Origin of the sequence: Mycolicibacterium aichiense, from assembly GCF_010726245.1 — a bacterium.
Lineage (GTDB): Bacteria > Actinomycetota > Actinomycetes > Mycobacteriales > Mycobacteriaceae > Mycobacterium > Mycobacterium aichiense.
Genome location: NZ_AP022561.1, coordinates 3244028 through 3301263, shown reverse-complemented (window position 1 = coordinate 3301263; position 57236 = coordinate 3244028). Strand labels below are relative to the sequence as shown.

The window sequence follows — 57236 nt, the reverse complement described above, 5'->3', positions numbered from 1 at the left end:
ACCGACGGCACACTTGTGGGAGCGGTCCTGGACCGCAACGGCTTACGGCCCGGCCGGTGGTGGCGCACCATCGACGACCGGGTGATCCTGGCCAGTGAAAGCGGCGTGCTGGACATCCCGCCGGGCGAAGTGGTGGCCAAAGGGCGGTTGGAGCCGGGCAAGATGTTCCTGATCGACACCGCCGCCGGGCGCATCGTGAGCGACGACGAGATCAAGGGTGAGCTCGCCGCCGAGGCGCCGTACGCCGAATGGCTGCACGCCGGTCTGCTGGACCTGGCGACCCTGCCGGCCCGGACCCGGGTCTCGCCGAACCACGAATCGGTGGTGCGGCGCCAGGTCGCCTTCGGCTACACCGAAGAAGACCTGCGGATCATGCTCACCCCGATGGCCGCCTCCGGCCAGGAACCGCTCGGATCGATGGGCACCGACACCCCGGTCGCCGTTCTGTCCCAGCGCCCCAAGCTGATCTACGACTACTTCGTCGAACTGTTCGCCCAGGTGACGAACCCGCCGCTGGACGCCATCCGCGAGGAGATCGTCACCTCGATGGCGCGTGTCATGGGCCCCGAACAGAACCTGCTCGAGCCGACGGCCGCCTCCTGCCGCCAGATCCTGCTGCACTGGCCGGTTCTGGACAACGACGAGCTGAACCGGATCGTCCACATCAACGACGACGGGGAGCAGCCCGGCCTCAAGTCCGCCGTGCTGCGGTCGCTCTACGACGTCGAGCGCGGCGGCGACGGCCTGGCCGAGGCCATCGAGGAGCTGCGTCACCGCGCATCCGACGCGATCGCCAAAGGCGCACGCACCCTGGTCATCTCCGACCGCGACTCCGACCACACCCGGGCACCGATCCCGTCACTGCTGGCGGTCGCCGCGGTGCACCACCACCTGGTCCGGACCAAGCAGCGCACCATGGTCGCGCTGGTGGTGGAAAGCGGTGACGCCCGCGAGGTCCACCACATCGCGCTGCTGATCGGGTACGGGGCCGCCGCGGTCAACCCGTATCTGGCGTTCGAGTCGATCGAGGACCTGATCCGCGAAGGCGAACTCACCGGCATCGACCCGGGCACCGCCGTGCGCAACTACCTCAAGGCGCTCGGTAAGGGCGTCATGAAGGTGATGAGCAAGATGGGCATCTCGACCGTCGGGTCCTACACGGGCGCACAGGCTTTCGAAGCCATCGGTCTGTCCAAGGATGTGGTCGACGAATACCTCACCGGCACAGTCAGCCAACTCGGCGGCGTCGGACTCGACGTGCTGGCCGACGAGGTCAAGTCGCGGCATCGTCGCGCCTACCCGGAGAATCCCACCGAGCGGGTGCATCGCCGCCTCGATATCGGCGGCGAATACCAGTTCCGTCGCGAGGGAGAACTGCACCTGTTCACCCCGGAAACGGTCTTCCTGCTTCAGCATTCGACCCGAACCGGACAGGGCGAGGTGTTCGCCAAGTACTCCGCGGAGGTCAACCGGCTGTCCCGCGAGGGCGGTACGCTGCGCGGCCTGTTCGGCTTCAAGAAGGGGCTGCGGCCGCCGGTTCCGCTGACCGAGGTGGAGTCCGTCGAGGCCATCTGCAGCCGCTTCAACACCGGCGCCATGAGCTACGGCTCGATCTCACAGGAAGCCCACGAGACCATGGCCATCGCCATGAACAACCTCGGCGGGCGTTCCAACAGCGGTGAAGGCGGCGAAGACGAAGACCGGCTCTACGACCCTCGCCGGCGCAGTGCGGTCAAACAGGTGGCGTCCGGCAGGTTCGGTGTCACCAGTGACTATTTGGTCAACGCGACCGACATTCAGATCAAGATGGCCCAGGGCGCCAAGCCCGGCGAGGGTGGGCAGCTGCCCGGCTTCAAGGTGTATCCGAACATCGCCAAGACCCGGCACTCCACTCCTGGCGTGGGTTTGATCTCGCCCCCACCGCACCACGACATCTACTCCATCGAGGATCTGGCGCAGCTGATCCACGACCTCAAAAACGCCAACTCCCAAGCCCGGATCCACGTGAAGCTGGTCAGTTCGGTCGGGGTCGGCACGGTGGCGGCCGGGGTGTCCAAGGCGCACGCCGACGTCGTGCTGATCTCCGGATACGATGGCGGCACCGGCGCGGCGCCGCTGACCAGCCTCAAGCATGCCGGGGCGCCGTGGGAGATCGGCCTGGCCGACACCCAGCAGACGTTGGTGCTCAACGGGCTTCGCGATCGCATCACCGTGCAGTGTGACGGCGGTCTGCGCACCGCCCGCGACGTCATGGTCGCCGCCCTGCTCGGCGCCGAGGAATTCGGCTTCTCCACCGCGCCCTTGGTGGTGGCCGGGTGCATCATGATGCGGGTCTGCCACCTCGACACCTGCCCGGTCGGGGTCGCCACCCAAAACCCGGAACTGCGAGCACGTTTCAACGGCAAGCCGGAGTTCGTCGAGAACTTCTTCCGGTTCATCGCCGAAGACGTCCGGGTGATGCTGGCCGAGTTGGGCTTCCGCAGTATCGACGAGGCCGTCGGCCACGCGGAGGTGCTCGACACCGATCACGGGGTGGCGCACTGGAAGACCAAGGGCCTTGACCTGAGCCCGATCTTCGCGGTGCCCACCGATGCGCACGGCGGTGCGTTGCCGCAGCGACGGCGGCTGCGGGATCAGGAACACGGCCTCGAGCATGCTCTGGACCAGACGCTGGTTGCGCTGGCCGAGGGCGCGCTGGAGGACGCCCACCCGGTGCGGCTGGAACTGCCGGTCCGCAACGTCAACCGCACGGTCGGCACCCTGCTGGGTTCGGAGGTCACCCGGCGCTACGGTGCCCAGGGCCTGCCGGATGACACCATCCACATCACGCTCACCGGCTCAGCCGGTCAGTCCATCGGCGCGTTCCTGCCGCCCGGTATCACCCTCGACCTGATCGGGGACGCCAACGACTATGTGGGCAAAGGCCTTTCCGGTGGCCGGGTGATCGTCCGGCCGCCCGACGATGTCCTGTTCCTGCCGGAGGACAACGTGATCGCAGGCAACACCCTGCTGTACGGGGCGACCTCGGGAGAGGTGTATCTGCGCGGCCGGGTCGGGGAGCGGTTCGCCGCCCGCAACTCCGGTGCGCTCGCGGTGACCGAAGGGGTCGGGGACCACGCCTGCGAGTACATGACCGGTGGCCGCGTCGTCGTGCTGGGCCGCACCGGGCGCAACATGGCGGCGGGAATGTCCGGCGGCATCGCCTATGTGCTGGGTCTTGACCCGGCCATGGTCAACACGGCGATGGTCGAGTTGCACGCCCCGGACCCCGACGACCTGGAATGGCTGCACGACGTCGTGGCTCGCCATGCCCGGTACACCGGCAGCACGCTGGCCCGCTCGGTGCTCTCGGACTGGCCCAGGCGCAGCGCACAATTCACCAAGATCATGCCCACCGACTACCGGAAGGTGCTCGAGGCCACCCGGATGGCCAAGGCGGAGGGGCGTGACGTGGACACCGCGATCATGGAGGCGACACGTGGCTGATCCCACCGGATTTCTGAAGGTTCCGAAGATCGAGGCCGCCAAGCGGACCGTCGACGAGCGGATCGGGGACTGGCGCGAGGTGTACGAGCGTCAGAATCCCCAGGAACGCGCCGCTGAGGTGGCGCAGCAGGCCCGCCGCTGCATGGACTGCGGAATCCCGTTCTGCCACTCCGGAACTGCGGGGTGTCCACTGGGCAACCTGATTCCGGAATGGAACGACCTGGTCCGCCGCGGCCGCTGGGATGCCGCAAGCGAACGTCTGCACGCCACCAACAATTTCCCGGAGTTCACCGGCCGCCTGTGCCCGGCGCCGTGTGAAGCGGCCTGTGTGCTGTCCATCGCCGAGGACCAGACCGGCGGCAGCGTGACGATCAAGCGGATCGAGAACACCATCGCCGACCAAGCCTGGCGGATGGGCATCGTCGAGGCGCAGCCCGCCGCGATCGGCACCGGCCGCAACGTCGCGATCGTCGGGTCCGGACCCGCGGGACTGGCCGCAGCCCAGCAGCTGACCCGCGCCGGTCACCACGTCACCGTCTACGAGCGCGACGACCGCCTTGGCGGTCTGCTGCGCTATGGAATCCCCGAGTACAAGCTGGAGAAGGCCACGCTGAACCAGCGGTTGGCCCAGATGCGCGCCGAGGGAACGCGTTTCGTCACCGAATGCGAAGTCGGCGTGGATGTCTCGGTCGAGGAGCTGCGCAACCGGTTTGACGCCGTCGTGCTGGCCGTCGGCGCGTTGCGCGGTCGCGACACCGACGTCGAGGGCCGTCATCTGGCGGGCGTTCACCTGGCGATGGAGCATCTGGTCCCGGCCAACCGGGAGTGCGAGGGAGATGGGCCGTCGCCGCTGTCCGCCAAGGACAAGCATGTGGTGATCATCGGCGGCGGTGACACCGGAGCCGACTGTCTGGGCACCGCACACCGCCAGGCCGCGGCATCGGTGACCCAGCTGGACTACAACCCGCAACCCCCGGATGTCCGCAACGACGAGCTGACCCCGTGGCCCACCTGGCCGCTGGTGCTGCGCACGTCGCCTGCGCATGCCGAGGGCGGCACCGTCCACTATCAGGTCGCGGTGCAGCGGTTCGTCGGTGACGCCGAGGGCAATCTGCGCGCACTGGAGATCGCCGAGGTGAAGGTCGAGCGGATCGACGGCCGGCGGGTCATCACACCGGTCGGGGAGGCCATGGAGATCCCGTGTGATCTGGCGCTGCTGGCGATCGGCTTCGAAGGCGTCGAACACATGACACTTCTCGACGACCTCGGCATCGCGCTCAGCCCGCGCGGGGTCATCAGCTGTGGATCGGACTGGCAGACCGACGCGCCCGGCGTGTTTGTTTGCGGCGACGCCCACCGCGGCGCCTCGCTGGTGGTGTGGGCGATCGCCGAGGGGCGCGCCGCCGCTCACGCGGTTGATGCGTATCTCATGGGTGAGTCGGATCTCCCGGAGCCGGTACGGCCGCACCAATTGCCATTGGCCGTCGGTTGAGTGAATAGCGTGCCGCCGCCATCTGTATCGGTCGAGATGCCCATGAACCGCGACTATGCTGAGTCGTCGTGAGTAGACGCGGGAAGATTGTCTGTACGCTCGGCCCAGCCACCAGCACCGATGAGTCGGTGAGAGCTTTGGTCGACGCCGGCATGGATGTGGCCCGCCTGAACTTCAGCCACGGTGACTATGTCGACCATGAGGCGGCCTACAAGCGGGTTCGCCAGGCCTCCGATGTGACCGGGCGTGCCGTCGGGATCCTCGCTGACCTGCAGGGGCCCAAGATCAGGCTGGGCCGGTTCGCCGACGGTCCGACGTATTGGGCCAACGGTGAGACGGTGCGGATCACCGTCGAGCACTTCGAGGGCAACCACGACCGGGTGTCGACCACCTACAAGAACCTCGCCAGGGATGCCCAGCCGGGTGACCGGCTGTTGGTGGACGACGGCAAAGTCGCCCTGGTCGTCGAACACATCGACGGCGACGACGTGGTCTGCATGGTCACCGAGGGCGGCCCGGTCAGCAACAACAAAGGCCTGTCACTGCCCGGCATGAACGTGTCGGTGCCTGCGCTGTCCGAGAAGGACATCGAGGATCTCGAGTTCGCACTGCGCCTGGGCGTGGATCTGGTGGCGCTGTCGTTCGTGCGGTCACCGGCCGATGTCGAGCTGGTGCACGAGGTGATGGACCGGGTCGGCCGTCGCGTCCCGGTGATCGCGAAGCTGGAAAAACCCGAAGCGATCGACAATCTCGAAGCGATCGTGCTGGCCTTCGACGCGGTCATGGTGGCCCGCGGTGACCTCGGCGTCGAGCTGCCGCTCGAAGAGGTCCCGCTGGTGCAGAAGCGGGCCATCCAGATGGCCCGCGAGAACGCCAAGCCGGTGATCGTGGCCACCCAGATGCTCGAGTCGATGATCGAGAACTCCCGGCCCACCCGGGCCGAGGCCTCCGACGTCGCCAACGCCGTGCTGGACGGCGCCGACGCGGTCATGCTGTCCGGGGAGACCTCGGTCGGCAAGTACCCGCTCGAGGCGGTGCGGACCATGGCTCGCATCATCGGTGCCGTCGAGGAGAACTCGACGGCGGCGCCGCCGCTGACCCACGTCCCGCGCACCAAGCGGGGCGTCATCTCCTATGCCGCTCGCGACATCGGTGAGCGCCTCGACGCCAAGGCTCTGGTCGCCTTCACCCAGTCCGGGGACACCGTGCGGCGGCTGGCCCGGCTGCACACCCCGCTGCCACTGCTGGCGTTCACCGCGCTGCCGGAGGTGCGCAGTCAGCTCGCCCTGACCTGGGGCACGGAGACGTTCATCGTCGGGCACATGGAAACCACCGACGACATGATCCGCGAGGTGGACCGCTCGATGCTGGAGCTGGGCCGGTACAAGCGCGGTGACCTCGTGATCATCGTCGCAGGTGCTCCGCCGGGCACAGTAGGCTCGACAAACCTGATCCATGTCCACCGGATCGGGGAGGACGACCACTAGGGAGAGAACTCTTGGCCAACGCGGACCTCGACGAGCTGCTGGCCATTCTCGATCTCTCCCCAGTCGGCGACGACGTGTTCCTCGGTGCACATCCGCACAAGAACCCGCCGCGCACCTTCGGCGGGCAGCTGATGGCCCAGGCTTTTGTGGCGGCCACCCGGACCCTTCGTCACCAGATCGCGCCGAGTGCGCTGTCGGTGCATTTCATCGCCGGCGGCGATCCGGAGTCCGACATCGAATTCCACGTCGTGCGGCTGCGCGACGAGCGGCGGTTCGCCAACCGGCGAGTCGACGCCGTGCAGAACGGCACGCTTCTGGCCACCGCGCTGGTGTCCTACCTGTCGGCGGGCAGCGGCCTGGAACACAACACCCCGATGCCCGACCTGCCCGCGCCGGAGACGCTGCCCACGATCGACGAGCTGCTTGTCGGGTACGAGAAGGTGGTGCCCGGATTCGTCGCGGCGCTGCGCCCGATCGAGTGGCGTTACACCAACGACCCGTCGTGGATCATGCGCGAGAAGAACGCCATGCTGACCGCAAATCAGGTGTGGCTGAAGGCTGATGGCGCGATGCCGGACGACCCGACTCTGCACACCGCCGCGATGATCTATTCGTCCGACACCACGATCCTGGACTCGATCATCACCACCCACGGTCTGTCCTGGGGCTGGGACCGCATCTTCGCGGTCACGGTCAACCATTCGCTGTGGTTCCACCGGCAGGTCGACTTCTCCGAGTGGGTGCTCTATTCGACGAACTCGCCGGTGGCCGCGGAGTCCCGCGGCCTGGGCACCGGCCACTTCTTCAACCCGACCGGAGAGGTGGTGGCCACCGTCACCCAGGAGGGCATCGTCAAGCACTTCCCCGGAAACGCCTGATAGACGGCGTATCGTCGATCACGTGACCGAGCCGCCGGTTCAGGTCGCGCAGCGTTTGCGCGCGAGGGAACGGGTTGTCGTGAATGTCGACACCCTGGCCGCGCGCTGGGTGGGCGCGTTGGCATTGCTGATCGCGAGCAGTTGGCTCACCGTCCTGATGGTCCGCGCGCACCGCGACCACACCGACTGGCACACCGACAGCCGGGTGGCGTGGTCGCTGACGATCCTGGCCGCCGTGGCCTTGATCGCGCGGGGCATCTTTCTCGGCCGGCCGGTGACCGCCGCGCACGCGATCGCCGCCGCGACGGCGGTGCTCGCCGGTTTCGCCGCCCACCTGCTGGCCTTCGACCTCACCGGCGACGTGTTGATCGCGTCCTCGGGGTTGCTGCTGATGTGGCCGACGACCGCGCGACCGGATCCGTCGCAGCTGGCCAGGGTGTGGGCCCTGGTCGATGCGACCAGTGGTGACCCGGTGGCACCGTTCGCGATGCAGAACCTCAAGAGTTACTTCTTCAGCGCCGATGGCACCGCCGCGGTCGCCTACCGCACCCGGCTGGGGTACGCCGTGGTCAGTGGTGACCCGATCGGTGACGAACGCCGTTACGAGGAACTCGTCGGCGACTTCACCGGCATGTGCCACACCCACGGCTGGCGGGTGGTCGTACTGGGCTGCAGCGAGCACAGGCTGGGGCTGTGGCGTGATCCCGCGGTGATCGGGCAGACCCTGCGACCGGTCCCGATCGGACGCGACGTGGTGATCGACGTGCCGTCCTTCGACTTGGTGGGCCGTAAGTTCCGCAACCTGCGTCAGGCGGTGCAGCGCACCCACAACTTCGGGATCAGCACCGAGATCGTCGCCGAATCCGAACTCGACGACCGCCGGCTGGCCGAACTCACCGACGTGCTGCTGTCGTCGGCCAAAGGGTCGCGCACCGAGCGTGGCTTCTCGATGATTCTCGATGCCACGCTCACCGGTCGCTATCCCGGCATCCTGCTGATCGTCGCGCGCGACCGGGCGGGCCGGGTGCAGGGATTTCATCGCTACGCGGTCGCCGGTGGCGGCACCGACATCACCCTCGACGTCCCGTGGCGGCGGCGCGGCGCCCCGAACGGCATCGACGAGCGGCTTTCCGTCGACATGGTCAACGCGATGAAAGCCCAAGGCGCGCAACGTCTTTCGCTGGCTTTCGCGGCGTTCCCGGAAATCTTCAATGAAAAGCAGCGGGGAGCGCTCAGCGCGTTCTTCTACACGGCGATCCATCTGGGCGACTCGCTGATCGCGTTGGAGTCGCTGTACCGCTACCTGCGCAAGTTCCACGCCCTCGGCGATCGCCGGTACGTGCTGCTGCCGCTGAGGCAGGTGCTGCCGCTTCTGGTGGTGTTGCTCTCGCTGGAGTTCTGCCCCCGGCGGCGGCAGCTGCCCACGGAGTCCGGGGAGGACGACCGATAGGTCCTACGGCGTCGGCGTCAAGGTGACGCTGAACTTGTTCTCCACTGACTGCTTGAACTCGTCGGCGCACTGCTGAACCTGCTGCTGGTCCTGGCCGGCCTTCTGCAGGCAGTCGATGTAGTCGGTGGCGCCGACCTCTTTGAACACCCCGACCCACACGGCGATGAATGCAAGGCCGACGATGATCGCCAGGAAACCGAGGATGACACCGGCGAGTGCGACGCCGCCGTTGTTGGCCTCTCCGCGCTTGACGCGGCTGCGACCGGCGAAGCCGATGATGACCGCCACGATGCCCAGGATGACGCCGCCGACCACGGAGAACGACGACAGCAGTGCGACGATCGCGATCACCAGGGCGGTGACGCCCAGGCCGTTGCGGGGGCCGGTGGGCGGTGGCGCGTAACCGGCATACGGCTGCGGCGGCGCGGGCGGGTAGCCGCCCGGATACTGACCGTATGAGGGAGCGGGATAGCCGGGGGGAGGAGGCGGCGGTGCCCCCTGCGGGGGCGGGGTGGGCTGCTGAGGTGCCTGCTCTGGGGGCTCAGTCATGGATTGCACGTTACCCGCCGTCGCCGATCGATAGTCGCGGACAGGTGATGTCGATACCAAGTTGATGACTGGCGACCACCACGGTGCGGTGCGCGCCGAGCAGGCTGCCGTCGAGCAAGGCGGTCAGGATGCGTTGACCGTCGGCGGCATCGAGGTGTTCGGTCGGTTCGTCGAGGAGCACGATCGGTGCCGGGCACAGCAATACCCGTGCCAGCAGCAGCCTGCGGCGTTGACCGGCCGACACCGCGGCCGCACCGCCGATCAGCACCGTGCCCAGCCCGTCGGGCAGTCCGGCCAGCCAATCGCCAAGGCCCACGGCGGTCAACGCGTCCGTGAGCTCGTCGTCGGTGCGGTCGCCCCGTGCCACCAACAGGTTGTCCCGGACAGTGGTGGTGAACAGGTGCGCGTCCTCGGCGAAATAGTTTATTGCGCTTCGTAATTGAGACTCGGTGAGCTCGGTCGCCGCGTTCCCGTCGATGGTCACCGCGCCGTCGACCGGTGGCAGCAGCCCGGCCAGCGTCATCAGCAGCGCGGTCTTACCTGCGCCGCTGCGCCCGGTGATCGCCAGCCGGGCACCGGGTTGCAGCCTCAGAGCGACATGTTCACCGACCGGGCCGCCGGGATAACCGGCACGCAGGTCAGCCGCCAGCGCCGGTGTCGCGGCGAGAGTGGTGACGACGACGTCAGATTCACTGGCTTCTACGGGCAGCAGTTCGCGCAGGCGCGCGCCGGCGATTCTGCCACGGGTCAGGGCGACTGCCGCGCCCGGCAGGGCGGCGGTGGCCTCGAATGCAGAGAGCGGCAACAACATCAGCACCGCCAGCGTGGTGGGGGCGGTGTGTGCGGCGATGCCGATTCCGGCGACGACGGCCCCGATCACGCTGGCTCCGATCGCCAGGGCCGGCACTGCGGTCGCCGCGGCGGCGGGTGCCGCCGCGCGGTCGATCGCCGAGCCCCAATCCCGCTGGCGCTGTTCGGCTTCGGCGATCAGTGTTGGTAGTCGGCCGGCGACCCGCAGCTCGGCGGCATGCTCGAGCGCGGTGACGGCGGCGATGTCGCGGTCCGATTGCTGCGTGCGGGCGACGACTTCCTGTGCCCGCGCGGCACGTGCCGCCAATACCGGTGCGAGCACACCCGCGACGAGCAGGCACACGGCGAGGACCGCGGCGGCGGCGGGGGAGATCATCGCGATGACCGCGGTGGCGGCGACGCCGAGGACCGCAGCGACACCGATCGGGACCGCCGCGCGAACGGCGACGTCGGCGAGCGTGTCGACGTCGGCGCCGACCCGGGTCAGCAGGTCACCGCTGTGCAGCCGTGCCGTGACGTCGGCCGGACCGTGGGCAAGGCGGCGGTAGATCTCGGCACGGGCACTGGCTGCCGCCCGCAGCGCGGTGTCGTGAGACGCCAACCGCTCGCAGTAACCGAACACCCCGCGTGAGATGCCCAGTGCGCGCACTGCCACCACGGCGATCGACAGGTCCAGCACCAGCGGCATCTGCCACGCGCGGGTGATCAGCCAGGCGGACACCCCGGCCAAGGCCAGGGCGCTGCCCAGCGCCAGCGCGCCGAGCGCGATGGCGAGCGCCAGCCGGAGCCGGTCAAACGTGGGCATGCTGCTCGGCTTCCACCGCGATGACGTGGTCGGCGATCTGGACCACACTGTCTCGATGCGCGACGACCACAACGGTGGATCCGGCGGCGGCCCGATCGCGGATCGCTTGCAGCACCGTTGCTTCGGTGGCCTCGTCCAGGTGCGAGGTCGGCTCGTCGAGCAGCAGCACGGGCGCGCGGGACCCGAGGACCCGGGCCAGGCCCAGCCGCTGTCGTTGGCCCAGGGACAATCCCACCCCGCCGCGGCCCAGCACGGTGTCCGCCCCTGCGGGCAGTCCGGTCAATACCTCAGTGAAACCGGCTGCGTCGCAGGCGGCTTGGGCATCGGTGAGGACACCGAACAACGCCAGGTTCTCTGCCACGGTTCCCGGAATGATCACCGGGCGTTGAGCCAGCCAGGCCAGCTGCCGCCACCAGGCCGGCCGATTCAGATCGTCGACGTCGACACCGTCGACGGTGATGCGGCCGTGGGTGGGGCTGACCAGTCCGGCTATCGAGAGCAGGGTGGTGGTCTTGCCTGCGCCGTTGGCACCGGTGAGCACGGTGACGCTACCGGGCAGGATGCGGCCGGACAGCCGGTGCGGGGACATCCCGTCGCGGCCTGCGATGCTCAGGGCGTCGAGGACGATCTCCGCGCCGGCCGCATCGACGGTGCCGATGCCGTCCAACGGCGCGGGATTCTGCTCGATTAAGGCGAAAGCTTTGTCCGACGCGGCCTTTCCGTTCTGTGCGGCATGAAATTCGACGCCGACTCGGCGCAGCGGCCAGAACACGTCGGGCGCCAGCAACAGCACGGTCAGCCCGGCGGCCAGGCTCATCTCGCCGTATACCAGTCGCAGACCGATGCTGACCGCGACCAGCGCGACACCCAGGGTGGCGATGAGTTCGAGCACCAGCGCCGACAGGAATGCGATGCGCAGGGTGGCCATGGCCGAACGACGATGGGCGGCACTGAGTGTGGCGATGCGCTGCGCCGGACCGTCAGCGCGGCCGAGAGCGCGCAGGGTGGGGATACCGGCGATGAGGTCCAGCAGTCGGCCCTGCAGTGTGGTCATCGCCGCCAGCGCCGCCGCTGATCGTTCGGCGGTGGCCAGCCCGATCAGCACCATGAAGACCGGGATCAGGGGCAGGGCGACGAGCACGATCAACGCGGACTGAAAGTCGTTGAACGCGATCACCACCACAGTGGCCGGAGTGAGGATCGCTGCCAAAAACAGCGCTGGCAGATATGCGGTGAAATAGGGTCGCAGACCGTCGAGTCCGCTGGTGATCACGGTCGCGGCGTCGTCGCGCTGGGCGTCGCGCACACCGGGGGGCAAGGCGGTCACGGTGCGCAGCACCTGGCCGCTGAGATCGGCGATCACGGCGCTGGCGCCCCGCTGGCCGAGCCGGCCCTGCAGGAAGAGGATCAGCGCCCGAAACAGCCAGAGCCCGGCCAGGATCGCCAGTTCGGCGCGCCAATGGTCGAGGCTGCGGGTGGCCGGGTCGGTGATGACACCGGCCACCAGACGGCCGAGGATCACCGCGCCGGCGATCGCGCAGCCCGCGATCAGCGTTCCGCAGCCGACGGTGGCGACCAGGTACCGGCGCACGGCCGAGGAGGCCCGCCACAGACGTGGGTCCAGCGGGCCCGACCGGCGCTGGGAGCTCAGGGCACGCGCCTCGGTGGCAGGCCGACAGACTTCGGAATCGACTCGGCGAAGACGCGTTTGCGGAACACCCAGTACGTCCAACCCTGGTAGATCAGCACGATCGGAGTGAATATCGCGGCCGCCCACGTCATCACCTTCAGGGTGTACGGACTGGACGAACCGTTGTAGATCGTCAGGTTGTAGGCCGGGTCGATGGTCGACGGCACCAGGTTGGGATACAGCGATCCGAACAGCAATGCCACCACCGCGGCGACGACGATCGTCGTCGCGAGGAACGCCCAGCCTTCCCGGGCACCCCACGCGGCCGCGACGGCGGCCAGCTGCGCGACCACCGCGATGGCCAACACCACCCACGTCCACGGCTTGCCGTGTGCCAGTTGCGTCCACAGGCCGAAGGCGGCGACCAACACGGTGGCGGGGAGAGCCAGTGTGCGGGCCACCCGGACGGCATCGCCACGCACGTCGCCGCCGGTCTTGAGCGCCAGGAACACCGCGCCGTGAAACAAGAACAGTGAGCAGGTGGCCAGCCCGCCGAGCAGGGTGTACGGGTTCAGTACGTCGGACACCGCGAGGTCGGCGACGTTCTTGTCGGGTCCCACCGGCAGTCCGTTGACCAGGATCGCGAACGCGACTCCCCACAGGATCGCCGGTAGCCAGGACCCGGTCGCAATGCCGATGTCGCACCAGCGGCGCCACTTCGGATCGTCGATCTTGCCGCGCCATTCGATGGCGACGATGCGCGCGATCATCGACAGCAGGATCACCAGCAGCGGCAGGTACAGCGTGGAGAACACGGTGGCATACCAGTGCGGGAAGGCCGCGAACATGGCTCCGCCGGCGGTGATCAACCACACCTCGTTGCCGTCCCAGACCGGGCCGATGGTGTTCAGTACGGCCCGGCGATGAGTCTCTGAATCTCCTTGGGCGGACCCCTTGCCCGGCCCCCCCAGCCACGCCATCACCATGCCGACGCCGAAGTCGAAGCCCTCCAGGACCAGGAAGCCCAGGAACAGCACGGCGACGATGACGAACCAAATCTGTTGCAGCCCCATGATTGTCTCCTCGGTAGGCGACGGACTAGTAGGCGAATGACAGGGGCGCGACTTCGTCGTCGCCGGGTGGGGTGGGTGGCGCCGGTTCGGCGTCATGCTCGAGCGGGCCTGCGGTGACATAGCGGCGGATCAGGTAGAACCACACCACGGCCAGCACCGCGTAGATCAACGTGAACGAGATCAGCGAGACCCACACCAAGCCCGGCCCGTGCAGGGACACGCCTTGGCGCACGGTCAGCCGAACCAGTTGGTCGCCGTCGGGGTTGGGTGCGACCACCCACGGCTGGCGGCCCATTTCGGTGAACACCCAGCCTGCGATCGATGCCAGGAACGGGGTCGGAAGAGTCCACACCGCGAAGCGCGAATACCACCTCGCGCCGGGCACCCGGCCGCGGCGGGTCAGCCACAGCGTGGTCAGCGCGAACAGCAGCGGCACCGCCATGAGGCCGATCATCGCGCGGAAGGCCCAGTAGGTGACGAACAGATTCGGCACATACCATCCGGGGCCGAACTTCTGTTCATATTGCTGCTGAAGGTCTTTGGTGCCCTGCAAGGTCACGCCGCTGAGCTTTCCCTCGGCCAGGAACGGCAGCGCGAACGGCACTTCGATGACGCGGGTGATGCTATCGCAGTTGTTATGCGTGCCGACGGTCAGAAGCGACAAGTCCGGATCGGTTTCGGTGTGACACAACGATTCCGCCGCTGCCATCTTCATCGGCTGCTGATGGAACATCAGCTTGCCTTGCACGTCGCCGGTGAAGAACAAGCCGACACAGGCGACCAGGGCCACCAGCGAACCGAGGATCGCCCCCGGTCGGTACAGGGCAGTGGCGTCGGGCGCTCCCTTGGCGCGCACCATCCACCACGCACACACTGTCGCCACGAACGTCGCCGCGGTGAGGAACGATGCCGCCACCGCATGCCAGAAGGCCGCGATTCCCGTGTTGTTGGTGAACAACTCGACGATGCTCTGCAGTTCGGCGCGACCCGTCGCCGGGTTGAACCTGGTGCCCACCGGGTGCTGCATCCACGAGTTCGCGGTGATGATGAAGAACGCCGACAGGTTGACCGCGATGGCCACCAGCCAGATCGACGTCAGGTGCAGCCAGCGGGGGAGTCGGGTCCAGCCGAATATCCACAGCCCGATGAAGGTGGACTCCAGGAAGAACGCGACCAGGCCCTCCAGCGCCAGCGGTGCGCCGAACACGTCGCCGACGAAGCGGGAGTATTCGCTCCAGTTCATCCCGAACTGGAACTCCTGAACGATGCCGGTCGCGACACCGATGGCGAAGTTGATCAGGAAGATCTTGCCGAAGAACTTGGTCAGCCGGTACCAGGCCGGGTTGTCGGTGAGCACCCAGATCGTCTGCATGACAGCAATCAGCGGGGCCAGCCCGATCGTCAGCGGTACGAAGATGAAGTGATAGACCGTCGTGATTCCGAATTGCCAACGGGACACGTCAAGAGCACTCATCGCGGAACTCTCCAACCAACGCGAAAGGCGCGGATCGCCTATCTACGACAGAGTGTAGTAGCGGTCCACGCCGTTCGCGCTAGAGCCTTTTGGCCTTTTGTGACGAGAATCCTAGGTCTGAGCGGCCGTGATCCGCGCTCCGATGTCTTTCGAGGCCTTACGGATTCCGAAGGAGGCCACGATCTCGAAAACGCCGATCACGACCAGCCAGATGCCCACGACGAGGGTCAGTGTGGCCAGCGACGGGAACGGGGACGCCAGCACGACGATGCCGGCGATGAGGCTGATCACGCCGACGAAGATCTCCCAGCCGCGGCCGGGCGTATCCGGATCGCTGATCGCGGACACGGCGGTGGCGACGCCGCGGAAGATGAATCCCACGCCGATCCAGATCGCCAGCAGCAGAATGGAGTTCTGGATGCTGCGGAAGCAGAGCACCGCCAGGATCAGGGCCGCGGCACCGCTGATGAACAGCATGACCCGGCCGCCGGCCGACACGTGCAGGGTGAAGGCGTGGAACACCTGCGAGATGCCCGTCACCAGAAGGTAGGCGCCGAAGAAGATCGCGGCCACGAGGATGGAGATTCCCGGCCAGACGAGTACCAGGATGCCAAGGACGAGCGATAAAACGCCCGACAGCAGGACCGACTTCCACAGATGCGGCAGAAGCGGCGGGGCAGAGGTGGTTGTCATGGCCGGAAGTGTTGCACAGCGGATTGACAATCGACGCCATTTAAGCACTTCAACGGGTGAATTGACGTCAAAGAGTGTCCTGGTCGTCATCGCGTTCGCGCAGCGACAGCCAGTACAGCATGGTGATCAACCCGAAAATCAGGAGCGCGGCGATCAGATCGGACCACTGGAACGGGTAGACGGTCCCGTCGATGGACAGCACCATCACGGTCTCGGCGACGGCGAAGAACAAAAAGAAGACGCCCAGGAACCGTCGGGCCGCCGAACGATGCAACCGGGTCCGGCGGACCTCCACCATCAGGCTCAGCAGCAGCACCGGCAGGACTTGCGCGAGGGTGGCGGCCGTGGCGCCGTCCATGATGGCGAAGTGGAGTCGATTCAGGTCAGGCACGCTGGGCCACGCTAGCTGCGCGTACCTGTGGATCCGCTGCCAGATGGTTACGGTGCTACTACTGTTCCGTTACCGGGAGTACAAAACCCGGATCAGGCCATTACTTTCGGGCAGGACAGCCCGGATGCAGTCGAGAGAAAGAGGCAACCGTGCAGAAATGGTGTCGCATTGCCGGAGTGGTGGCCGTAGCGGGTGCCATGGCCCTGTCGGGCTGCAGTAGCAAGAGTGACTCTGGCGCAGGCCCGTCGACCGCAACCACGGCGGCCAAGGCGCAGAAAGTCGACGAGATCGCCGCGACCGTCCCAGAAGACATCAAGAAGTCGGGCAAGCTGGTCGTCGGGGTCAACATCCCCTACGCGCCCAACGAATTCAAGGATTCCAGCGGCAAGATCGTCGGCTTCGATGTCGACCTGATGAACGCCATCGCCTCCACGATGGGCTTGACCGCCGACTTCCGCGAAGCGGACTTCGCCAAGATCATCCCCTCGATCCAGCAGGGCACCTTCAACGTCGGTATGTCGTCGTTCACCGACACCAAGGATCGCCAGCAGTCGGTGGACTTCGTCGATTACTTCAACGCGGGCATCATGTGGGCGCAGCGGCCCGGCTCGCCGATTGACCCGAACAACGCGTGCGGCAAGAAGGTCGCCGTGCAGGCGACCACCACCGAGGAAACCGACGAGCTCCCCAAGAAGAGCAAGGCGTGCACCGACGCCGGCAAGCCGGCCATCGACATCCTGAAGTTCGACGGGCAGGACGCCGCCACCAACGCGGTGGTTCTCGGCCAGGCCGACGCGATGTCGGCGGACTCCCCGGTGACCGCGTATGCCATCAAGCAGAGCAACGGCAAGCTCGAGGCGGCAGGCGAGATCTTCGACTCGGCGCCGTACGGCTGGCCGGTCGCCAAGGGTTCGCCGCTGGCTGCTTCTCTGCAGAAGGCCCTCGAACACCTCATCGAGACCGGTGATTACAAGACGATCGCCAGCAACTGGGGTGTCGAAGCCGGGATGATCACCAAGCCGGTCATCAACGGGGGGACCAGCTAACCGATATGGCTGTCGACGAGTCGGCTCCACCTGCCATCAACGCGGTACCGCTTCGTCATCCCTGGCGGTGGGTGGGGGCGGCCGTCATCATCGTCCTGGTTGCCCTGTTCATCTATGGCGCGGCCACCAACCCGGCCTACGGCTGGTCGACGTACGGCGAGTATCTGTTCAACGACCGGATCATGCTCGGTGTCTTCAACACACTGCAGCTGACCGTGTACGCGATGGTGCTCGGCATCGTGCTCGGTGTGATCCTGTCGGTCATGCGACTGTCGCCGAACCCCGTATTCGGTTCGGTGGCATGGGTTTTCCTGTGGATCTTCCGCGGCACACCGGTGTACGTGCAGCTGGTGTTCTGGGGTCTGATCCCGACGATCTATCAGCACATCCAATTAGGGGTGCCGTTCGGGCCGTCGTTCTTCCATCTCGACCTGCAGAACCTGTCGATCCCGTTCTTACTCGCGGTCGTCGGTCTCGGACTCAACGAGGCCGCCTACATGGCCGAGATCATCCGAGCCGGCATCACGTCGGTGCCCGAAGGGCAGTCGGAGGCATCGACCGCCCTGGGCATGTCGTGGGGAATGACGATGCGCCGCACCGTGCTTCCGCAGGCGATGCGGGTGATCATCCCGCCGACCGGCAACGAGGTCATCAGCATGCTGAAGACCACATCGCTGGTGACGGCTGTGCCGTACTCCTATGACCTGTACAGCATTGCCTCCCGGGAGATCGCGGCTCGAACATTCGAGCCGGTGCCGATGCTCCTGGTGGCCGCGACGTGGTACCTGGTGATCACCAGCGTGCTGATGGTGGGGCAGTACTACCTCGAGAAGTACTTCTCCCGCGGCATCTCCCGGCAGTTGACCACCAAGCAACTCGAGGCTTTGGCCAAGGCGCAGACCGGTACGGAGGCGGGACACGTATGACCGGCGAACCCATGGTGCGCGCCGAGCGGGTGTGCAAGGACTTCGGGGCACTGTCGGTGCTCAAAGGTGTGACGCTGTCGGTGGACCCCGGCAAGGTGCTCGTGCTTGTCGGGCCGTCGGGCTCCGGCAAGTCCACCTTCCTGCGCTGCATCAATCACCTTGAAAACGTCAGTGCCGGAAGGCTTTACGTCGACGGTGAATTGATCGGCTATCGCGAGCGTGGCGACAAGCTCTATGAGATGCCCCCGCGCGAGGCCGCCAAACAACGTCGCGACATCGGTATGGTGTTCCAGCACTTCAATCTTTTCCCGCACCGCACGGCGCTGGCCAACATCATCGAATCGCCGGTGCACGTCAAGCGGATCAAGAAGGCGGCCGCCCTCGATCGGGCACGGGATCTGCTCAATCAGGTGGGCCTGTCGGACAAGGCCGACGCCTACCCGGCGCAGCTCTCCGGCGGACAGCAACAGCGAGTGGCGATCGCCCGCGCATTGGCGATGGACCCCAAGCTGATGCTGTTCGACGAGCCCACCTCGGCGTTGGACCCCGAACTCGTCGGCGAAGTGCTGGGCGTGATGAAAAAGCTTGCCAGCGAGGGCATGACGATGATCGTGGTGACCCACGAGATGGGCTTCGCCCGTGAGGTCGCCGACGAACTGGTGTTCATGGACGGTGGGGTGATCGTCGAAAGCGGGCCGCCGCGGGACGTTCTGAGCAATCCGCAGCACGACCGGACGAAGGCCTTCCTGTCCAAAGTCATGTAGTCCGTGGCTCAGGTCGCAGACCGCACGGTCTAACCGGCTGGGCTTTCGACCCGTCCAGTCTCTTCCCGGGCGGGTCGATCGCTGTCCGGACCCGCCGTGACGCGCCGTTCGACCAGATACCAGGTGTGCATCAGGCCCTTGCCCTTCACGTCGACGTCGCCGCGCTCCTCGAGGACGAACCGGTCCCGCAGCCGGTCGTAGACATCCTGGGGGACCTGGATGCGGCCCTCGGGGTCGGTGGTCTCCATGCGGGAGGCGACGTTGACCGCGTCGCCCCACACGTCGTAGAAGAACCGGCGGGCGCCGACCACGCCGGCGACCACCGGGCCGGCGGCCATCCCCATCCGCAGTGGCACGTGCTGACCGTTCGGGTCGCGCAGATCGCGGACCGCCTTGGCCATGTCGAGTGCGAGGTTCGCCAGGGCCTCGACGTGATCGTCGCGGGGCTCGGGCACGCCGCTGACGACCATGTAGGAGTCGCCGGTGGTCTTGATCTTCTCCAGGCCGTGCTTGTCGACCAGGCGATCGAACGTGGTGTACAGCCGGTCGAGGAAGCGCACCAGCTCGGCGGGTGCGATCTGGCTGGCTCGCTCGGTGAAGCCGGCGATGTCGGCGAACAGGATCGAGGCGTCGTCGTACCGATCGGCGATCGTGCCGCGGGCCGGGTCTTTGAGCCGCGCCGCGATGGTGGCCGGGAGGATGTTGGCCAACAGCGCCTCGGAGCGCAGGTACTCGAATTCCATTGCGGCTTCGGCGCGCGAGACTTCCCGCATCGCGTACCAGACCGTCGCGAAGATCATCACGCAGGCGGACACCGTGGTGATCACGAAGCCGGCGTTGACCAGCCACCGCGGCTGGATTCCGGTGTCGCCGGGAACCAGGAATTGCGATGCGATGGTCAGCCCGGCGCCGATCGCCACCACCGTCGAAGCCAGCACGACGTGCTCGACGCCGAGCACGAGGACGGCCAAGGACGCCGAGACCAGGTAATAGAACTGGATGCCGGAGTCGGTCCCAACCTGCCAGCCGACGATCGTCAGGGACAAGAAGGCGAAGAAGATGAAGGCCAGCGCGGCGATGCTCTCGCCAAAGCGGTGCAGCAGCGGGATGACCCCGAAGATGGCCGCGGTGCCGAGATTGACCAGCCCGATGGCCACCAAGTGATCGGCGGTGATGAATTGCAGGATCCCGATGACGGCGGTGACGACGGCGGCCATCGTCGCCGCGATGTTGAGCACACGCTGACGGCGCGTGATCGACTCAGCCCAATGCAGGTTGCGAGCCGGCGCGCGGCGCTGCATCTTCTCGCAGTCCGCGCGCTGAGCCGGCCCGTCCGACGGCACCGAACCAGCGCATTTCCGCAGGGTGCCCACCAACGCAGCCTATCGGTTGGCGGCAAGCACCGAGAGGAGTTCGTAGCTGACGTGGGCGGCGGCGATCCCGGTCATCTCGGCGTGGTCGTAGGCCGGGGCTACTTCGACGATGTCGGCGCCGACCACATCGAGGCCCACCAGCCCGCGCAACGTGTTGAGCAGTTCGCGCGACGTCAACCCGCCGGCTTCCGGAGTTCCGGTGCCCGGCGCGTGTGCGGGATCGAGCACGTCGATGTCGACCGAGACGTACACCGGCCCGCCCTCGAGACGCTTGCGCATACGTTCGACAATGCTTGTCACACCGTCGAATTCGTAGTCATCGGAGCGGATGACCTGGAAGCCCAGAACAGCGTCGTCCTCCAGGTCGGTCTTGCTGTACAGCGGGCCGCGGATGCCCATGTGCAGCGACCTCTCCATGTCGATCAGCCCTTCCTCGCTGGCCCGCCGGAACGGTGTGCCATGGGTGTAGGGCGCGCCGAAATAGGTGTCCCAGGTGTCGAGGTGGGCGTCGAAATGCAGCACCGCCACCGGTCCGTGGTCGCGGGCCAGTGAGCGCAGGATCGGCAGGGCGATGGTGTGGTCGCCGCCGATGGTCAGAACGGTCGACCCGTCTTTGCGCAGGTCGGTCATCGCGGTGTCGATCGTGGTGATCGCCTCGTCGATGTCGAACGGGTTGACCGCGATATCGCCGCAGTCGGCCACCTGCTGGGCGTTGAACGGACTGACCCCCAACGCCGGGTTGAACGGCCGCAGCAGCTTGGAGGCCGCCCGGACATGCGAGGGCCCGAATCGCGCTCCGGGCCGATACGACACCCCGCTGTCGAAGGGCACCCCGACGATGCGCACGTCGGCACCGGGCACCTCGGAGATCCGCGGCAACCGTGCGAACGTCGACGGCTCGGTGTAGCGCGGGTACTTCGTGGCGTCGACCTGACCGACAACGCCGGGGCCCGGCACATCGTTGTCGTCGGTTGCCATGTTTCCTCCTCTGCCGGTTCCTTGCGGCGAGGTTAGCCTGCAAGGATGACCCGGATCGCGTGCGCTCAGATCGACCCCACCATCGGCGCGCTGGCCGACAACGTCGAATTGTCGACGGGTGCGGTTGCCGACGCCGTCGCGCAGGGCGCCGACGTCGTGGTGCTGCCGGAGCTGGCCACCTCCGGCTATATGTTCGCTGATGCCGACGAAGCCCGCTCGGTGGCGTTGCGCCCGACCGATCCGGCGTTCGACGCATGGCGCTCCGCCGCCGGGGATGCGGTCGTGATCGGCGGGTTCTGCGAGCTCGGTGACGACGGGTTGCTGTACAACAGCGCGGTCGCGCTGGACCGCGACGGCGTGATCGCCACCTACCGCAAGACACATCTGTGGGACCGGGAGAAGCTGATCTTCAGCCGTGGCGCCGAGCTGCCCGCGGTGTTGAAGACGCGGCACGGGGCGATCGCGGTGATGGTGTGCTACGACCTGGAGTTCGGCGAGGTGACCCGTCAGGTGGCCGTCGATGGCGCGGAATTGATTGCGGCGCCGGTGAATTGGCCGCTGTTCCCGCGTCCCGAGGGGGAGCGGCCCGGTGAGGTCATCACGGCGATGTCCACGGCTCGGCTCAATCGGGTGGTGGTCGCGGTGTGCGATCGCGCCGGAGTCGAACGTGGCCAGCCGTGGACACAGGGCAGCGTGATCGTCGACCCCGACGGCTGGGTGGTCGCCGAGGCGGGACCGGGACCGGGCCTGGCCATCGCTGACGTCGACCTGTCCGCCACGCACGACAAGACACTCACCGAGTACGTCGACCTGCTCTCCGATCGACGCCTGGACCTCTATTGAAAAGCCGCCCAAAAGTTTGCTTGAGGGGTATGCTCTCCCCATTGGACGCACAGCGCTTTTCCAGTAAAGTGGCCTTTCGCCACTTCGGCGTACACAGATAGGAAACATTATGAGCTCTGGTCGCCTGACTCGTCAGATTGCACTCTTTGCTGGCGGGGCCGCGATCGTCGGGATGGGTGCGCTGACCGCGTGCAGCTCGAACGCGAAGGACGCCCCCTCCTCGACGACAACCACTCCGTCGTCCACCGTGGCGCCCTCGCCGACCGAGAAGGCTGTGTCGCCCGGTGGCGGTAACTCGTTCTCTCCGACGATCAACCCGGCCCCCCCGGGCGCGGTCTGCAAGGAGATCGTCGGTAACAACTGCATTCGGTGATGGTGGACCGCCGTTGAGCGGCGGCCGGCTTTTCAGGCGGTACGGCTACGACTTCGCCGCATCTGGCGGTCGTAGGCCGTGCCGTCTGGCCTTCGGGTCGACGACACGATGGCGGCCGCACTGCACGCGACGAGCGCCCCGCCCAACACCATGCCGCCGATCACATCGGTGAAAATGTGAGCGCGCACGTAGAGTGCCAGCCACGCGACGACAATGACCCCGATCGCAGCAACGCTTGAAATCGCGGCCTTTGCAGGGCGATTGCGCCCGACGCCGAGGCACACCGCAATCGTTCCGAACAGCGTGGCGGCTCCGGTGACGTGACCGGAGGGAAACGAATGCATGTAGGAGTCGAGGATCGACCAGTCGGGCACTGACTCGTTGCGCAACTGGGCGAGGTTCCCGGGCGTCCGTCCAATGGTGTGCTTGAGCGTTTGTTCAATCACCGCACCCGCGCCGACCGCCCCGGTCACCACAACAAGAGGCATGATCGATCGCGCCTTCACCGCCAGTAGCGTTCCGCTGACCAGACCGGCGATCGCGACGTGGACTGGCTTTCCGATGTAGTCGAAGATGCCGTTCGAATCGCCCTGCCACTTGTGTGAGCGGTGCGCGTCGAACCAGTTCCAGACAGACGTGTCTGCTGCGGTCATCCACCAGGAGTTGATCTCGGCGGCCAGGAACGCCAGGACGCTGAACAGCGCCGCGGCGAGAAAGACCAGCGCCAGACGCTGTCGTGTCGGTGTGATGTCAATGCCGCTCATTGTGCCCCGCCTGCAGTCTCCAGCTACCAGAGTTGTCGCATAGTTACGGGCACGGTTGCACTGATCGAGCCAATGCGATGTCCGCGCTGGAATTCAGTCGGAAAAGCGATGTGCGGATTGTGCCTGATCGAATTCGACCCGACAAGCGTAGTCGACTACCCGAAATTTCCGAATCTCGTCGCGCGTTATCTCGCGTGGTGCAGACCACTCACCTGCCCGGTTTAAAGCCGCCAGCGAACAGGAAATGAGTATGGTTGAGGCCCGTCACGGCGATGGGGGATCAAAGGGGGTCGTGGCGGGCCTCCCTGAGTCAAAGTCGTTCCGCTAGACGCACTTCCGTATGTCATGGCTGGGAACATCGTGCCGAAGCAGTCACATCGGAGAATGCGCATCGCGCCACAAGCCGGAGCCGATAACACCGAGATCGCGTTGATGCACCAGCTCATTGAAATGGTCAGCCGTTTCGATAGCCCGGGGTCAAATGGTTGAGCCACGTAAGCCGAATGCGTGCGGCATGGTCGGGATCCCCGCGCGCCAATCGAATGTGCATGATCTTGACGCCGTCGAAGGGAACCCGCCACGGCCGGGGGGGATAGGGGGCCGTGGCGGGTTCGCTTCGTCAACGGTCGGGGCGCCGCGGCAGTTCCTGACCGCGAGACTGATGCTCGAAGTCGGTTTGTGGTGCCCTCGGTGAGATTCGAACTCACACTGCACGGGTTTTGAATCCGTTTCCTCTGCCAGTTGGGATACGAGGGCAGGCCGTCTTCACGGCGGTGTCTCACCATAGTGGATGACCGTGCCGGCGCCGCCAACCGGTCGGCCGGAGGGCGCCGAGGTGGCTGATTGCCGCTGACCACGCAACAATGGCCGCATGACGGACGCCGAAGACCGCACATCCCGCCGGGTGCTGATCGCCGAGGATGAAGCGTTGATCCGGATGGATCTGGCCGAGATGCTTCGGGATGAGGGCTATGAGGTGGTCGGGGAGGCCGGCGACGGCCAGGAGGCCGTCGAGCTGGCCGAACAGCTGCGCCCTGACCTGGTGATCATGGACGTCAAGATGCCGCGTCGCGACGGGATCGACGCGGCCGCCGAGATCGCCAGCAAGCGCATCGCGCCGATCGTCGTGCTGACCGCCTTCAGTCAGCGCGATCTGGTGGAAAAAGCGCGCGACGCCGGCGCCATGGCGTACTTGGTCAAGCCGTTCTCGATCAGCGATCTGATCCCGGCGATCGAGGTGGCGGTCAGTCGGTTCGGTGAGATCGCCGAACTGGAGCGTGAGGTCGCCAACCTGTCGGACCGGCTCGAGACCCGCAAGCTGGTGGAGCGGGCCAAGGGGCTGCTGCAGGCGAACCAGGGCATGACCGAACCCGAAGCGTTCAAGTGGATTCAGCGTGCGGCCATGGACCGGCGCACCACCATGAAGCGGGTCGCCGAGGTGGTGCTGGAGACGCTCGACACGCCCGGTTCGGATCCGGCGTCGAATTGACGCGTTAACTTTGCATTTCCTCTGACCGCGCCGTTTGCCGCGATCCGGAATATGCTCACGGCCAGGCGTTGGCCAACATGACGCGCTGCGGCCACCGGTTGGTTATGTTCTACCGCAGTGTCGAGAGTGGGCCGGTAAGCGGTCTGCGATGTCGGCGCCGTGAAACTACTGACCCGGAGGTGAAACGTGCGCGGACGCGCGACACGCAGTGCAATCGCCGCTAGTTCGGCGCTGCTGGCGGTCATCGGCATCGCCGGCTGCAACCAGCAGTCCCCGTCGAACGGTGGCGGGAACTCCGCGCAGGGCGACCTGAAGATTGTCGAGCAGGTCCAGATCGACCAGAACGGCGCGGAAGTCAAACCCGACGCCGGCGCCACCCCTGCCGATCCGGCCGGGGACGGAAAGGCCACCTGCCCGCCGGTGTCCATCGCGATGGCCGGTGCACTCAACGGGCCCGATGCCGCGCTGGGCATCAACATCAAGGACGGCGTGCAGCTCGCCATCGACAAGCACAACGCCGCCAACCCCGGCTGCCAGGTGCAGCTGAAGCCGTTCGACACCGAAGGTGACCCGCAGAAGGCCACCGCTATCGCGCCGCAGATCGTCGACGACGCGTTCACGATCGGGCTTGTCGGACCGGCGTTCTCGGGCGAGACCAAGGCCACCGGCGGGGTGTTCGACCAGGCCGGCCTGGTCGCCGCCACCGCGTCGGCCACCAACGTCACGCTGTCCGAGCAGGGCTGGAAGACATTCTTCCGCGGCCTGGCCAACGACGGTGTGCAAGGTCCGTCGGTCGCCAACTATCTGAAGAACACGCTGCAGCAGAAGAAGGTCTGCGTCGTCGACGACAGCACCGACTACGGCACCGGCCTCGCGGCGGCAGTCCGCGAGACCCTCGGCCCGGTGGCTCTCGACGCCTGCAAGATCTCGGTCAAGAAGGGCGACAAGGACTTCTCGGCCGCAGTCACCCAGGTCAAGGGACAGTCGCCGGATTCGGTGTTCTACAGCGGCTACTACGCCGAAGCTGCTCCGTTCGTCCAGCAGCTGCGTGACGGCGGATACACCGGCAAGTTCGTCAGCGCCGACGGCACCAAGGATCCGGAGTTCGTCAAGGCGGCCGGCCAGGCCTCCAAGGACGCCATCCTGTCCTGCCCCTGCGGCCCGGCCACCGGCAGCTTTGCCGACGAATACACCAAGAAGTTCGGTCAGGCTCCCGGCACGTACAGCACCGAGGGCTACGACCTCGGGACCGTTCTGCTCAAGGGCATCGACGCGGGCAAGATCACTCGTCCGGACCTGCTCGACTGGGTCAAGAACTACAACGGACAAGGCGTTGCCCGTAAATACCAGTGGACCGATAAGGGTGAGCTCACCACCACCCTGATCTGGATCTACAAGGTTCAGTAGCCGATTCGCGAGACGCGTCCGGGACCACTTGGCTCGGACGCGTTCTCGTTCCAGACACCAAGGAGGCCGCCCCTAGATGGTCTATCAGTGCCTCGGCCAGATCTCATGTCTCGCCAGCGACATCGGTTTCAATGTCGACAATCTGCGAGACGGCTTCTGGCAGTTGACCATCGATGGGCTGTCCTGGGGCGCCATCTACGCCCTGGTCGCGGTCGGCTACACCCTGGTGTTCGGCGTGCTGCGGCTGATCAACTTCGCGCATTCCGAGATCTTCATGCTGGGCATGTTCGGTGCCTACTTCTGCCTGGACATGATCCTGGGGTTCTCGCCAAGCGGCAACGCCTACAACAAGGGTGTGCTGCTCACCGTGTTCTACCTCGGCATCGCCATGTTGTTCGCGATGTTGGTATCCGGCACGGCCGCAATGGGTTTGGAGTTCGTCGCCTATCGGCCGCTGCGGCGGCGCAACGCGCGGCCGCTGACCTTCCTGATCACCGCGATTGGTATGTCGTTCGTGCTACAGGAGTTCGTGCACTTCGTGTTGCCCAAGATCATCAAGGACTACGGCGGCAGCAACGCTCAGCAACCGATCATCTTGGTGCAGCCAAAAACCCAGTTCGAGGTGTTCGGCGCAACCGTCTCGAACGTCACGATCGTGGTCGTCGCGGCCGCGCTTATCTTCGCCGCGCTGACCGACATCGCGATCAACCGGACCAAGTTCGGGCGCGGTATCCGGGCGGTGGCCCAGGACCCGACGACCGCCACGCTGATGGGGGTGTCGCGGGAACGGATCATCCTGACGACGTTTCTCATCGGCGGTCTGCTGGCCGGCGCAGCCGCCTTGCTCTACACCCTGAAGGTGCCGCAGGGCATCATCTACTCGGGCGGATTCCTGTTGGGTATCAAGGCGTTTTCCGCGGCCGTGCTCGGCGGAATCGGCAACCTGCGCGGGGCGTTGCTCGGCGGGCTGGTGCTGGGCGTCATGGAGAACTACGGCCAGGCCGTGTTCGGCACGCAATGGCGTGACGTCGTCGCTTTCGTGTTGCTGGTTCTGGTGCTGCTGATCAGGCCCACCGGGATACTCGGGGAAAGCCTCGGAAAGGCGCGAGCATGAGCGAGCAGACGCCAGGAAAGTGGTCGGGCCGGCTGCTGGCTCCCGGTGACGGGCTGCGCGGATGGTGGTCGGGCCTGAGCCGGGTGCAGAAGTGGGGCTTCGGAATTCTGGGCTTCGCATTACTGGCGCTCTCGCCGCTGCATCCGCCGCCCTTCTTCGACACGCCGGGAATCAGCTTCGGCGGCACCATGGCTCAGTTCGCCATGGTCGCGATCATCGCGATCGGCCTCAACGTCGTCGTCGGCCAGGCCGGTCTTCTGGACCTCGGCTACGTCGGCTTCTACGCCGTCGGCGCCTACACCGTCGCCCTGCTCACCAGTCCGGACAGCCCGTGGAACCAGATAAGCGGCAGCGGGGCGTTCAGCGAGAACTGGGCATGGTTGTCGTGTGTTCCGCTCGCGATGGCCTTCACCGCGCTGGCGGGACTGATCCTGGGCATCCCGACGCTGCGGCTGCGCGGAGACTATCTGGCCATCGTCACACTGGGATTCGGCGAGATCATCAGGTTGCTCGCCGACAACCTGTCCGGGGTCACCAATGGTTCCCGCGGTCTCAACGGGGTCGCATATCCAAGGGTCGGGCAGACCGACAAGCTGCCCGACGGGGTGTTCTCGAGCGGAAACTCCACGGGCCATGCGAACTATGGCACCTGGTGGTTCTGGCTGGGATTGATCCTGATCGTCGGAATCCTGCTGCTGGTCGGCAATCTGGAACGCAGCCGGGTCGGCCGGGCCTGGGTGGCGATCCGCGAAGACGAGGACGCCGCGGAAGTGATGGGCGTGAACACGTTCCGGTTCAAGCTGTGGGCATTCGTGATCGGCGCCGCGATCGGCGGACTGTCCGGGGCGCTGTACGCCGGGCAGGTGCAATACGTCGCGCCGCCGACCTTCAACATCATCAACTCGATGCTGTTCCTGTGCGCGGTGGTGCTGGGCGGGCAGGGCAACAAGCTCGGCGTCATCTTCGGAGCGTTCGTGATCGTCTACCTGCCGAACCGACTGCTCGGTGTGCACTTCCTGGGCATCAACCTCGGCGACCTGAAGTACCTGTTCTTCGGCCTGGCGCTGGTGGTGCTGATGATCTTCCGCCCACAGGGGCTGTTCCCGGTTCGTCAACAGCTGCTCACCTATGGCAAACGCGCCCGCTATCTGTTGAGTAGCGCCGACGAGTCGAAGTCGGCCGCATGACGCACGCCGCCGGCGGTCCCACCCAAGACGATCCGGACACCCCGATCGACGAGAGTCTGGCCGTGTTCGCTCGTGACACCGACGTCGCCGAGGGGGAAACCCTGCTGGAGACAAAGGATCTCACGGTGAAGTTCGGCGGCCTGACCGCGCTGGATTCGGTGAGTTTCGAGATCAAGCGGGGCGAGATCCTCGGGCTGATCGGACCGAACGGCGCGGGCAAGACCACCTGCTTCAACGCGATCACCGGTGTGTACCGGCCGAGTTCGGGGTCGGTGACCTTCGACGGGGCGCCGCTGGGCCGGATCAAACGGCACCAGATCACCCGACGGGGGATTGCCCGCACCTTCCAGAACATCCGGCTGTGGGGCGAGATGACCGCGTTGGAGAACGTCGTGGTCGGCACCGACGCGCGACACAAGACCTCGGTGCCCGGCGCTTTGGTGCGTACGCCTCGGCACCGCCGCGAAGAACGTTCGGCCATCGACAAGGCGGCTGCCCTGCTGCAATTCGTGGGGATCGCGCATCGCGGCGAGGAGAAGGCCAAGAACCTGCCGTACGGCGACCAACGCCGGCTGGAGATCGCCCGGGCACTGGCCACCGAGCCGAAACTGCTGTGCCTCGACGAGCCGGCAGCCGGCTTCAACCCCAGTGAGAAAGCCGCGCTGATCGAGTTGATCCAAGCCATCCGCGACGACGGCTACACGGTGTTGCTGATCGAGCACGACATGCGACTGGTCATGGGGGTCACCGACCGGATCGTGGTGCTGGAGTTCGGCCGCAAGATCGCCGACGGTCTGCCCGCCGAGATCCGCGACGACCCGGCCGTGATCGCCGCTTACCTGGGGGTGCCCGATGACCAGCTCTGACAACGCCCCGCTTCTCGAGGTCCGCGACGCGGTGGTGCACTACGGCAGAATCGAAGCGCTGCACGGGGTTTCACTCGTTGTCCGGCAGGGCGAGTTGGTTACGCTGCTGGGCTCCAACGGTGCCGGGAAGACCACGATGATGCGGGCAATCTCCGGACTGCGGCCGTTGTCGTCGGGATCGGTGTGGTTCGAGGGCCGCGACATCAGCCGGGTCAAAGCCCATCAGCGCGCCATCGACGGACTCATCCAGGCCCCCGAGGGTCGTGGCGTCTTCCCCGGCATGACTGTGACCGAGAACCTCGAAATGGGCTGCTACGGACGCAAGTTCGACAGCAAGACGGAGCACCGCGAGCGTCTTGATTGGGTGTTCGAGACGTTCCCGAGGCTCGCCGAGCGCCGGGCCCAGGTCGGCGGCACGCTGTCCGGTGGGGAACAGCAGATGCTGGCGATCGGGCGCGCGCTGATGGCGCGCCCACGGGTGCTTCTGCTCGACGAACCGTCGATGGGCTTGGCGCCCATGATCATTTCGCAGATCTTCAAGATCATCTCCGAGATCAACGCGCAGGGCACCACCGTCCTGCTGGTGGAACAGAACGCCCAGCAGGCGCTGACCCGGTCGGACCGTGCCTACATCCTGGAGACCGGAACCATCACCCGCAGCGGGGTTGCCCGAGAGTTGTTGGCCGACGACAGTATTCGCGCGGCATACCTCGGCGTGGCCTGATCAGTCGGAGAGCTTGGTCAGTAATAGATACGCGCTCGTCAGGCCTCCCACGATCGCGGCGCAGGTGGTAGGCAGCAGCGCGTAGGGAGCCCACCGCACACCGGTCAGCAGCAACAGGCCCGTCACCGCGACACCGAGTGCCGTGCTGACATTGGGGTTGACTCGCTTCAACATTCGGCCCAGTTGGTTCTCCGCGGTGACATCTCGCGCAGGCTTACCGAGGAAGACCAGCAGGATCGTTGCGCCTACAGCCAGCACGACAAGCTCGGCGCCGATCACCCGATCCGGTTGCGCGGGAACGACCAGCACGACAGCCACCAGCAGCAGCATCGTGAACACCACCAGGGTTTGCGCTGCGTGGCCGCGCAGACTCGCGGAGTCGCCGATCTGCTTGGCATGGATCGAGATCGCGACGAACAGCAATCCGACCAGCGCTCCGCCGACGCCGCCGACGATGACGGCGAAGGAGTCCCAACCAGGCATCAGCTGACGGTACAGCTCCGAGTCGAACCAGGCCTGCTGTGCCGTCTACCCGGCCAGTGTCAGCACGCGCGGACCGTTCTCGGTGATCGCGATGCTGTGCTCGGAGTGGGCGGTGTTGGATCCGTCGGCCGCTCGTAGTGTCCAGCCGTCCGGATCGACGATCAGCTGGTTGCTTCCGCGTCCCCACCACGGCTCGAGCGCCAGGGTCAGGCCGGGTTTGAGGACCATGCCGCGGCCGCGCTTGCCTCGGTTGGGCACGTGCGGGTCCTCATGCATGGTGCGGCCGAGCCCGTGCCCGCCGAAGTCGGTGTTGACGGCGTAGCCCGCGGCGGCGGCCACCTCGCCGATGGCCGCCGAGATGTCGCCGAGCCGTCCGCCGGGAACCGCGGCCGCGATGCCGGCGGCCAGGGCGCGGCGGGTGGAGTCGACCAGTGCGGTGTCCGCGGGGTCCGGGTGCTCGCCGACCACCACCGTGATCGCCGAGTCGGCCACCCACCCGTCGATCGAGACGGCGAAGTCCAGCTTCAGTAGATCGCCGTCACGCAGCACGTAGTCCCACGGAAGACCATGCAGCACAGCATCATTGACCGAGAGGCAGATGACATTGCGGAACGGGCCGCGACCGAAGGACGGCGAGTAGTCCCAGTAGCAGGATGTCGCACCACGCTCGTCGATCAGTGCTCTGGCGCGGTGTTCGAGTTGCATCAGGTTCACGCCCGGTTCGGCCTCGCGCGCCAGCGTCGCCAGTGTGCGCGCCACGAAGTCACCGGTGACGGCCATCTTGTCGATTTCCTTGGCGGTCTTGAGTTCGATCATCGGAGTGCGCTTCCCTTCGTCGGTATTTTTATACCGTATACTCGATCGCATGGTGCGCGTACCGCTGAGCCCCGAGCAGATCCGAGCCGGACAACGCCTCGGCGCGTTGATCAGGACGGCGCGGGCCGGCCGGGCACCCGAGGTCATCGCCAAGGATGCGGGTATCTCCCCGGAGACACTGCGCAAGATCGAGGTCGGCCGGCTGCCCAGTCCCAGCTTCGGCACCGTCGTAAGCCTGTGTGATGCACTGGGTTTGCCGCTGCAGGACGCCGTCGATGTATGGCGGGGCGGCGGCGCGCAGACTAGTCGACGCGAAACCGCTTGACCCGAGACGTCGCACCCGCCGTCAACGTCACCGCGCTTCGCGGTACCCCCAGGTGCTTGGCGAGCAGCCGAGCCGCGGCCTCGGTGGCCTTGCCCTCGATGGCAGGCTCCCGTACGAAGATCGTCAGCGAACCGTCGTCGGCCGTCTCGACCAGCGGCCCCTTGCGGCTGCCCGGCTTGACGGTGACGACGACGGTCTGGCTCACCTAGCGCGCGACGACCACCGACGAGCCGTGGCCGAACAGGCCCTGGTTTGCGGTCACTCCGACCTTGGCCCCCTCGACCTGACGGCCGGTGGCCTGACCCTTGAGCTGCCAGGTGAGCTCGCAGACCTGGGCGATCGCCTGGGCGGGGATCGCCTCGCCGAAGCTGGCCAGTCCGCCGGAGGCGTTGACCGGAATCCGGCCACCGATCGTGGTGGCGCCGCTGCGCAGCAGCTGTTCGGCTTCACCCTTGGCGCACAAGCCCAGATGCTCGTACCAGTCGAGTTCCAGCGCGGTGGACAGGTCATAGACCTCGGCCAGCGACAGGTCCTCGGGACCGATGCCGGCCTCGGCGTAGGCGGCGTCGAGGATCTGATCCTTGAACACTCGGTCCGGTCCCGGCACCACAGCGGTGGAATCGGTTGCGATGTCCGGCAATTCGGGCAAATGCTGCGGGTACTGCGGACTCTGCAGGCTCACCGCGCGCACCGACGGCACGCCTTGGACCGAGCCGAGATGCTTCTCGGCGAATGCCTTGCTTGCCACGATCACCGCGGCCGCGCCATCGGAGGTCGCGCAGATGTCCAGCAGCCGAAGGGGATCGGAGACCACTGGGCTGGCCAGCACGTCCTCGACGCTGGCCTCCTTGCGGTAGCGGGCGTACGGATTGTTCAACCCGTGCTGCGCATTCTTGACCTTCACCTGAGCGAAGTCCTCGAGTGTGGCGCCGTAGAGATCCATCCGGCGGCGCGCGAGCAGTGCGAAGTACACCGTGTTGGTGGCGCCGATCAGGTGGAAGCGCTGCCAGTCGGGATCGTTACGACGCTCGCCGCCGACCGGCGCGAAGAAGCCCTTCGGGGTGGTGTCCGCGCCGATGACCAGCGCCACGTCGCAGAAGCCGGCCAGGATCTGCGCCCGGGCGCTCTGCAGGGCCTGCGAACCGCTGGCGCAGGCGGCATAGCTCGAGGTGACCGGGATGCCGTTCCAGCCGAGTTTCTGCGCGAACGTCGCACCCGCCACGAAGCCGGGGTAGCCGTTGCGGATCGTGTCGGCGCCGGCCACCAGCTGGATCTGGCGCCAGTCCAGGCCGGCCTCGGCGAGCGCGGCGCGGGCGGCCACGACGCCGTACTCGGTGAAGTCGCGGCCCCATTTGCCCCAGGGGTGCATGCCCGCGCCGAGGATGTAAACCGGTTCCGCGCTCATTTCGCGATCTCCCATGCGTAGGTGACGCGCTCGGTGCCGTCGTCGTCGGTGTAGAGCGTCATGGTGGTCAGCTCCACCTCCATGCCGACCTTCAAGTCAGCGGCCAGCGTGCCCTCAGCCACCTTGCCCAGCACGATCAGGCCCTCGTCGGCGAGCTCGACAGCGGCGACCGCGAACGGCTCGAACGGGTCCGGCGACGGATACGGCGGGGGAGGCGCGTATCGGTTCTCGGTGTAGCTCCACACCGTGCCGCGTCGCGACAGCGCGACGGCTTCGAGCACATCGCTGTCGCAGGCCGGGTTGGGGCAGTTGTTGGCCCGCGGCGGAAACACATAGGTCCCGCACTGAGGACACTTGCCGCCGATCAGATGCGGCACACCGGCGTCGTCGTGGTCCCACCAACCGTCGATCGCCGGTAGTTGCGTGGGGGCGTCTGGAGAAGCTGGCACGGGGTCATCGTATGCGATGCGGGTCGTCGAATTGAAACGTGTTCCAGTTCGGAAAGTTGGGATCGGTAGCCGGCGACTCGGGGTGAAGTCGCGGCATGGGACTTTTCAAGAAACTGAGTGATCCTGCCCTACTGGGCGGTCCGTCGAACAAGTCAGTGGCCGACGACGACCCGATCTGGGAACCGATCAACGGCATCTCGTTGGGCAACTACGCCGAACTCGCGCTGACCGCGCAGAAACGCGGTGTCACCGACGAGGCCGGCATGATCGCCCTCGGTCAGGAACGCGGCTGGGATCCGGCTGACACCCAGGCCGCGCTCGACGGGTGGGTGCAGCGGATGGGGCAGTCGATGGCCGTGGGACAGCGATTCCGCAAGCTCCTCGGGTACTGAGTGTCGGGGGCGGTGCATAGAGTGATGGCGTGACGGCGAGCGCTACGGACCAGAAACCGACCCTGCTGCTGCTGGATGGCAATTCGCTCGCGTTTCGGGCGTTCTACGCACTGCCTGCCGAGAACTTCAAAACCAAGAACGGGCTGACCACCAACGCGGTCTACGGCTTCACCGCCATGCTGATCAACCTGTTGCGTGACGAGACGCCCACCCACGTGGCCGCCGCGTTCGACGTCTCCCGGCAGACCTTCCGCAAGGAGAAGTACCCGGAGTACAAAGAAGGCCGCTCGGCAACACCCGACGAGTTCCGCGGCCAGATCGAGATCACCAAGGAAGTGCTCAACGCACTCGGGATCACCGTCCTGGCCGAGCCAGGCTTCGAGGCCGACGACATCATCGCCACGCTGGCCACCCAGGCCGAGCAGGAGGACTACCGGGTGCTGGTGGTCACCGGCGACCGGGACGCGCTGCAACTGGTCAGCCCGGACGTCACGGTGCTCTATCCACGCAAGGGCGTCAGCGACCTGACCCGGTTCACCCCCGAGGCGGTCGTCGAGAAGTACGGCCTGACCCCGACGCAGTACCCCGACTTCGCGGCGTTGCGCGGCGACCCGAGCGACAACCTGCCGGGCATTCCGGGGGTGGGGGAGAAGACCGCCGCCAAGTGGATCCTCGAATACGGCTCGCTGCAGGGGTTGGTCGACAATGTCGACGCGGTGCGCGGCAAGGTCGGAGATGCGTTGCGCGAGAACCTGTCCAGCGTCATCCTCAATCGGGATCTCACCGAACTGGTCAAGGAGGTCCCGCTGGCGCAGACCCCCGACACGCTGCGGGTCCAGCCGTGGGATCGCGACCAGATCCACCGTCTGTTCGACGACCTCGAGTTCCGGGTGTTGCGCGACCGGCTGTTCGACACGCTGGCGGCGGTCGAGCCGGAGGTCGACGAGGGGTTCGACGTCCGCGGCGGGCAGCTCGAATCCGGCACGGTGTCGGCGTGGCTGGCCGAGCACGCCCGAACCGGCGCCCGGTCCGGTCTCGCCGTCGTCGGCACCCACCGGGTGTATGACGGCGATGCCACCGCGGTGGCGATCGCCACGGCCGACGGTGACGGCGCCTACATCGACACCTCCGTTCTGACGCCCGACGACGAGGCCGCGTTGGGAGCCTGGCTTGCCGACGAGAGTGCGCCGAAGGTGTTGCACGAAGCCAAGATTGCCATGCACGACCTGGCGGGTCGCGGCTGGCAGCTGGCCGGTGTCACCTCCGATACCGCGCTGGCCGCATATCTGGTGCGCCCCGGGCAGCGCAGCTTCGCCCTCGACGACCTGTCGCTGCGCTACCTGCGGCGCGAGCTGCGTGCCGATAACCCTGAGCAACAACAGCTTTCGCTCCTCGATGACAGCGAAGGCGTGGACGATCAGGCGGTGCAGACGCTCATCCTGCGCGCCCGCGCGGTCGCCGACCTGGCCGATGCGCTGGACGAGGAGCTGGAGCGCATCGACTCGTCGTCGCTGCTGGGCCAGATGGAGCTCCCGGTGCAGGCTGTCCTGGCCGGGCTCGAAAACGTCGGCATCGCAGTCGATTTGGACAAACTGAACACCCTGGAGCGGGAGTTCGCCGAGCAGATCCGGCAAGCCGCCGACGCGGCGTACGAGGTGATCGGTAAGCAGATCAACCTGGGTTCGCCCAAGCAGCTACAGGTGGTGCTGTTCGACGAGCTCGGCATGCCGAAGACCAAGCGCACCAAGACCGGCTACACCACCGACGCCGACGCGCTGCAGTCGTTGTTCGACAAGACCGGCCACCCGTTCCTCGAGCATCTGCTGGCCCACCGCGACGCGACCCGGCTCAAGGTCACCGTCGACGGGCTGCTGAAGTCGGTTGCCGCCGACGGGCGCATCCACACCACGTTCAACCAGACCATCGCCGCGACGGGGCGGTTGTCGTCGACCGAGCCGAACCTGCAGAACATCCCGATCCGCACCGATGCCGGGCGTCAGATCCGCGACGCGTTCATCGTCGGCGACGGTTACGGCGAGTTGATGACGGCCGACTACAGCCAGATCGAGATGCGCATCATGGCGCACCTGTCCAAGGACGAGGGGCTGATCGAGGCGTTCCGGACCGGGGAGGACCTGCACTCGTTCGTCGCGTCGCGCGCGTTCGACGTCCCGATCGACGAGGTCAACGCCGAGCTCCGGCGCCGCGTCAAGGCGATGTCGTACGGCCTGGCCTACGGGCTCAGTGCTTACGGCCTGTCGGCGCAGCTGAAGATCTCGACCGAAGAGGCCAAGGTCCAGATGGAGCAGTACTTCAACCGGTTCGGCGGCATCCGGGACTACCTGCGCGACATCGTCGACCAGGCCCGCAAAGACGGCTACACCTCGACGGTGTTCGGCCGTCGCCGTTACCTGCCGGAGCTCGACAGCAGCAACCGGCAGGTGCGTGAGGCCGCCGAACGCGCCGCCCTCAACGCACCCATCCAGGGCAGCGCCGCCGACCTGATCAAGGTGTCGATGATCAACGTCGACTCAGCGATGAAGGAACGTGGACTGGCGTCGCGCATGCTCCTGCAGGTGCACGACGAGCTGCTGTTCGAAGTCGCGGACGGCGAACGCGACGCCCTCGAGGAGCTGGTGCGCGACAAGATGGGTAGCGCCTACGCGTTGGATGTTCCGCTCGAGGTGTCGGTCGGGTACGGCCGCAGCTGGGATGCCGCCGCGCATTGATGGTGATCGTCCGGGTCCGGCCGCACGTGCAGCTCGCGCGGCCCGGTGGGCAGTCGCCAATGGAAGGTGATGGCAGCCAGCCGCAACAGCGTGGCCACCAGCGATCCAATCGCCACTCCCAGCCACTGTGAACCCATCGAATCGATCACGACGTAGACAACCGAACCCAGTACGGCGGGCGCGGCATACATGTCGTCGGGTCCCATCACCATCGGTACGTCCCGCGCGACGACGTCGCGCATGATGGTGCCGGCGACCGCCGAGACCATGCCGAGCAGCGCCGCAGCGAAATAGCTGGCACCGTGATCGACCGAGATCGCCGCGCCGGTGGTCGCGAAGAATCCCATGCCGATGGCATCGAGAACCAGCACGAGCTGGCTGAGCCTGATGACCAGCTTGGCGAACATCGTGGTCAGCAGCGCAGCCACCACACACACCGTGATGGGGGCCCACCGCTGCAGCGAGGCGGGCGGGAAGACGCCCAGCAGGACGTCGCGCAGCAGGTTGCCGCCGATACCGGTCAAAGCAGCCGAAACTGCGATGCCGAACAGGTCAAAGCCCTTGCGGACGCCTACCACCGCACCGGAGGTGGCCAGCACCGCGATGCCGGCATATTCCAGAATGTGCTGGATCATGCCCGCGAAGGTAGGAGCCGAACATGGGAGCCGGCTGGCAGTTTCAGCCGTTCAGCCAGTGCAGCGCCGGCCCGGCCGCGGCGCGCGCCGCGACGACCCCATCGACCTCGATTTGCTGCAGCGCGAACACCCGGGCATCGCCGAAACCGCGGTCGATGCGGTCACGGACGAATGCCAGCTCGACCACCTGGATGGCGAACTTCTTGACCCCGCGGCCGGCGGGGCGCCCGCCGAACCGGGTGGCGGCGGCCACGGCCTCTTTGCGGGTGCGGATCGACCCCAGCCAGCCGGCCTCGGCCGCGGTCACCAGACCCGCGGCGACCATGCCCGGCAGCTTCTCGGCCACCACACGCTGCTCGCGCCGGCGACTGCGCACCGCCAGCGTCACGGCCAGGGCGAACACCGGCATCATCCACACCACATACACCCCGAAGTAGGCGCCGACACCGACGAGTGTCGAGCCGTTCCACAGCCCGTGCATCACCACCGCGGCGAGGTACCCGAGCGCCACACACCCCGCCTTGGCAAACCAACTGCGTTGCTGCAGAGCGAAATGCACGCCGATCGCGGTGAAAGTCGTGAACAGCGGGTGAGCGAACGGTCCCATGACGAGACGCAATCCCGCGGTCAGCAGAGAGTCGCCGAGCGAGCCACCATCGGCGATGTAGAAGATGTTCTCCAGCCAGGCGAAGCCGATCGCCGTCATCCCCGCATAGACCAGGCAGTCGGTCAGCGAGTTCAGCTCGGCCCGGCGCACCCCCGTCATCATCAACAGCAGGAACGCGCCCTTGGCGGCCTCCTCGATCAGCGGGGCCCCGACCGCGATGGTGAACGGGCTGGACTCCGAACCGCCGGTGTTCACCGCGGCGTCGAAGACCACCTCGAGGCCCACCGACACCACGACCGCCACCGAGGCGCCCCAGACGAAGGCGAACACCAGCAACCGCGGCGGCTCCGGTTCCCACCGGTCCAGCCAGAGATACGACAGCACCACCAGCGCCGTCGCCATGGTGGCCAGAGTGAAACCGATCACGGTGCCGGCCGGATTCACCGCGGTCAGCAGGGTCAAGATCAACCCGGCGACGGTGCCGAGAACGATGATCACCGCGAGCGGGGCGCCGACCTTGCGGACCGGCCGGGGCATCGGCGGCGGGAAGGGGTAGGACACCTGAGCAGGGTATTCGACGAGGGCGCCCACAGCGGGCTCACAGACCCGGGTTTGTCCAGCGTGTGCCTAGTCGAGTAGTCTCGGGAAGTACCTGTGTGCACTTAGCGGGTACAGCACCACAGATCCATCCCCAACAGAACTGTCCCTACGATTAAGCCTGTCCGGAGCAACCCAACAATATGCCAAGTCCCACCGTCACCTCGCCGCAAGTAGCCGTCAACGACATCGGCTCGGCCGAGGACTTTCTCGCCGCGATCGACAAGACCATCAAATACTTCAACGATGGCGACATCGTCGAAGGCACCATCGTCAAGGTTGACCGCGACGAAGTCTTGCTCGACATCGGCTACAAGACCGAGGGTGTCATTCCCTCCCGCGAACTCTCCATCAAGCACGACGTCGACCCCAATGAGGTTGTGTCCGTCGGCGATGAGGTGGAAGCCCTCGTCCTCACCAAGGAGGACAAGGAAGGCCGCCTGATCCTGTCCAAGAAGCGCGCTCAGTACGAGCGCGCCTGGGGCACCATCGAGGCGCTCAAGGAGAAGGACGAGGCCGTCAAGGGCACCGTCATCGAGGTCGTCAAGGGCGGCCTGATCCTCGACATCGGCCTGCGCGGCTTCCTGCCCGCGTCGTTGGTCGAGATGCGACGCGTCCGCGATCTGCAGCCGTACATCGGCAAGGAGATCGAGGCCAAGATCATCGAGCTGGACAAGAACCGCAACAACGTGGTGCTCTCGCGCCGCGCGTGGCTGGAGCAGACCCAGTCCGAGGTGCGCAGCGAGTTCCTCAACCAGCTGCAGAAGGGCGCCATCCGCAAGGGTGTCGTGTCCTCGATCGTCAACTTCGGCGCGTTCGTCGATCTCGGCGGTGTCGACGGCCTGGTGCACGTGTCCGAGCTGTCCTGGAAGCACATCGATCACCCGTCCGAGGTGGTTCAGGTGGGCGACGAGGTCACCGTCGAGGTGCTCGACGTGGACATGGACCGCGAGCGGGTTTCGTTGTCGCTCAAGGCGACTCAGGAAGACCCGTGGCGCCACTTCGCCCGCACCCATGCCATCGGCCAGATCGTGCCCGGCAAGGTCACCAAGCTGGTGCCGTTCGGTGCGTTCGTCCGTGTCGAAGAGGGCATCGAGGGTCTGGTGCACATCTCCGAGCTGGCTGAGCGGCACGTCGAAGTGCCGGATCAGGTCGTGCAGGTCGGCGACGACGCCATGGTCAAGGTCATCGACATCGACCTGGAGCGCCGCCGCATCTCGCTGAGCCTCAAGCAGGCCAACGAGGACTACACCGAGGAGTTCGACCCCTCGAAGTACGGCATGGCCGACAGCTACGACGATGCGGGCAACTACATCTTCCCGGAGGGCTTCGACGCCGACACCAACGAATGGTTGGAAGGCTTCGACAAGCAGCGCACCGAGTGGGAGGCCCGCTACGCCGAGGCCGAGCGCAGGCACAAGATGCACACCGCGCAGATGGAGAAGTTCGCCAAGGCCGAGGCCGAAGCGGCCGAGCGTCCCGCGGGCAACGGCGCAACCTCGTCGTCGTCCAGCTCGGGTGAGTCGGCCGGCGGTTCGCTGGCCAGCGATGCCCAGCTCGCGGCTCTCCGCGAGAAGCTGGCGGGCAACGCCTAACTAGTTCACGACCGAACGCCCCGGCTCATCAGAGCCGGGGCGTTCGTCGTCTCGGCTGCCTGAAAGACTGGTGCAGTGCTGCGTATTGGACTCACCGGCGGAATCGGCGCCGGCAAATCGACGGTGTCCGCCACGTTCTCGGAATGCGGCGGCATCGTCGTCGATGGGGACGTCATCTCCCGCGAAGTCGTCGAACCGGGCACCGAAGGCCTGGCCAAACTGGTCGACGCGTTCGGATCACAGATCCTGCTGCCCGACGGTGCACTGGACCGCCCGGCACTGGCCGGGATCGCGTTCAGCGACGAGGACAAGCGGCAGACCTTGAACGGCATCGTTCACCCGCTGGTGGCGACTCGGCGCTCGGAGCTGATCGCCGCCGCGGGGGAGGATGCCGTCATTGTCGAGGACATCCCGCTGCTCGTCGAGTCGCAGATGGCGCCGATGTTCCCGCTGGTCATCATCGTGCACGCCGATCCAGAAGTGCGGGTGAAGCGGCTGATCGACTACCTCGGCTTCTCCGAGGCCGACGCCAGGGCCCGGATCGCCGCGCAGGCCACCGAGGAGCAGCGAAGACTGGTCGCCGACGTCTGGCTGGACAACTCCGGCAGCTCCGGGCAACTCGTCGAGCAGGCGCGTGAGCTGTGGTACCAGCGGATCCTGCCGTTCGCCCACAATCTCACCACCCGGACCCCGGCACCGAGTTCGACCGCTGTGGTGGCGGCCGATCCGAGCTGGCCCGATCAAGCCCGCCGAATCCTGGCCCGGCTCAACACCACCTGCGGGCACCGGGCGGTGCGGATCGACCACATCGGGTCGACGGCGGTGCCCGGGATGGACGCCAAGGACATCATCGACGTCCAGGTGACGGTCGCCTCGCTGGACGTCGCCGACGAACTCGCCGAAGACCTATTGCGGGCCGGGTATCCCCGCGTCGAATCGATCACCTCTGACGTGCCGAAGGCTGGTACCGATCCGGCCTTGTGGCGCAAGCGTTTCCACGCCTCCGGCGACCCGGGCCGGCCCACCAATGTGCACATCCGGGTGGACGGTTGGCCCAATCAGCGGTTCGCGCTGCTGTTCGTGGATTGGCTCAAGGCCAATCCCGGTGTGCGGACCGACTATCTGGCGGTCAAACATTCCGCGGCTCAGCACGCAGACATCGGTGCCTACGCCGAGGCGAAGGAGCCGTGGTTCCTCGATGCCTACCGCCGGGCGTGGGAATGGGCCGACACGACCGGCTGGACGCCGGCTTCCTGACTATCGGAACGCTCGGCGGCGTTCCAGGATCAGCAACGGGATCTCGCGGGGTGTGTTGCGCTGATAGCCCGCATATCCCTTGTAGGCCTTGACAACTCGCGGCCACAACTCGGCCCGCTCTTCCGGGCTGGCGGTGCGGGCCAGCATCGGAACCGTCGCGCCGTCCACGGTCACACCGACCTCCGGGTTGGCCATCGCGTTCTTGTACCAGTCGGGGTGGTCCTGATGCCCGCCCTTGGATGCCACGACGACGATGCGCTCCTTGTCGTGCACCGGAGACGTCAACAGGTTGGTGTACGGCTTCCCGGACTTGCGGCCTACGGTATGCAGCTCGACGGTCAGCATGCCCATCACCGTGCGGGGGTAACGCCCGCCGGTGAGCGCGAGCAGCATCCGGTGGCCGTTCTCCAACAGCCAGGCGCCGGCCTCGGCGACACGATCGGGTTTCTGCACGTGCCCAGAGTATCGGCGATCGCGGACGTCTACGTCGTCGGTTCCGGCGCCGGGGCAGGTGCGGGCGGGGGCGCGGAGTTCGGGGCGGGCGTATCCAGGGGTGCGCCGCACTGGATGGTGCCGTACAGCGGGTCATCCTTGGGACGGAACAGTCGGGGGGCGATGAACTGGTCAGCCTGCGCCACGATCTGGTCGTCCACCAGGATCTCGCAGTGCAGATTCGATCCGTAGGGCCACTGGATGGACAGCTCCATACCGGCCTTCTTGGGATCGTGCAGAACCGTGTTCACCTCGAAGGTCATCCCCGGCAGCAGCGTGGGTTGGTCGCTGTTGACGTTGTTGTCGTCGATCTTGTACGCGACCACCGCGCCGCGCGAGGTGCCGTCCGCCCGGGCCCGGTAGGTGATGTTGTGGAGTAACTGCGGGTTCGCGTCATCCGAGGCAGCGGGCGTCGGCGGCGGCGCGGGATCCGGGTCGGCCAGCGCGGTCGCCGGCGTTAACTGAGAACCCACGACCAGGGCGGCCGCGGCGACGATGCTCAGCCGTCCGCGCGTGGTGGAGCTCATAGCTAGGCAGACTACCCGTCCGCTCTGGGACTGCCGATTCGTTGCCCCGCCCGAAAGGCATCAGCGCCAGGTCAGTGTCATTCCCTCGGTGCAAAGCCATGCATTGAGGTCATGGTCGTGACGGGCGAGGCCGTCCACGGCGCCGACGACGCACTGCAAGGCGGCCTCGGCGGTCTCGGTGGTCAGCAGGCCCTCGCGGTGAGCGGTGAACAGCTCGTCGGTGTCGATGAGGTCGGTGCGGTCACCGGCGTAGACGACCAGGTCGAGGTAGTGGTCCTCGGCATGCCAGGCGGTGTCACCTGCGGTGATCACGCCGACGTCGAGGTAGTAGTCCTGCGGCCGCTCGTAGCCGGGGTTGAAGTGGAAGACATTGGCCCGCAGCCCCAGCGACGGCAGCAGCCACGACTCCAGGTAGTGAAACTGGGCGCGACCCGGGGTGGGGCGGGCCATGTAGAGGCCCCACGGGGTGACCACATACTCGTCCACCGCCCGCACGATGCCCTTCGGGTCGGTGTTCGTGTACGCGACCAGGTCGAACGTCTCCTGCTTGGGCGGATGGACGGTCACCGCGCAAGCGTAACGAGGAATGAATGTGTCGGTGGGGACGCTTAACCTGGGGACATGGCATTCGCTACCGAACACCCGGTGATCGCGCACTCGGAGTACCGACCTGCCGCCGACGCCGTGACCGGCCTGGTGCGCAGCGGCGCAGAGTTCCAGGTGGTCAGTGAGTACGAGCCCGCCGGTGACCAGCCCGCCGCGATCGAGGAGCTGGAACGCCGGATCAGGGCGGGGGAGCGCGACGTCGTGCTGCTCGGTGCGACAGGCACGGGTAAGTCCGCGACCACGGCGTGGCTGATCGAACGGCTGCAGCGGCCCACGCTGGTGATGGCGCCCAACAAGACGCTTGCCGCCCAGTTGGCCAACGAGTTGCGGGAAATGTTGCCGCACAACGCCGTTGAATACTTCGTCTCGTACTACGACTACTACCAGCCTGAGGCGTACATCGCCCAGACCGACACCTACATCGAGAAGGACAGCTCGATCAACGACGACGTGGAGCGGTTGCGCCACTCGGCGACGTCGAGTCTGCTGTCCCGACGCGATGTCGTCGTCGTCGCATCGGTGTCGTGCATCTACGGTCTGGGCACCCCGCAGTCCTACCTCGACCGGTCGGTCGAATTGGAGGTCGGCACCGAGGTGCCCCGGGACGGTCTGCTGCGGTTGCTCGTCGATGTCCAGTACACCCGCAACGACCTGTCTTTCACCCGTGGTTCGTTTCGGGTGCGCGGCGACACCGTCGAGATCATCCCGTCGTATGAGGAGCTCGCGGTTCGCATCGAGTTCTTCGGTGATGAGATCGAGGCGCTGTACTACCTGCACCCGCTGACCGGTGACGTCGTCCGCCAGGTGGACTCGCTGCGGATCTTCCCGGCCACCCACTACGTGGCGGGTCCGGAGCGGATGGCGATCGCCATCTCGACGATCGAGCAGGAGCTGGCCGAGCGGCTGGCCGAGCTGGAGAACCAGGGCAAACTGCTCGAAGCCCAGCGGTTGCGCATGCGCACCAACTACGACATCGAAATGATGCGCCAGGTCGGTTTCTGCTCGGGCATCGAGAACTATTCGCGCCACATCGACGGCAGGCCGGCCGGGTCGGCGCCCGCGACGCTGCTGGACTACTTCCCCGAAGACTTCCTGCTGGTGATCGACGAGTCGCACGTCACCGTGCCGCAGATCGGCGGCATGTACGAAGGCGACATGTCCCGCAAGCGCAACCTCGTCGAGTTCGGCTTCCGGCTACCGTCCGCCGTGGACAACCGGCCGCTGACCTGGGAAGAGTTCGCTGATCGGATCGGACAGACGGTATACCTGTCGGCGACGCCGGGGCCGTATGAGCTCAGCCAGACCAGTGGTGAATTCGTCGAGCAGGTGATCCGCCCGACGGGCCTCATCGACCCGAAGGTCGTGGTCAAGCCGACCAAGGGCCAGATCGACGACCTGATCGGCGAGATCCGGGCGCGCACCGAGCGCGACGAGCGGGTCCTGGTCACCACCCTGACCAAGAAGATGGCCGAGGACCTCACCGACTACCTGCTGGAGATGGGCATCCGGGTGCGCTACCTGCACTCCGAGGTCGACACCTTGCGTCGTGTCGAGCTGTTGCGGCAGCTGCGCCTCGGCGAGTACGACGTGCTGGTCGGGATCAATCTGCTCCGCGAGGGTCTGGACCTGCCCGAGGTGTCCCTGGTGGCGATTCTGGACGCCGACAAGGAGGGGTTCCTGCGCTCCACACGAAGCCTGATTCAGACCATCGGCCGCGCGGCGCGCAACGTGTCCGGCGAGGTGCACATGTACGCCGACAAGCTCACCGACTCGATGAAGGAAGCCATCGACGAGACCGAGCGGCGCCGCGCCAAGCAGATCGCCTACAACGAGGAGCGCGGGATCGACCCGCAGCCGTTGCGTAAGAAGATCGCCGACATCCTCGATCAGGTCTACCGGGAGGCCGACGACACCGAAGCGATCGAGGTCGGCGGCTCGGGTCGCAACGCCTCCCGGGGCCGCCGGGCGCAGGGCGAGCCGGGGCGTGCGGTGAGCGCGGGCATCGTCGAGGGCCGTGACACCTCGAACATGCCGCGAGCCGAACTCGCCGACCTGATCAAGGATTTGACCGCGCAGATGATGGCGGCGGCACGCGACCTGCAATTCGAGCTGGCCGCCCGGATCCGCGACGAGATCGCGGATCTGAAGAAGGAACTGCGCGGAATGGACGCAGCCGGGTTGAAATAGCCGGGCGCGCTTGAGCTCAACCATGGTTGAGCCTTTACGGTGATGCCATGACCGAGACGACCGCATCGGCCGCAGGCAGCTGGCGCGAGCTGCTGGGCCGCGACTATCTCGGCGCCGTCATCGTGCTGGCCGGTGGCGTGGCGATCTACGCCATCAACGAATTCATCACCATCAGCCTGCTCCCGAGCGCCGTCGCAGACATCGGTGGTGAGCGGCTCTATGCCTGGGTGACGACGGTGTATCTGGTCGCGTCGGTCACCGCTGCGACGACGGTGGGGCCGGTTCTGACCCGATTCGGCCCGCGCGCCGCGTATCTGGGCGCGTTGTTGTCGTTCGCCGCGGGCAGCGCGCTGTGCACGCTGGCGCCGTCGATGCCGCTGCTTCTCGGCGGTCGGGTCGTGCAGGGTTTGGCTGGTGGTGTGCTGGCAGGTCTGGGTTATGCGGTGATCAGTGCGGCACTGCCGGACCGGTTGTGGACCCGCGCGTCGGCCGTGGTCTCAGCGATGTGGGGAGTGGGCACCCTGGTGGGTCCGGCCACTGGTGGCTTGTTCGCCCAATTCGGCGTGTGGCGAGGCGGATTCGGCTTGCTCGCGGTTCTCGCGGTCGCGATGAGTGTGCTGGTGCCGCTGGCATTGCCGGCTCGCGCTGACACCGAGCAGCAACCGCCGCGGACGCGAATCCCGGTGTGGTCGTTGCTGCTTCTCGGTGTGGCAGCGCTGACGGTCAGTGCGGCGGTGATTCCGCACAGCGCGGCCGCCATCGCGGCTCTGCTGATCGCGGGTGCGGTGCTGGTCGGGGTGTTCATTGTCGTCGACCGTCGGGCTTCGGCTGCGGTGCTGCCGCGCAAAGCGTTTGAGCCAGGGCCGTTGAAGTGGATCTACCTGACCCTGGGTCTGTTGATGGCGGCCACAATGGTCGACATGTATGTGCCGCTGTTCGGTCAGCGGCTGGGCGGGCTCGCGCCGGTCGTGGCGGGCTTCCTGGGCGCCGCGCTGTCGGTGGGCTGGACGGTGGGGGAGATCGCCAGCGCGTCGATCACCAATGTCCGGGTCACGGTGCGGGTGGTGGCGATCGCCCCACTGGTGATGGCTGTCGGTCTGGCGCTGGCGGCGGTAACCCAAACCGACGGTGCGCCAACAACAGTCGTAGTCCTGTGGGCGCTGGCGCTGGCTATCACTGGTTCCGGTATCGGGATGGCATGGCCGCATCTGTCGGCGTGGGCGATGGGCTCGGTGGTCGACGACGCGCCTCAGCAGGCAGTGGCCGCGGCCGCGATCAGCACAGTGCAGCTGATGTGCGGCGCGTTCGGCGCGGGGTTGGCCGGCGTCGCGGTGAATCTGCGGGCTGCCCCAGACGCCAGCGCCAGCCGGCTGATGTTCGGTGCCTTCGCTGTTCTCGCGGCGGTGGGATGTGTGGCGTCATATCGGTCGGGGCGTGGTCGGGCGGATTGAGGGCTACTCGTCCTTCTCGTCGAGTCGGTGCACACTGGTGACGCCGGCTATGGCAGCGACTGTCGTTGGGGCGCGCAGGATTTGGGTTCCCGACAACGTCAACAGGACACCGCCGTCGCTGTCGTTACTCAGCTCGGTGAGGCTCCACTGGTGTTTCTCGCAGGTGGCGAGGATGCGGGTCAGCACGCCGCGATCAACGTCGTAGGTGACGCGCAGTCGCACCGAGCCGGCCAGTCGCGCGGTCAGCCGCCTGCTGAGCGGGTTGAAGCCCAAGACGATCACGAAGTGCAGGATCGTCACGACGATCGCGAGCTTGACCAACCCCGCTGCGGCGGCCATGCCGATGGCCGCGCATTCCCATATCGCGGCGGCCGTGGTCAGTCCGTGCACGGCGCCCTGCCGGGTGATGATCAGCCCGGCCCCGAGAAAGCCGATGCCGGAGACGATCTGGGCGGCGACGCGCGACGGGTCGACCTCGACCAGGCCTGCACTCAGCACGTCGGAGAAGCCGTACTTGCTGACGATCAGGATCAGCGCTGACGCAGTGCCGACGATTGCCTGAGTACGCAGGCCGGCGCTCTTGCCGTGGATCTCGCGCTCCAGGCCGATCAGCGCGGTCAGCCCGAACGCGATCAGGAGTTCGACGATCTGCCGGGTGCCCTGTCCGGGGCCACCGAGCAACGGCGGGTCGGCCAACCAGATCTGCATGTCGCCACGGTATTCGTCCGGCGGCGGCCTGGGCAGCAATCACGCTGAGCCAAAAGATGGGCGAGTCGCGGCAGCGCTGGAAAAGTATGGCCTGACACGCGGGTGTGGCTGAGTGGCTAGGCACCGGCCTGCAAAGCCGTTTACACGGGTTCGAATCCCGTCACTCGCTCCGATCGTGATCTCTGTACCGTTGCCTGCCGTGGCGAAGTCGAAGAAGAAGTGCTGTCGAAGCACGCCACGTTGCAAGCGCTGCCCGCTCGTGCTGCACAAGGTCCATCAGGCCGAGCTGCGCGGCGTCCGCGGCAAGGAGCTGGACAAGGTTTTCCGGCGCGCCCGCAAGTCCTGATCTCGCTCCCCGCGCGACCTGCACTTCAGCGAGTGTTTGCGCGATCAAATTGTCGCCGGGGTAACCGCGACAACACCGCTTAGCAACAGTTCGGTAACCCCCTGAATGGCTGCCCAGATCGGTACTTACACGTCTGTAGTTTCCCTGTCAGGCCTCTCACAGAAACGGGGAAATGATGTCTCGGACCACCTCTCGCGTGGCGGCGGTCACTGCCATGGCGACGGCGGGGTTTTTCTGGACGGCTCCGCTGTTCAGCCCCCGTGCGGTTGCCGACTTCGGCAGCCCCGGTGTTCCGTGCATGGGCATCCTTCACCAAGGCCTGACGACACCACCCGACCTGTCCCAGGGCATCCCGGGCACGTCGAACACGCTGTTCACGAACAACCCGCCGACTGCGGGCGGTCCCATTCCGCCTGCGACGGTGCCCGGCACGATTCGCGTTCCACCCGCCAGCGCTCCCGGCTCGCCCGGCATGCCCGGCACCGGCGGTGTGACCGTCCCGCCGGCGTCCGTCCCCGGTGCGCCCGGCACCAGCACGACACGCGGCATCCCCACGCCGCCCGCCGCGGTGCCCGGCGCTCCCGGCGTTCCCGGTGGTGGCGGCGTCCCCGGCACGCCGCTCGGCGTTCCTGGCACTCCTCCCGGTGGTGGCGGTGGCGGTATTCCGGGTGTGCCCGGTGGGGTTCCCGGTACTCCTCCCGGTGGTGGCGGTGGCGGTATTCCGGGTGTGCCCGGTGGGGTTCCCGGTACTCCTCCCGGTGGAGGGGGTGGCGGTATTCCGGGTGTGCCCGGTGGGGTTCCCGGTACTCCTCCCGGTGGTGGCGGTGGCGGAATCCCCACCCCGCCCGGAGGCGTGCCCAGCGCTCCCGTCAATGACGCCGCGGGCGTGCCCAACGGCGGCGCCGGCGCGGCCGGTGCGCCGGTGAGCGACGCGGCTGCGGGTCTGCCTGGTGGTGGCGGAGCCGGTGCGCCCGGTGGCGGTGCCGGCGGTCCCGGTGGCGGCGGTGCCGGCGGAGGCTCGGGTGCCGGTGGACCCGGCGCGCCCGGCGCTCTGCCTGCCGGTGCCGGCGATGCGGGCGCCCCGATCTCTGATGCCAACGGCCTCGTTCCTCCTGCTCCGGCCGGCGTTCCGGCCGCACCGCTCGCCGACGCCTCCGGTCTGGCGCCCGCGCCGCCGGCCGCTGCTCCTCCCGCCGGTGTTCCCGGTGGCGGCGCGGTCCCGCCCGGGCCGCCCGCCGGCGTGCCGGGTATCCCCGGCGGCGGTGGCGGTGACGTGCCGGGTACTCCGCCTGCCGGTGTTCCGGGTGTTCCCGGTGGTGGCGGTGGTGACGTGCCGGGTACTCCGCCTGCCGGCGTTCCGGGTGTTCCCGGTGGTGGCGGTGGTGACGTGCCGGGTACTCCGCCCGCTGGTGTTCCGGGTGTTCCCGGTGGCGGTGGCGGCGGAACCCCGCCGGTCCCGCCGGCCGCGGTTCCGGGCGACATCGTGCCCGAATCCGTTGTGACACCGCCGGTTCCGCCGGCCGAGGTCCCCGGTGGGTCGATCCCGGGCTCCGGTGGAACTCCGCCGCTTCCGCCGGCGGCGGTCCCCGGTGGCGACGTGAACGACTCGGTGTCAACGCCTCCGGCCGAGGTACCCGGCGTCCCCGGCGGTTCGAACCAGCTCACCGTCAACACGCCAGGCGTTCCGCCGGCCGCGGTGCCCGGGAACGTGATCAACGATGCATCCGGCACGCTGCCGCCGCCCGGAGCGTCGGTGCCGGGCGTCCCACTCGGCGGTGGCATGCTCAACGTTCCCGGAACTCCGCCGGTCACCCTGCCGGGTGTGCCCAGCGCGGCGTCGACGCCGGGACTCGTCACCCCGCCCGCCGCGGTCCCGGGTGGCCCCGGCGTCCCGGTCAACGTGAATGTGCCGGGAACACCCGTGGCGGTGCCCGGTACCCCGGGAACCCCCGGGATGGAGATCCCGCCGACGCCGCCGCAGGTGATCCCCGGAACGCCGGGAACCCCTGGTGACGAGTCGCTCCCGACCCCGCCGGCCACCGTCCCGGGTACGCCCGGTGAGGGCACCGGTGGCGGTGTGCCGACCCCGCCCGCCGCGGTTCCCGGTACGCCCGGAGGCAACCTCGTCGAGACCGGCTCGACCCCGCCGGCCGCCGTCCCGGGTACGCCCGGTGAGGGCACCGGTGGCGGTGTGCCGACTCCGCCCGCCGCGGTCCCCGGTGGTCCCGGTGAGGGCACCGGTGGCGGTCTGCCGACCCCGCCCGCCGCCGTTCCCGGTGGTCCCGGTGAGGGCACCGGCGGGGGCTTGCCGACGCCTCCGGCTGCCGTCCCGGGCGGTCCCGGTGGTGGTACCGGTGGCGGTGTGCCGACCCCACCGGCAGGCGTGCCTGGCGTACCGGTCGGCGAAGGTGGCGGCATTCCCGGCCCCGCCGGCGTCCCGGCAGCGCCGATCAGCGACAACGCCGGCGCCGCTGTTCCCGCGGCTCCGATCACCGACAACGCCGGAGCAGCCGGTGTGCCGGCCGCCGCGGTCACCGACAACTCCGGGCTCGCAGCCGCTGAAGCGGGTGCCGGCGGTGGTGGTGGCGCCGGAGCTGGTGGCGCTGTAGGCGCGCCGGTCGCCGACGCTTCGGGTGTCGTCGCGCCGTCGGCCGGTGTGCCCGCGGCGGACATCGCCGCTGCCGCAGCCGGTGTGCCCGCCCCGCCGGGGGCGCTGCCCGCTGCCGCTGAAGCCGGCGGTGGCACCGGCATCCCGACTCCGCCGGCTGCCGTTCCGGGTGGTCCGGGTGGTGGCGGCGGTGGTGGAGTTCCGACGCCTCCGGGTGCGGTCCCGGGTGGTCCGGGTGGTGGCGGCGGTGGTGGAGTTCCGACGCCTCCGGGTGCCGTTCCGGGTGGTCCGGGTGGTGGCGGCGGTGGTGGAGTTCCGACGCCTCCGGGTGCGGTTCCGGGTGGTCCGGGTGGCGGTGGTGGCGCTGGCCTGCCCACTCCGCCGGCCGCGGTGCCGGGCACTCCGTTCACCAACAACATCGTGACGCCGGGCACGCCGCCCGCAGCGGTTCCGGGTGGTCCGGGTGGCGGTGGAGGGGCCGGACTCCCGACCCCGCCCGCGGCGGTGCCGGGTACGCCGGGCGGCAATCGGGTGGCGACCCCGCCGACCCCGCCGACAGTCCTGCCGGGTGGTCCGGGAAGCTACATCGGACCCACACCGGGCGGCCTCGGAACCCTGATCCCGTCTGCGCCGATCTCCGACGCCGCGGGCACCCTGCCCACGCCGCCCGCGCAGCTGCTGCCGACGATGGCGCAGGGCGTCGCGACGCTGCTCTCGCCGCCGCAGATCACGATCCCCGGCATCCCCGGCTTCGGGATTCCGTTGCCGTCGACCATCTCGACGCCGCGTGACCTGCTGTGCGTCGGCACGGGCTGGTCGGCGAAGGCGGGAACCGAGTCCGGTGCTCCGGCCGGAGCTCTGCTGGGCACGGAACTGCCGCCGGCGAACCGGTGGTTCGGTAACTGACGAGCGAAGCGACTCGGGGATCAACCGGCGCCGAGCAAGCTCGCGAAGATGTCCGGGTAGTAGAGGTGAGCCAGGAAGTGCCCGCCGGGTCGCTCGTGCAGGGTCGCGCCGGGAATGCGGCGGGCCAGCTCGGGCGGCCAGGCGTGGTCGACCAGCTCGTCTTGCTGACCGCCCCAGACGTCGGTCGGGACGGAGATCTGCTCGGGAGTGAACCCCCACGGCCGCATCCAGGCCCGGTAGTCCTCGGCGACGCCGCCGGGTCGGCGCAGGGCTTCGGCGGACATCCGGGCGAACTCGTCGTAGCCCTCGTCGCGCAACACGGCGGCATCCGCCGCACCCAGCTGGCCGGCGGCGAGGCGCCCGTATAGCGCGGGCGCCCGTCGCGCGGCCAGCGCCATCGCGGCGAAGCACGGTGTGACCAGCCACGGCGCGCGTTGCGACAGCCGAGTGTAGATCCGGTCGAACGCCGGCAGTCGCGCGAACACTCCGGGCTCGGTCAGCGGCAGCGCCCCGGCGACGATCGCCACCCGCCGCATCCGGTCGGGTAAGGCCCAGGCGAGCGCGGCCGCGTACTGGCCGCCCATCGACCAGCCCATCGCGGCGAATCGCCCGACGCCGAGCTGGTCCATCAGGTCGGCCACGTCGGCGGTCCAGTCCAGGAGCGTGCGGCCGGGCTGTGGGTCGGATCCACCGATTCCAGGCCGATCCGGCGAGATCAGGCGGACGCCGGCGACGCGGGCGGCGGTGTCCGCGGCGGCCACATCCAGCCGGCAGGCCAGTCCGCCGTGGGCGTTGACGACGACATCGCCGTCGGACGCGCCGTACTGCGCGTAACACACCGACCGCCCGTTACGCAGTCGCATGGTGAGGCTCTCGGCAGGTGCGGGCATCGGCGCTCGCTTTCTCTTTGGCCGGATATCAGCCTCGTGGCTCGATTCGGGGATGCATCAACGAATCGACTTGGTGACCTGTGCGAAATTGAACTGCCAGCGTTCGACGATGCGGAAACCGAACCGGTAGGGCACCTGGTAGGCCATCGCCCGACCGAGTCGTGGACCCGCGTGCAGCGCCGGTCCCTGCTCGTGCCGCGGAAGGGACTTGTCGTACTCGGACACTGTCCAGATCGCCGGGCAGCCGGGCATCTCGTCTGCCCACATCCAGACGGCGATGTGGGCGTCCCACAACATGTTTCGTTGGATGCCGGTCGGGCCGCGGCCGTAGTCGCGCAGTTTGGCGAATGCCGCGGGTCGCGCGGCGATCAGCGGCCGGATCGGGCCGGGCTTCCACGCCGTCGAGTTGTCCATCACAAGGCAGTCGCCCGGTGCCGCATACCGGGCGATGACGTCGGCGACCTGGCTGTAGTCCATGCCTTCCTTGGAATAAGGCCCACGTTGAGCCAGATAGTTCGGCGTCGCCGCGACCGCGAACACCACGAGTAGGGCGGTGATCCATGCACGAGAACGGCGGCCGAGCGCCACGATGCACAGCCCCAGGAGAAGAGCCATGGCGGGAGCCGTGAACGACAGGTAGCGCGGGTAGTAGACCGGCTCGCGCAACACCGAATAGCCAAGCACGGCAACGGTGGGCAGCACGATCCACGCCAGAGCGATCACGACCAGACGTCGTGGGCGCCACCCGGCCCGCCGCCACGACACCAGGCCGGCGAGACCTAGCAGCGCGCACAGCACCGCGACAGAAAGTGAACGGTCAAAGTACTGGTCTACCAGGATCATTCCGGTGGTTCGGCCACTCAGCGGCGAGATCCATCCCACCTGGAACAGCTGGCTCTGCGTGAAGATCAGGAACGGGCACGCCGCCGCGCAGACGGCAGCCGCTGCCAGCACCCAGCGCCACCGCGCCGATCTGGATTGAGCCATGGTCGCGACCATCACCGCGTGTACCGGGAGTAACAAGATCGTGAAGACGTTCAACAGCGTGGCGGCGATCGCGGCGACCGCGTATCCAGCCCACCATCTCGGGCGGTTGCGGCGCAGCGCGATCACACACAGCACCGTCAGCCACACTCCGGCGACCATGGTCAATGCGTAGGAACGGGCCTCCATCCCGGCCCACGTGACGCGAGGGAGGATCGCGAAAACCAGACCTGCGGTGACCGCGACCGAGCGGGTCGACAGAAGGCGGCCCAGCACCACGACCCCGGCGGCCGCCACGCCGACGGCCACGGCACTGGACAACCGCGACCAGAACTCGGTCGCGGGGAACACCGCAAACCAACCGTGCATGAGCAGGTAGTAGAAGCCGTGAACGGCGTCGATGTTGCCGAGCATCCGCCATAAGTCGGGTATCGGCCGGGTGGACGCCGAGATCGTGGCGGCCTCGTCAAACCACAGCGATGGGCGCGCCGCCCCGGCGGCGCTGAGCGCAGTGGCGAACACCGCCACCCATACGGCGTCGCGCGGTCGCGCGGGTGCGCCGCGCCGCTGCTCGTCGTCGAGGACCCGCTCGGGTCGAAGGGTGATACTCACGTGGGTCGTCCTGTACCGCGGTCGATGGTGGGCCAAACGTTAACCCGCAGCCCACCAATCCTGTGCAGCGAACTATGGGTCGGGCCGGCAGGAATTCGCGCGGTTTTGAATTGAGTCCATTGGTCATCATTGATGTGGCACCGTCGACAATGACGAATCGGATGCGATGTGGATATGCAATTCCGGCTGCTGTCACACGGCTCACGCAACTGTCGGAGGCGCTATTTTCCCCGGTAGGGTGGCATGGCGCGGCGCGCCGGAATTGCCGCGTGACGTGAATCGCGCCCTTGTGAGGTTCAGGAGCGATAGTGTTCCGGGTGGCTGTGAAATTGGAGACTGGAGGGTACGAATGGGCGGTTACAAGACCGTGGTCGTCGGCACGGACGGCTCGGATTCATCGCTGCGTGCAGTCGACCGGGCGGGTTACCTCGCCTCCGAACCTGGCTCCAAAGTCGTTGTGGCGACCGCCTATTTCCCGGCCAATGAGGACACCCGCGCAGCCGACCTGCTGAAGGACGAGGGCTACAAGATGGCGGGCAATGCCCCCATCTACGCCATCCTGCGCGAGGCACGCGACCGTGCAAAGGCGGCAGGCGCCGCCGAAGTCGAAGAGCGCGCTGTCGTCGGCGCCCCGGTTGACGCCCTGGTGGAGTTGGCCGAAGAGGTCAGCGCCGATCTCCTGATCGTCGGCAACGTCGGCTTGAGCACGATCGCCGGTCGCCTCCTGGGCTCGGTGCCGGCCAACGTCGCACGCCGGTCCAAGTGCGACGTGCTGATCGTTCACACCACCGGTTAGCCGGCTCCGTCGGGACTGCCGCAGACTGGTCTGATGACCTACTGCCGAACCCGACTGTGGGTCGATGGCGTACTGACGGCGGAGGATTTCCCCCTCCAAGAGACCTCAGACCATCTTGGCGAGCGCAACGCGCTGGTCTGGGTGGACATGTGCAATCCGGATCACGACGTGTTGTGCGAGCTTGCCCAAGAGCTCGGCTTCGACCAGCACGCGATCGAGGACACGGTGGCCCATGCCGAGCGCACGAAGGCGACTCGGTATGCGACGCATACGTTTCTGACGGTGTACGCCACTGCGTTGGCCCCGCCGCTGGCCAACGATCTGGAGTCGCGTCTGCTGCTGGCCCGGGTGTCCATTTTCGTGTTGCCCGCGGGGATCGTCACCGTGCGGCACGAGTTGGACGCGCAGAAGCCGGTTTTCGACATCGACGAGGTGGTCCGGCGCTGGGACGAGAACGCCGATCTGCTGAAGATGGGTCCGCCGGCGTTGCTGCACGGCTTGCTCGATGTGATCGTCGATGGACAGTTCGACACCATCCAGCAGCTCGACGACGCGATCGAGGCCCTCGAGGACGGGTTGTTCGACGACAGGGCGGTGACCCGCACGATCCAGCGCTCGACGTACCGGCTTCGTAAAGAGCTCGTGGAGTTGCGCCGGGTCGTGCTGCCCATGCGCGAAGTGATCAACACGATCATGCGCCGCCGTGCCGAGCACGCCGACACCGTCGCGCTCGACAGCTGGTACTCCGATCTCTACGACCACGTCATTCGCGCCGCGGAGTGGACGGAGTCGTTGCGCGACATGATCACCACGGTGTTCGAGACGAATCTGTCGCTGCAGGACGCGCGCCTCAACACGATCATGAAGAAGCTCACCGGTTGGGCAGCGATCATCGCGGTGCCCACCGCGGTCACCGGATGGTACGGACAGAACGTCCCGTATCCGGGCTTTCAGAGTGTGGCCGGGTTGGTGTCCAGCGCGGTGATCATCGTGTTGGTCTCGGGGCTTCTCTACGTCACCTTCAAACGACGCGGCTGGCTCTGAGGAATCAGTCGCGCAGTGCGGTGAACGGTGCGAAGGGCAGGTTGCGCACGACGAACCAGGCCGACACCAGCCCGAGTGCGATGAACGGGGCCCACCGATGGTGTTGCCATCCGGTGAGCTGACGCCCGGTGAGGCGGCCGTAGGTCCAGGTTCCGTACGCAACGGCCAGGAAGCCGAACGCGACCAAGGCCAGCGCGTTGAACCGGATCGCCGCCAGCAGGTCGCCGTGCAGCAGCGAGTAGATCATCCGAAGGGTGCCGCAGCCCGGACAATCAACGCCCAGAAGGGCTTTCGTCGGGCAGACCGGAAAGATGCCACCGGGGGTGGTGGGGTCACCGATCCATATGGCAGTACAAGCGCCCGCCGCGAGCGCACCTACGGCCAGCGGCGGGCCGAGGCGGGCGAGGCGGCCGGTGGCCGCCTGCCCAACCTCTGTCGATGTCACGACGTGGTGGTGTCGACGTCCATGTTCATCACACCGGTGGCGAAGAGGATGCCGTAGATGACGATGATCGCGAACCAGATGACGACGCTCCAGATCACCCACTTCTTGGCGGACGCGGCCGACGCCTGCGCTTCGGCGTACTGGCCCTGCACCCAGAGTCCGTTCACCTGAGCGGCTTTCACGATCGCGACGATGCCGGTGATCGGGAAGCAGAAGATCGTCGCCAGGATGGCGAGTGCCAAGTTGTTCTTCGGCTGGGCCGGGGGTGGGGGATAGCCGGGTGGTTGCTGGGTCATCGACGCCTCCGTATTTTCTGACGTGTTAGCAGGGCAAAGCGGTGCATACGCTACCGGACGAAGTCGCTGCGTAGGGGGCATCTTTCGGGATGTCGCCGAGTGGCATTTCCGCTGCGGACGGCATTTTGCCAACCAGTCACCTCGAGGATTGCCGTTCGATTCTTCAGGCGGTTCCGGGGGTTTAGGCTCGGCACTGGATGGCCCGGCATGCGGAGGAGACCACAATGACGGCGCGATTGCTGAGTGTTGTTGGCGCAGTGAGCCTTTTGCTGGTTGGTGCGGTGGGTTGTTCGAAGGACGACGCCTCCCGCGACGCGACGGCGACATCGACGACCGCAACCACGACGTCTGGGGCGGCAACCACGACGAGTCCAGCGGCCGCCGGGCCCGGCGCGAAGGTCACGATCGACGGTCAGCCCAAGCAGGTCGACGGCCCGGTGGTGTGCTCGATGACGGACGGCAAGTTCTCGATCGCCATCGGGGAGGCGATCACCGGGGTGATCGTCGGTCTCGAACAGGACGCGTCCAAGGTCCGCGTCGTCGGACTCGGCGACGTCAACGGGGTGGTGCTGAACTTCACCGACGGGGTGCCTGGCGACGCGGCCACCGCCACCAAGGACGGCAACACCTACACGATCAAGGGCACCGCCAGCGGATCGGACTCGGCAGGCAACCAGGTCAGCAAGCCGTTCGAGGTCGTTGCGACCTGCCCCTGAGGCGGCTCACCAGCCGCGCTGCTGCCATTCGGCCAAGTGTGGTCGCTCGGCACCCAGCGTGGTGTCGTTGCCGTGCCCGGGGTAGACGACCGTGTCGTCGCCGTACCGGTCGAACAGCTTGTTGTTCACGTCGCCGAGCAGCTGCTCGAACGCTCCGGGCTCCCATGTCTTGCCGACGCCGCCCGGGAACAGGCAGTCCCCGGTGAACAGGTGGGTGGCGGTCCGATCGCCGGCCGGCCGCAACGCCAGCGCCACCGAGC

The 57236-nt window shown here is 67.1% G+C and carries 54 protein-coding genes and 2 tRNA genes (2 of these 56 running past the window's edge); 28 read left to right on the top strand and 28 right to left on the bottom strand.

Translation table 11 applies throughout. The features are described from left to right. The 5 genes from gltB to G6N32_RS16010 form a co-directional block, all read left to right on the top strand. Window positions 1–3486 carry the 3' portion of a glutamate synthase large subunit gene (gene gltB / locus G6N32_RS16030; protein ID WP_115320433.1) on the top strand. The gene continues 1077 nt to the left of window position 1, outside the view, so only the last 3486 of its 4563 coding nucleotides appear in the window; its start codon lies off the left edge, out of view; its stop codon occupies window positions 3484–3486. Continuing rightward, window positions 3479–4978, top strand: coding sequence for a glutamate synthase subunit beta (locus G6N32_RS16025; RefSeq protein WP_115320432.1), 1500 nt, complete (start codon window positions 3479–3481; stop codon window positions 4976–4978). Before gltB ends, G6N32_RS16025 begins: the two co-directional genes overlap by 8 nt. Window positions 4979–5046: 68 nt before the next feature. Beyond that, the gene (gene pyk / locus G6N32_RS16020) at window positions 5047–6465 is read left to right on the top strand and encodes a pyruvate kinase (RefSeq protein WP_115320431.1); all 1419 of its coding nucleotides are present in this window, start codon (window positions 5047–5049) and stop codon (window positions 6463–6465) included. Window positions 6466–6476: 11 nt separating this feature from the next. After that, window positions 6477–7343 carry an acyl-CoA thioesterase gene (locus G6N32_RS16015; RefSeq protein WP_115320430.1) on the top strand — a complete coding sequence of 289 codons (867 nt, stop codon included), beginning with the start codon at window positions 6477–6479 and terminating at the stop codon, window positions 7341–7343. Between the two features lie 22 nt (window positions 7344–7365). Then, window positions 7366–8793 (top strand): MprF family protein, encoded by a 1428-nt coding sequence (locus G6N32_RS16010; protein WP_115320429.1) that lies wholly within the window; start codon window positions 7366–7368, stop codon window positions 8791–8793. Window positions 8794–8796: 3 nt separating this feature from the next. On the opposite strand, the gene G6N32_RS16005 is transcribed toward G6N32_RS16010, so the two are convergent. From G6N32_RS16005 to G6N32_RS15975, 7 genes are all read right to left on the bottom strand, one after another. Continuing rightward, the gene (locus G6N32_RS16005; protein ID WP_115321273.1) at window positions 8797–9342 is read right to left on the bottom strand and encodes a DUF4190 domain-containing protein; all 546 of its coding nucleotides are present in this window, start codon (window positions 9340–9342) and stop codon (window positions 8797–8799) included. A gap of 10 nt (window positions 9343–9352) precedes the next feature. Beyond that, window positions 9353–10957, bottom strand: coding sequence for a thiol reductant ABC exporter subunit CydC (gene cydC, locus G6N32_RS16000; protein ID WP_115320428.1), 1605 nt, complete (start codon window positions 10955–10957; stop codon window positions 9353–9355). After that, a complete protein-coding gene (cydD, locus tag G6N32_RS15995; protein ID WP_115320427.1) occupies window positions 10944–12548 on the bottom strand; it encodes a thiol reductant ABC exporter subunit CydD in 1605 nt (534 codons plus the stop codon). The genes cydC and cydD overlap by 14 nt, the downstream gene beginning before the upstream one ends. Window positions 12549–12604: 56 nt before the next feature. Next, window positions 12605–13660: a cytochrome d ubiquinol oxidase subunit II gene (gene cydB, locus G6N32_RS15990; RefSeq protein ID WP_115320426.1), complete on the bottom strand. Its 1056-nt coding sequence runs from the start codon at window positions 13658–13660 to the stop codon at window positions 12605–12607. 25 nt (window positions 13661–13685) lie between these two features. Beyond that, the gene (locus tag G6N32_RS15985) at window positions 13686–15134 is read right to left on the bottom strand and encodes a cytochrome ubiquinol oxidase subunit I (protein ID WP_115320425.1); all 1449 of its coding nucleotides are present in this window, start codon (window positions 15132–15134) and stop codon (window positions 13686–13688) included. A gap of 111 nt (window positions 15135–15245) precedes the next feature. After that, window positions 15246–15827 carry an HdeD family acid-resistance protein gene (locus G6N32_RS15980; protein ID WP_115320424.1) on the bottom strand — a complete coding sequence of 194 codons (582 nt, stop codon included), beginning with the start codon at window positions 15825–15827 and terminating at the stop codon, window positions 15246–15248. A gap of 67 nt (window positions 15828–15894) precedes the next feature. Further along, complete coding sequence (locus G6N32_RS15975; RefSeq protein WP_232077132.1) at window positions 15895–16218, bottom strand: hypothetical protein; 324 nt, start codon at window positions 16216–16218, stop codon at window positions 15895–15897. 197 nt (window positions 16219–16415) lie between these two features. Between G6N32_RS15975 and G6N32_RS15970 the strand changes: the two genes are divergently transcribed. From G6N32_RS15970 to G6N32_RS15960, 3 genes are read left to right on the top strand one after another with little or no spacing between them, the layout of a single operon-like run. After that, entirely contained in the window at window positions 16416–17264 is an 849-nt protein-coding gene (locus G6N32_RS15970) for an ABC transporter substrate-binding protein (RefSeq protein ID WP_232077784.1), read from the top strand. A gap of 5 nt (window positions 17265–17269) precedes the next feature. Beyond that, complete coding sequence (locus G6N32_RS15965; RefSeq protein WP_115320421.1) at window positions 17270–18190, top strand: amino acid ABC transporter permease; 921 nt, start codon at window positions 17270–17272, stop codon at window positions 18188–18190. 11 nt (window positions 18191–18201) lie between these two features. After that, complete coding sequence (locus G6N32_RS15960; RefSeq protein ID WP_172507319.1) at window positions 18202–18954, top strand: amino acid ABC transporter ATP-binding protein; 753 nt, start codon at window positions 18202–18204, stop codon at window positions 18952–18954. A 29-nt stretch (window positions 18955–18983) separates the two neighbouring features. On the opposite strand, the gene G6N32_RS15955 is transcribed toward G6N32_RS15960, so the two are convergent. Then, window positions 18984–20255, bottom strand: a complete 1272-nt coding sequence (locus G6N32_RS15955) for an adenylate/guanylate cyclase domain-containing protein (protein WP_170310631.1) — start codon at window positions 20253–20255, stop codon at window positions 18984–18986. A gap of 81 nt (window positions 20256–20336) precedes the next feature. Continuing rightward, on the bottom strand, window positions 20337–21305 hold the full coding sequence (speB, locus tag G6N32_RS15950) for an agmatinase (protein ID WP_115320418.1): 969 nt from the start codon (window positions 21303–21305) through the stop codon (window positions 20337–20339). A 45-nt stretch (window positions 21306–21350) separates the two neighbouring features. Between speB and G6N32_RS15945 the strand changes: the two genes are divergently transcribed. Beyond that, window positions 21351–22148, top strand: coding sequence for a nitrilase-related carbon-nitrogen hydrolase (locus G6N32_RS15945; protein ID WP_115320417.1), 798 nt, complete (start codon window positions 21351–21353; stop codon window positions 22146–22148). A 132-nt stretch (window positions 22149–22280) separates the two neighbouring features. On the opposite strand, the gene G6N32_RS29255 is transcribed toward G6N32_RS15945, so the two are convergent. The 3 genes from G6N32_RS29255 to G6N32_RS15930 all read right to left on the bottom strand — a co-directional run bounded on the left by G6N32_RS29255 (window position 22281) and on the right by G6N32_RS15930 (window position 24041). Next, a complete protein-coding gene (locus G6N32_RS29255) occupies window positions 22281–22514 on the bottom strand; it encodes a hypothetical protein (protein WP_163789295.1) in 234 nt (77 codons plus the stop codon). A gap of 39 nt (window positions 22515–22553) precedes the next feature. Then, entirely contained in the window at window positions 22554–23174 is a 621-nt protein-coding gene (locus G6N32_RS15935; RefSeq protein ID WP_163789293.1) for a phosphatase PAP2 family protein, read from the bottom strand. A gap of 790 nt (window positions 23175–23964) precedes the next feature. Beyond that, window positions 23965–24041: transfer RNA gene (locus tag G6N32_RS15930), tRNA-Leu, on the bottom strand. Between the two features lie 115 nt (window positions 24042–24156). Here G6N32_RS15930 and G6N32_RS15925 point away from each other — a divergent pair. The 6 genes from G6N32_RS15925 to G6N32_RS15900 all read left to right on the top strand — a co-directional run bounded on the left by G6N32_RS15925 (window position 24157) and on the right by G6N32_RS15900 (window position 30072). Further along, the gene (locus tag G6N32_RS15925) at window positions 24157–24774 is read left to right on the top strand and encodes a two-component system response regulator PdtaR (protein ID WP_036344739.1); all 618 of its coding nucleotides are present in this window, start codon (window positions 24157–24159) and stop codon (window positions 24772–24774) included. 186 nt (window positions 24775–24960) lie between these two features. Then, a complete protein-coding gene (locus tag G6N32_RS15920) occupies window positions 24961–26181 on the top strand; it encodes a branched-chain amino acid ABC transporter substrate-binding protein (RefSeq protein WP_115320414.1) in 1221 nt (406 codons plus the stop codon). A 76-nt stretch (window positions 26182–26257) separates the two neighbouring features. Beyond that, a complete protein-coding gene (locus G6N32_RS15915; RefSeq protein WP_115320413.1) occupies window positions 26258–27295 on the top strand; it encodes a branched-chain amino acid ABC transporter permease in 1038 nt (345 codons plus the stop codon). Then, window positions 27292–28482 (top strand): branched-chain amino acid ABC transporter permease, encoded by a 1191-nt coding sequence (locus tag G6N32_RS15910; protein WP_115320412.1) that lies wholly within the window; start codon window positions 27292–27294, stop codon window positions 28480–28482. Before G6N32_RS15915 ends, G6N32_RS15910 begins: the two co-directional genes overlap by 4 nt. Beyond that, window positions 28479–29348, top strand: a complete 870-nt coding sequence (locus G6N32_RS15905) for an ABC transporter ATP-binding protein (protein WP_232077129.1) — start codon at window positions 28479–28481, stop codon at window positions 29346–29348. Before G6N32_RS15910 ends, G6N32_RS15905 begins: the two co-directional genes overlap by 4 nt. Then, window positions 29335–30072 carry an ABC transporter ATP-binding protein gene (locus G6N32_RS15900; protein ID WP_115320411.1) on the top strand — a complete coding sequence of 246 codons (738 nt, stop codon included), beginning with the start codon at window positions 29335–29337 and terminating at the stop codon, window positions 30070–30072. The genes G6N32_RS15905 and G6N32_RS15900 overlap by 14 nt, the downstream gene beginning before the upstream one ends. Here G6N32_RS15900 and G6N32_RS15895 read toward each other — a convergent pair whose 3' ends face one another. Both G6N32_RS15895 and map read right to left on the bottom strand, forming a co-directional pair. Next, complete coding sequence (locus G6N32_RS15895; protein WP_115320410.1) at window positions 30073–30555, bottom strand: hypothetical protein; 483 nt, start codon at window positions 30553–30555, stop codon at window positions 30073–30075. It lies immediately after the preceding gene. A 45-nt stretch (window positions 30556–30600) separates the two neighbouring features. Continuing rightward, a complete protein-coding gene (map, locus tag G6N32_RS15890; RefSeq protein ID WP_115320409.1) occupies window positions 30601–31371 on the bottom strand; it encodes a type I methionyl aminopeptidase in 771 nt (256 codons plus the stop codon). Between the two features lie 49 nt (window positions 31372–31420). Between map and G6N32_RS15885 the strand changes: the two genes are divergently transcribed. Then, window positions 31421–31696: a helix-turn-helix domain-containing protein gene (locus tag G6N32_RS15885; protein WP_115320408.1), complete on the top strand. Its 276-nt coding sequence runs from the start codon at window positions 31421–31423 to the stop codon at window positions 31694–31696. On the opposite strand, the gene G6N32_RS15880 is transcribed toward G6N32_RS15885, so the two are convergent. The 3 genes from G6N32_RS15880 to G6N32_RS15870 are packed head-to-tail and all read right to left on the bottom strand — an operon-like array spanning window position 31674 to window position 33550. Continuing rightward, the gene (locus G6N32_RS15880) at window positions 31674–31901 is read right to left on the bottom strand and encodes a DUF167 domain-containing protein (protein ID WP_115320407.1); all 228 of its coding nucleotides are present in this window, start codon (window positions 31899–31901) and stop codon (window positions 31674–31676) included. The genes G6N32_RS15885 and G6N32_RS15880 overlap by 23 nt on opposite strands. After that, window positions 31902–33101, bottom strand: coding sequence for a lipid-transfer protein (locus G6N32_RS15875; RefSeq protein ID WP_115320406.1), 1200 nt, complete (start codon window positions 33099–33101; stop codon window positions 31902–31904). Further along, a complete protein-coding gene (locus G6N32_RS15870) occupies window positions 33098–33550 on the bottom strand; it encodes a Zn-ribbon domain-containing OB-fold protein (protein ID WP_115320405.1) in 453 nt (150 codons plus the stop codon). The genes G6N32_RS15875 and G6N32_RS15870 overlap by 4 nt, the downstream gene beginning before the upstream one ends. A 95-nt stretch (window positions 33551–33645) precedes the next feature. Here G6N32_RS15870 and G6N32_RS15865 point away from each other — a divergent pair, with 95 nt between their 5' ends. Continuing rightward, window positions 33646–33942: a hypothetical protein gene (locus G6N32_RS15865; protein ID WP_115320404.1), complete on the top strand. Its 297-nt coding sequence runs from the start codon at window positions 33646–33648 to the stop codon at window positions 33940–33942. 29 nt (window positions 33943–33971) lie between these two features. Then, window positions 33972–36671, top strand: a complete 2700-nt coding sequence (polA, locus tag G6N32_RS15860) for a DNA polymerase I (protein WP_115320403.1) — start codon at window positions 33972–33974, stop codon at window positions 36669–36671. Here the strand turns inward: polA and G6N32_RS15855 are convergent. Then, a complete protein-coding gene (locus G6N32_RS15855) occupies window positions 36602–37306 on the bottom strand; it encodes a trimeric intracellular cation channel family protein (RefSeq protein ID WP_115320402.1) in 705 nt (234 codons plus the stop codon). The two genes, polA and G6N32_RS15855, sit on opposite strands and share 70 nt — an antisense overlap. 43 nt (window positions 37307–37349) lie before the next feature. Then, entirely contained in the window at window positions 37350–38450 is a 1101-nt protein-coding gene (locus G6N32_RS15850; protein ID WP_115321271.1) for a PrsW family intramembrane metalloprotease, read from the bottom strand. A 203-nt stretch (window positions 38451–38653) separates the two neighbouring features. Here G6N32_RS15850 and rpsA point away from each other — a divergent pair, with 203 nt between their 5' ends. Both rpsA and coaE read left to right on the top strand, forming a co-directional pair. After that, entirely contained in the window at window positions 38654–40105 is a 1452-nt protein-coding gene (gene rpsA / locus G6N32_RS15845) for a 30S ribosomal protein S1 (protein ID WP_115320401.1), read from the top strand. A gap of 75 nt (window positions 40106–40180) precedes the next feature. Then, entirely contained in the window at window positions 40181–41362 is a 1182-nt protein-coding gene (coaE, locus tag G6N32_RS15840; protein ID WP_163789291.1) for a dephospho-CoA kinase, read from the top strand. On the opposite strand, the gene G6N32_RS15835 is transcribed toward coaE, so the two are convergent. Genes G6N32_RS15835 through G6N32_RS15825 form a run of 3 tightly spaced genes read right to left on the bottom strand, consistent with a single transcriptional unit; the run spans window position 41363 to window position 42948 of the window. Continuing rightward, window positions 41363–41815, bottom strand: a complete 453-nt coding sequence (locus tag G6N32_RS15835) for a nitroreductase/quinone reductase family protein (protein WP_115320399.1) — start codon at window positions 41813–41815, stop codon at window positions 41363–41365. A 29-nt stretch (window positions 41816–41844) separates the two neighbouring features. Then, the gene (locus G6N32_RS15830; RefSeq protein WP_115320398.1) at window positions 41845–42381 is read right to left on the bottom strand and encodes a hypothetical protein; all 537 of its coding nucleotides are present in this window, start codon (window positions 42379–42381) and stop codon (window positions 41845–41847) included. A gap of 60 nt (window positions 42382–42441) precedes the next feature. Further along, window positions 42442–42948 carry a ribonuclease FAU-1 family protein gene (locus G6N32_RS15825; RefSeq protein ID WP_172507297.1) on the bottom strand — a complete coding sequence of 169 codons (507 nt, stop codon included), beginning with the start codon at window positions 42946–42948 and terminating at the stop codon, window positions 42442–42444. A gap of 54 nt (window positions 42949–43002) precedes the next feature. Between G6N32_RS15825 and uvrB the strand changes: the two genes are divergently transcribed. Both uvrB and G6N32_RS15815 read left to right on the top strand, forming a co-directional pair. After that, window positions 43003–45174 (top strand): excinuclease ABC subunit UvrB, encoded by a 2172-nt coding sequence (uvrB, locus tag G6N32_RS15820; protein ID WP_115320397.1) that lies wholly within the window; start codon window positions 43003–43005, stop codon window positions 45172–45174. Between the two features lie 47 nt (window positions 45175–45221). Then, on the top strand, window positions 45222–46625 hold the full coding sequence (locus G6N32_RS15815) for an MFS transporter (protein WP_115320396.1): 1404 nt from the start codon (window positions 45222–45224) through the stop codon (window positions 46623–46625). 3 nt (window positions 46626–46628) lie between these two features. Here G6N32_RS15815 and G6N32_RS15810 read toward each other — a convergent pair whose 3' ends face one another. Next, complete coding sequence (locus G6N32_RS15810; protein WP_115320395.1) at window positions 46629–47333, bottom strand: MgtC/SapB family protein; 705 nt, start codon at window positions 47331–47333, stop codon at window positions 46629–46631. A gap of 98 nt (window positions 47334–47431) precedes the next feature. On the opposite strand from G6N32_RS15810, the gene G6N32_RS15805 reads away from it, so the two are divergent. The 3 genes from G6N32_RS15805 (at window position 47432) to G6N32_RS29115 (ending at window position 51193) form a co-directional block, all read left to right on the top strand. Next, window positions 47432–47502 (top strand) — tRNA-Cys (locus G6N32_RS15805). Between the two features lie 30 nt (window positions 47503–47532). Further along, the gene (locus tag G6N32_RS15800; RefSeq protein WP_163789005.1) at window positions 47533–47679 is read left to right on the top strand and encodes a hypothetical protein; all 147 of its coding nucleotides are present in this window, start codon (window positions 47533–47535) and stop codon (window positions 47677–47679) included. A 175-nt stretch (window positions 47680–47854) separates the two neighbouring features. Then, window positions 47855–51193: a hypothetical protein gene (locus G6N32_RS29115; protein ID WP_174901046.1), complete on the top strand. Its 3339-nt coding sequence runs from the start codon at window positions 47855–47857 to the stop codon at window positions 51191–51193. A gap of 20 nt (window positions 51194–51213) precedes the next feature. On the opposite strand, the gene G6N32_RS15790 is transcribed toward G6N32_RS29115, so the two are convergent. Further along, window positions 51214–52083, bottom strand: coding sequence for an alpha/beta fold hydrolase (locus G6N32_RS15790; RefSeq protein ID WP_115320394.1), 870 nt, complete (start codon window positions 52081–52083; stop codon window positions 51214–51216). 57 nt (window positions 52084–52140) lie between these two features. Continuing rightward, window positions 52141–53679: a glycosyltransferase family 39 protein gene (locus G6N32_RS15785; protein WP_115320393.1), complete on the bottom strand. Its 1539-nt coding sequence runs from the start codon at window positions 53677–53679 to the stop codon at window positions 52141–52143. Between the two features lie 349 nt (window positions 53680–54028). Here G6N32_RS15785 and G6N32_RS15780 point away from each other — a divergent pair, with 349 nt between their 5' ends. Both G6N32_RS15780 and G6N32_RS15775 read left to right on the top strand, forming a co-directional pair. Beyond that, window positions 54029–54475, top strand: a complete 447-nt coding sequence (locus tag G6N32_RS15780; RefSeq protein ID WP_115320392.1) for a universal stress protein — start codon at window positions 54029–54031, stop codon at window positions 54473–54475. A gap of 33 nt (window positions 54476–54508) precedes the next feature. Then, window positions 54509–55519, top strand: a complete 1011-nt coding sequence (locus G6N32_RS15775) for a magnesium transporter CorA family protein (RefSeq protein ID WP_115320391.1) — start codon at window positions 54509–54511, stop codon at window positions 55517–55519. Window positions 55520–55523: 4 nt separating this feature from the next. Here the strand turns inward: G6N32_RS15775 and G6N32_RS15770 are convergent, their stop codons facing one another. Both G6N32_RS15770 and G6N32_RS15765 read right to left on the bottom strand, forming a co-directional pair. Next, entirely contained in the window at window positions 55524–55964 is a 441-nt protein-coding gene (locus tag G6N32_RS15770) for a DUF2752 domain-containing protein (protein ID WP_115320390.1), read from the bottom strand. Beyond that, window positions 55961–56260, bottom strand: a complete 300-nt coding sequence (locus tag G6N32_RS15765; RefSeq protein WP_115320389.1) for a CD225/dispanin family protein — start codon at window positions 56258–56260, stop codon at window positions 55961–55963. The genes G6N32_RS15770 and G6N32_RS15765 overlap by 4 nt, the downstream gene beginning before the upstream one ends. Before the next feature lie 257 nt (window positions 56261–56517). Here G6N32_RS15765 and G6N32_RS15760 point away from each other — a divergent pair, with 257 nt between their 5' ends. After that, window positions 56518–56976, top strand: coding sequence for a lipoprotein LpqH (locus G6N32_RS15760; protein ID WP_232077127.1), 459 nt, complete (start codon window positions 56518–56520; stop codon window positions 56974–56976). A gap of 6 nt (window positions 56977–56982) precedes the next feature. Here G6N32_RS15760 and G6N32_RS15755 read toward each other — a convergent pair whose 3' ends face one another. After that, window positions 56983–57236 carry the 3' portion of an MBL fold metallo-hydrolase gene (locus tag G6N32_RS15755; protein WP_115321269.1) on the bottom strand. Its footprint extends 424 nt past the window's final position, so the window shows 254 of its 678 coding nt (coding positions 425–678); its start codon lies off the right edge, out of view — the gene reads right to left on this strand; it ends in the stop codon at window positions 56983–56985.

Coding starts and splice junctions, on each gene's coding strand:
- G6N32_RS16005 (WP_115321273.1), bottom strand. CDS start 9,342: ATGACTGAGCCCCCAGAGCAGGCACCTCAGCAGCCCACCCCGCCCCCG.
- cydC (WP_115320428.1), bottom strand. CDS start 10,957: ATGCCCACGTTTGACCGGCTCCGGCTGGCGCTCGCCATCGCGCTCGGC.
- cydB (WP_115320426.1), bottom strand. CDS start 13,660: ATGGGGCTGCAACAGATTTGGTTCGTCATCGTCGCCGTGCTGTTCCTG.
- G6N32_RS15985 (WP_115320425.1), bottom strand. CDS start 15,134: ATGAGTGCTCTTGACGTGTCCCGTTGGCAATTCGGAATCACGACGGTC.
- G6N32_RS15980 (WP_115320424.1), bottom strand. CDS start 15,827: ATGACAACCACCTCTGCCCCGCCGCTTCTGCCGCATCTGTGGAAGTCG.
- G6N32_RS15970 (WP_232077784.1), top strand. CDS start 16,416: ATGGCCCTGTCGGGCTGCAGTAGCAAGAGTGACTCTGGCGCAGGCCCG.
- G6N32_RS15965 (WP_115320421.1), top strand. CDS start 17,270: ATGGCTGTCGACGAGTCGGCTCCACCTGCCATCAACGCGGTACCGCTT.
- G6N32_RS15960 (WP_172507319.1), top strand. CDS start 18,202: ATGGTGCGCGCCGAGCGGGTGTGCAAGGACTTCGGGGCACTGTCGGTG.
- G6N32_RS15955 (WP_170310631.1), bottom strand. CDS start 20,255: ATGCAGCGCCGCGCGCCGGCTCGCAACCTGCATTGGGCTGAGTCGATC.
- speB (WP_115320418.1), bottom strand. CDS start 21,305: ATGGCAACCGACGACAACGATGTGCCGGGCCCCGGCGTTGTCGGTCAG.
- G6N32_RS15945 (WP_115320417.1), top strand. CDS start 21,351: ATGACCCGGATCGCGTGCGCTCAGATCGACCCCACCATCGGCGCGCTG.
- G6N32_RS29255 (WP_163789295.1), bottom strand. CDS start 22,514: ATGCAGTTGTTACCGACGATCTCCTTGCAGACCGCGCCCGGGGGGGCC.
- G6N32_RS15935 (WP_163789293.1), bottom strand. CDS start 23,174: ATGACCGCAGCAGACACGTCTGTCTGGAACTGGTTCGACGCGCACCGC.
- G6N32_RS15925 (WP_036344739.1), top strand. CDS start 24,157: ATGACGGACGCCGAAGACCGCACATCCCGCCGGGTGCTGATCGCCGAG.
- G6N32_RS15915 (WP_115320413.1), top strand. CDS start 26,258: ATGGTCTATCAGTGCCTCGGCCAGATCTCATGTCTCGCCAGCGACATC.
- G6N32_RS15910 (WP_115320412.1), top strand. CDS start 27,292: ATGAGCGAGCAGACGCCAGGAAAGTGGTCGGGCCGGCTGCTGGCTCCC.
- G6N32_RS15905 (WP_232077129.1), top strand. CDS start 28,479: ATGACGCACGCCGCCGGCGGTCCCACCCAAGACGATCCGGACACCCCG.
- G6N32_RS15900 (WP_115320411.1), top strand. CDS start 29,335: ATGACCAGCTCTGACAACGCCCCGCTTCTCGAGGTCCGCGACGCGGTG.
- G6N32_RS15895 (WP_115320410.1), bottom strand. CDS start 30,555: ATGCCTGGTTGGGACTCCTTCGCCGTCATCGTCGGCGGCGTCGGCGGA.
- map (WP_115320409.1), bottom strand. CDS start 31,371: ATGATCGAACTCAAGACCGCCAAGGAAATCGACAAGATGGCCGTCACC.
- G6N32_RS15885 (WP_115320408.1), top strand. CDS start 31,421: ATGGTGCGCGTACCGCTGAGCCCCGAGCAGATCCGAGCCGGACAACGC.
- G6N32_RS15875 (WP_115320406.1), bottom strand. CDS start 33,101: ATGAGCGCGGAACCGGTTTACATCCTCGGCGCGGGCATGCACCCCTGG.
- G6N32_RS15865 (WP_115320404.1), top strand. CDS start 33,646: ATGGGACTTTTCAAGAAACTGAGTGATCCTGCCCTACTGGGCGGTCCG.
- G6N32_RS15855 (WP_115320402.1), bottom strand. CDS start 37,306: ATGATCCAGCACATTCTGGAATATGCCGGCATCGCGGTGCTGGCCACC.
- G6N32_RS15850 (WP_115321271.1), bottom strand. CDS start 38,450: ATGCCCCGGCCGGTCCGCAAGGTCGGCGCCCCGCTCGCGGTGATCATC.
- rpsA (WP_115320401.1), top strand. CDS start 38,654: ATGCCAAGTCCCACCGTCACCTCGCCGCAAGTAGCCGTCAACGACATC.
- G6N32_RS15830 (WP_115320398.1), bottom strand. CDS start 42,381: ATGAGCTCCACCACGCGCGGACGGCTGAGCATCGTCGCCGCGGCCGCC.
- uvrB (WP_115320397.1), top strand. CDS start 43,003: ATGGCATTCGCTACCGAACACCCGGTGATCGCGCACTCGGAGTACCGA.
- G6N32_RS15815 (WP_115320396.1), top strand. CDS start 45,222: ATGACCGAGACGACCGCATCGGCCGCAGGCAGCTGGCGCGAGCTGCTG.
- G6N32_RS15810 (WP_115320395.1), bottom strand. CDS start 47,333: ATGCAGATCTGGTTGGCCGACCCGCCGTTGCTCGGTGGCCCCGGACAG.
- G6N32_RS29115 (WP_174901046.1), top strand. CDS start 47,855: ATGTCTCGGACCACCTCTCGCGTGGCGGCGGTCACTGCCATGGCGACG.
- G6N32_RS15790 (WP_115320394.1), bottom strand. CDS start 52,083: ATGCCCGCACCTGCCGAGAGCCTCACCATGCGACTGCGTAACGGGCGG.
- G6N32_RS15780 (WP_115320392.1), top strand. CDS start 54,029: ATGGGCGGTTACAAGACCGTGGTCGTCGGCACGGACGGCTCGGATTCA.
- G6N32_RS15775 (WP_115320391.1), top strand. CDS start 54,509: ATGACCTACTGCCGAACCCGACTGTGGGTCGATGGCGTACTGACGGCG.
- G6N32_RS15765 (WP_115320389.1), bottom strand. CDS start 56,260: ATGACCCAGCAACCACCCGGCTATCCCCCACCCCCGGCCCAGCCGAAG.